Here is a 56170-nt window from a genome sequence, read left to right as displayed (position 1 = left end):
AGCAGCGAGGCCCGCACATCACCGCGCCGGGCCCGCCCGCCACGCCGGCCACCGCCGCCGTGCCCGCGCATCCCGTGCCCGCCGAACCCCCGCCCGCGCGGCCCGAACGGCGGCCCGAACGGCGGCATCGGCCGCCCCGGCCCCCCGAACGGCCCGAACGCGGGCCGCCCCCCGAACTCGTCGCCCCCCTCACCGGGCACTCCCGACATCCCCGGCCGCCCCGGGCCCTCGGCCCAACGACGCCGACCCTCGCCACCAAAACGCTTGTCGTACCGCATGACGACACACCTGTCTTTCCTTGCTCGTGGTTGTCGGATACTCCGATCGTCGAAGCATCTCGATAACTCGACGATATATCGCTAACTATCGGATGACAACCCCCTTCCGATACCCGCCCCGTGTCCTGTGCCACCGATCCTTGACCGCTTGCCACTGAAGTTGGACCCCTGCGCGGTTCGTGTCATCGAACCTTGACCGCCCTGGTCAGAGCTTCCCCGAGCAATGTCAGACTCCTGCCGGATGATCTGGTCATGCTGATTGCCACCAACGAGCGCGGCCACGTGGTGAAGCGCGCCACCAAGCCCGCCATCGGAACGATGCTGGCGAACCTGCGGCAGGGCAATGCCCACATGGTTGTGGAGCGGGTGGACGAGGAACGCCCGGGGAGCTGGTACATCCAGGTCCTGCTGCGCGAGAACAACACCTATCAGCTCGAATATCGGGACGGCGTGCCCGAGCAGCACTTCCAGACCATGACCGTCTCCCAGGCGAAGGTCCTCGGGGCGCTGCTCGGTTGGGCCAGCTCGAAGCCGGACTGGCGGGACGGCTTCATGTGGAACAACATCGGTGAGCAGTTCAGCCCCAGCGACGGTGAGTCTTCGGAGTAGGTCTGCGGCACGAAGCTATCGACGGACCCGGAAGCGGCCTGACCAGGGCGGTCAAGGTTCGATGACACGAACCGCGCAGTGGTCCAACTTCAGTGGCAAGCGGTCAAGGATCGGTGGCACAGGACACCCCGGGTGGAGCAGCTGCCGGGGACGGGACTGCGGGGCGGTGGATTGCGGACAGGAAGTGGCTGCTGTCGGCCCTAGCGTGGGACGCAGCCGCCCGCTCGAGGAGTCACCCCGCATGACCGACGTGCTCTCCACCCGCGTCCTGAACCGCACCCTGCTGCAGCGCCAGTTCCTCACCGAGCGCACCGCCCGGCCGGTCCTCGACGTGGTCGAGCACCTGGTCGCGCTGCAGGCGCAGGAGCCCAACTGGCCCTATCTCGGGCTGTGGACCAGGGTGGCCGGCTTCCGCCTCGGCGATCTCTCCGATCTGCTCGGCGACGGCCGGGTGGTGCGCTCCGCGACCCTGCGCAGCACCCAGCACCTGGCCTCCGGCGCCGACTTCCGCCGGCTGCGCCACCTGCTCCAGCCCGTGCTGGACCGGACCTCCCGGGCCGCCCACTTCACCGCCACCACGGCCGACCTGGACCTCGCCGAACTGCTCGCCGCCGGGCGGGAGCTGACGACCGGTCGGACCGTCCGCCGACGCGAGCTGGCCCGGGCCCTGGCCGAGCGCTTCCCCGGGCGCGACGGCCGGGTGCTGGCCGGGGCGGTGGAGCTCCGGATCCCGATGGTGCACGACCCCGCGACCGCCGCCTGGGGCAGTTGGGGCACCCGCTCGAACGTCGCCGTCACCCCCGCCGAGCACCTGCTCGGCCCGCTGGCACCGGACCTCTCGGACGGCCCTGCGCGTACCGGGGAATCGGACCGTCCCGCCGGTTCCGGGGTCGAGCCGCTGGTGCTCCGCTACCTGGCCGCGTTCGGCCCGGCCGGGGTCAAGGACCTGCAGGCCTGGTCGGGACTGACCCGGCTGCGGGGCGTGCTCGACGCGATGCGCTCCCGACTGCGGGTCTTCCGCGACGAGCACGGCACCGAACTCTTCGACCTGCCCGAGGCCGTCCTCGCTCCCGCCGACCTGCCGCTGCCCGTCCGCTTCCTGCCCGCCTTCGACAACCTGCTGCTCGGGCACGCCGACCGCACCCGGGTGCTGGCCGACCCGGACCGCCGGCTGGTGATGCCGGGCCGGGCGCTGGTCCACCCCACCTTCCTGGTCGACGGCTTCGTCCACGGCATCTGGTCCCTGAAGGGCGCCACCCTGCGGATCACCCCCTTCCGCCCGCTCTCCGCCGCCGACACCCGCGAGGTCCGCGCCGAGGCGGAGCGGCTGCTCGCCTTCGCCGCCCCCGACGCGGACGGGGCGGAGGTCGTCCTCGGCTGACTCCCGGCACGCCTCCGCTCGCCTCCGCACGCCCCCGCCCGGACCGGCTCGGCCCGGCCGGACCCGGGTCGCTCACCCCGAACGCGCGCGCGAGCCACTAGCGTGACGTCATGGCAGGCGAACGCGACCTTCAGAAGCTGCTCAGCGGCATGCACCCCGTCCGCAATCCGGGCCGGTACGTGTACTGCACCCTCCCCGGCAAAGTGCCCACCGGTCTGCGGCCGGTCGTCACGGTCGCCGAACCCGAGGGCGTCACCTTCGTGGTCGCCCAGGAGGAGGCCGACGCGCTGGGCCTCCCCTACTCCTTCGTCGCCGCCTGGCTCACCCTCCAGGTCCACTCCGCCCTCGACGCCGTCGGCCTCACCGCCGCCGTCGCCACCGCTCTCGCCGACCGCGGCGTCAGCTGCAACGTGGTGGCGGGCTTCCACCACGACCACCTGTTCGTCCCCGTCCACGACGCCGACCGCGCCCTGGCCGCCCTCCATGCCCTGGCCGCCGACCCTGCCTGACGGACCTTCGGTTCTGCCTGACGGCCCGCCGGTTCCGCTCCCCGCCACTTCTCCGCCACCGTCCGGCCGCCCGGAGTGCCTCTGGCCCCTCCGCGGGCGGCGGGCGACAATGCGAACGGGCGGCCGAAGCGTCGGCCTCCCCCGCGCAGGCCCGACGCTCCGGAGAGGGGGACACCGTGCCGTTCAGTACGCGCGTTCCCGACGAGTGGACCGCCGCCGCCGTCGCCCCCCTGCAAGAGGCGCTCGTCGAACTGGTGGACACCGGGCAGTTCCCGGGCGGCGTCCTGACGGTCGGTCAGGCCGACGGCTGCCGGGTGACCGTCGCCTGCGGCACCGTCGCCCCCGAGTGCGGACCCGGCCGGCCCGACGCCGACACCCGCTACGACATGGCCTCGCTCACCAAGGTGCTCGCCACCTGGCCGCTGGTGGGCGCCGCCGTCCGCACCGGACGGCTCGACCTGGACGCCCCGCTCCGCGCCGCACTCCCCGAACTCCCCCTGCCCGGTGGCGACCTGACCGTCCGCCACCTGCTCAGCCACACTTCTGGCCTGCTCCCGCAGACCGGCCTGGCCCGGTACCAGCACACCGGCCGCCCGCTGATCGAGCACCTGTGCGCCGAGCCGCTGACCGGAACCCCGGGCGCGCAGCACCGCTACATCGACCGCGGTTTCATCCTGCTCGGGCTGCTGCTACCCGCCCTGCTGGGCCGCCCGCTGCACGAACTCGCCGCCGAACTCTGGGCCGGCCTCGGCCTGACCGCCACCGCCTACGGCCCGCTGCCGCGCGACCCTCGGACCGCCCCGACCGAGCAGCGCCTGCTCGGCGCGCCCCGCACCTGGGGCATCCCGCACGACCCGAGCGCGGCCCTGCTCGGCGGGGTCGCCGGGCACGCCGGGGTGTTCTCCTCCGCCGCCGACCTCGCCTCCTTCGCCGAACACCTGCTCACCCCGCCCGGGCCGCTGCCCGACTGGTTCGCCGAGAGCCGCCGCCCGCTCACCGCCGTCGAACCCGGCCTGCTGCGCGGCCTGGCCTGGATCGTCACCGCGGACGGCTCCGTCGCCTACCACCACGGCTTCACCGGAACCAGCCTCTTCCTGGCCCCGCGCACCCGCCGCTACGTGGTGCTCTGCACCAACGCCGTCTACCACGGCTGGGACCGCACCCGCCTGGCCCCGCTGCGCTCGCTCGCCCTGAGCGCCCTGATGTCCTGATGCCCTGACGGCTCTCACTGGTCCGGCGCTTCCGCGTTGACGGTGGGTCAGCCCGCCGGGGCCCAGCGGCCGCCCGGCAGGACCGTGAGCACCTCGCGGCTGCGGAGCCGTCCCGGGCCGCCCGGGCCTGGCTCGGGACGTATCGGGGTGGCAGCGAGCAGGGCGATGTCGTCCTCCGCCGGGGAGGGGGCATCGGCCAGCACCGCGTCGAGCAGCCGGGCGGGGCCGGCCCCGGCGGGCAGTCGGAGGGCGGTGAGCCGGGCCAGTGAGCGGTCGATGTCCTCGTCGCGGCGTTCGACCAGGCCGTCGGTGAACAGCAGCAGGGTGTGGCCGGGCGGCAGCACCACCGTGCCGGGGGCGTAGCCGCGGAGGCCGGTGCCGAGCGGCGGACCGGGCTCGACCGGCAGCAGGGACACCCGGCCGTCGGGCCGGACCACCACGGGCGGCAGGTGGCCGGCGCTGGCGAAGCCGAACCGGCCGCGGGCGGGCTCGGCGTAGACGGCCAGGCAGGTGGACGGGCGGTAGTCGTGCACCTCGCAGGCCAGGGCGTCCATCCGGGCCAGCAGCCGGTCGGCGGTCGGCTCCAGCAGGGCCGTCGCCCGGAGCATCGCCTGGTAGTGGCTCATGTGGGCGGCGGCCTCGATGCCGTGGCCCATCACGTCGCCGATGGCGAGCACGGTGCGCCCGTCGGGCAGGGCCACCGTCTCGTACCAGTCGCCGCCGATCAGGGCGCCGGTGCCGGCCGGGCGGTACCGGAAGGCGACCTCGATGTCGGGGTGCGGGTGGCCGGGCTGGGCGAGCATGGCGCGTTGCAGGTCGACGGCGACGTCGTGCTCGCGGCTGTAGCGGCGGGCGTTGTCGAGCGTGATGGCGGCGCGGCGGGCGAGGTCCTGGGCGGCGACCGCGTCGTCCGGGTCGAAGCCCGGCGAGGCCCCGGCCCGCAGCAGTGTGACGGTGCCGATCCGCTGGCCGCGCGCGGTGAGCGGGACGGTCAGCCCGGAGTGGGCGCCGACCTCCCGGTAGAACGCCGTCCGGGCGGCGTCGGGGGTGGAGCGGACCGGCTCCTCGTCGGTCGGCTCCTCGTCGGTCAGCAGGCTCTCGACGATCGGGAGGCCGTCGGCCAGGCAGCGCGGGACGACGGAGCCCGGCCGGTGGTCGACGTGGTCGCCGCGGTCGCCGAGTCGGCGGAGCCGGTCGACGAGTTCGGGGTCGGCGGCCAGTGCGGCGCGGCGCAGTCGGCGGGTGCCGTCGGCCTGCGGGCGGGCGTGCCGGGTGTCCGGCTCGGGGAGCAGTTCGACGACGGCGGCGTCGGCCAGGTGCTCGACCAGGAAGGCGGCGAGTTCGCCGCAGGTGGTGTCGACGTCGAGGGTGGTGCCGATCCGGGTGGCGGCGGTGTCGAGCAGGGCGAGCCGGGCCCGGGCCTGTTCGAGTTCGAGCTGCTGCCGGCGGGAGGCGGTGACCTCCAGCACCATGCCGACCAGGCCGACGGTCCGGCCGCCGGACTCCAGCCGGTGGTAGGCGCCGTGCCAGTACCGCCGGTGCGTCGGGGAGGCCGCGCGGGTGTGGCCGCTGGAGGTGACCTCGCGGGGGAGGCCGTCGGCGAGCACGGCGCGCAGGACGTCCTCCCGGGCGTCGATGTCGGGGAGGAGTTGGGCGATGGTGCGGCCGAGGTGGAGCTCGGCGGGGATGCCGTTCATCGCGGCCAGCGCGGGGTTGACGTAGCGGTAGCGCAGGGCGGTGTCGAGGACGGCGACCCCGGCCGGGGTGCCGTCGAGCACCTGGCGGAGGGGCTGCGGCAGGTCGTGCCAGAGGTCGTCGACGGAGCTGTCGGCCATGGCTGCCGCACCTCCTCGCCGCGCGCCCGGGCTCTGTGACCAGTAAACACAGCGTCCGCTGTTCGGGCGATCCGGTAGTGGGGCCCTCGGCGGAGTATGCCGGCGGCCGCGAAGTTCACCCGCTCGGAGTCGCCCGGATGCCGCGGCCGGGTCGGTGGCCGAGGGTCGGCACAGGACCAGCTTCGGCTTGGGAGGTTCCATGAGTACATCTGTCGGCCCGACTGCGACCCCGCCCCCCGGTTCCCGGTCCGGCGCCGCCCGGCCTCCGGGCAACAAGCCGTGGGTGTCCGGAATGGTGCTGTTCGCCGGTGTGGTCATGTTGGTGGACGGCATCCTGGAGGTGTTCCACGGGATCATGGCCATCGCGGAGGACGAGGTGTTCGTCACCACGCCGCGGTACATCTTCAAGTTCGACCTCACCTCCTGGGGTTGGATTCACCTCGTGATCGGCGCGCTGGTGGCCGTGACCGGTTTCTTCCTGATCAAGGGGGCCGCCTGGGCGCGGATCGCCGGTATCTTCCTGGCCTCGCTCAGCCTGATCGGCAGCTTCCTCTCGCTTCCGTACTATCCGCTGTGGTCCCTGGTGATCATCGCGCTGGACGTCTTCGTGATCTGGGCGCTGTGCGTCTACCGGGAGGACTGACCCGCCCGGCGGGCCGCACTCCGACTCTCCTTCCGTTCCACTTCTGCATGCGTGCTCCTGCTCGGGTCTTCGGGCCCGGGGAGGCCGACCCGGCCCGCGGGGCCGCCCCGGTGAGGGGCGGGCCCGCGGGCCGTGCGGGTGGTGCGTCGGCTCCGGGTGGTGGTGCGTCGGCTCCGGGGGCGGGGCCGGTTCACTTGCCCAGAGCGGCGACACCGGCCTGGGCGAACTGCTCGTCGAGGTCGCCGCTGGGGGCGCCGGCCACGCCGACGGCGGCGATCGGGGCGCCCTTGGACTGGACCGGGGCGCCGCCGCCGAGGAACAGCGTGCCGGGGATGTCCTTCAGGTTGGGGGTCTGGGCGAGGCGCTTGGCCAGCTCGGAGGTGGGGGCGTTCCAGGAGACGGCGGTGTAGGCCTTGCGCTCCGCGGATTCGAAGGACTGAGGGCCGGCGCCGTCGCCGCGCAGCTCGACGATGACGTTGCCGTTGCGGTCCACGACGGCGACGGAGATCTTCTGGCCGGCCTTGGCGGCGGCGTCCAGGCTGGCCTGGGCGGCGCGGGTGGCGGCGTCGACGGTGAGGTGCTGGCTCTCGAAGGTGTTCTTGTTCTGCACGTCGGACTTGGCGGCGGCGGGGGCGGCCTGCGGGGTCTCGGCGCTGGCGGAGACCGCGCCGACGACACCCGTGCCGACCGCGGCGACGGCGACGGCGGCGGTGGCGATACGGGCGCGGGTGCTCAGCTTCTTCATCTTCGGCTCCTGTGGTGTGGCGGTGTCGGTTGCTGCGGTTCGGCGCCGGACCCCTGCGGTGTTCCGGCCTCGACATCCATGTTTCGCCCTCGACCCCCGGTCCCGGATCGGCGAACCGGCTCGCTCCGCGCGGCATGATGGAGGACATCCGTGTCAACCGATCGGTGGATGTGCGGGGCCGGATACCGGGCCACTATCACTGGAGCAGGCATCACTCAGCGTGAGCCGCCGTGATCGAAAGTGACTTCGCGTCAGTGCGGGGCCGGTCGTGGGCGGTGGCGCCGATGCCTCCCGCACGCGAACGAAGGAGGTAGCCATCATGCGTCCACCCCTGTCCCGGGCCGCCGATCCGGACGTGGGCTGGCTGACGGTCGTCCTGCGGCTGGCCTTCCTGCTGCTGCTGGGCACCTCGCTGGTGCGCTACCTGACGCACCACTTCCACAGCGCGCTGACGCCGTGGGTGGTCGGGCTGAGCGTCGCGCTGGCGATCGGCCACCTGTCGGGGCTGTCCGAGCGGCGGACGCCCTGGCTGCTCTCGGTGCTGGCCTGCTGGGCGGTGCTGGTGCTGATGGCGCCGAGCTTCGCCTGGTGCGCCATCCCGCTGGTGTACACGGTGCTCCGGTCGCTGCCGCCCCGTACGGCGATCCCGCTGGTGACGGCGCTGACGCTGCTGGTGATGGTCTCCGAGCTGCGCCTGCCCGGCGACTTCGACCCGACGCTGCCGCTGCTGCCGCCGGCGGTCGCGGCACTGGCCACCGCGGTGTTCCTCTACATGCAGCGGCAGGGCGCCCGGCAGCGGAAGCTGATCATCGACCTGATCCGCACCCGGCGCGAGCTGGCCGCGGTGGAGCGCCGCCAGGGCGCGCTCTCCGAGCGGGAGCGGCTGTCCGTCGAGATCCACGACACGCTGGCCCAGGGCCTGTCGAGCCAGCAGATGCTGCTGCAGGCCGCCGACCGCACGTGGGAGCAGGACCCGGAGGCCGCCCGCGGCCACGTCCGGACGGCGGCGGCCATCGCCGCCCGGAACCTCGCGGAGGCCAGGCGCTTCGTCCACGACCTCGCCCCGGCCGATCTGGCCGAACAGGGCACTCTGGAGGCCGCGTTGGAGGCACTCGCCGACCGGGAGGCCGCGGAGAGCGGCCTGGCCGTCCGCTTCCACCTGGACGGGCCGCCGATACCGATGCCGGCCGCCGCGCAGTCCGCGCTGCTGCGGATCGCGCAGGGCGCGCTGGCGAACATCAGGGAGCACGCGCAGGCCGCCAACGCCTCGATCACGCTGTCCTACCTCGGCGACCAGGCCGTCCTGGACGTCGCGGACGACGGCCGCGGCTTCACCCCGTCCCGGGCCGGGCGGAACAGCCGGGCCGCCGAGGGCGGCATCCGGGCCGGCGGCGGCCGCTGGAAGCACGAGCCGACCGGGGGCGGGGGCACCGACCGGGGGCACGGGCTCCCGGCGATGCGGGCCCGGCTGCGGCAGCTCGGCGGCACGCTCACCATCGAATCGGCGCCCGGCGAGGGCACCGTGGTCTCGGCGGCCATCCCGCTTGCCAACCGCTGACGGGGCGTCCGGCCCGGGGCCGGTAGCGTCGCCGACGACCGACACGCACGTACGCACAGAAGCGAGGGCACATGAACGACACGGTCCGGCTGATCGTCTGCGACGACCACGCCATGGTCCGGGCCGGGCTGTTGGCGCTGCTGTCCAGCGACCCGGAGATCGAGGTGATCGGCGAGGTCAGCACCGGCGAGGAGGCGGTCTCGATGGCCGCCTCGCTCCGACCCGACGTGGTGCTGATGGACCTTCAGCTCGGCAGCGGGATCGACGGGGTGGAGGCCACCCGCCGCATCCTCGCCGGGCCGGGCGACAGCCACGTCCTGGTGCTGACCACCTTCGACACCGACACCGACATCACCCGCGCCATCAACGCGGGCGCGACCGGCTACCTGCTGAAGGCCGAGAAGCCGGAGGAGCTGTTCGCGGCCATCCGCTCCGCGGCCGCCGGCCGACCGGCCCTCTCCCCGCCGATCGCCTCCCGGGTGATGGCCCAGATGCGCTCCCCGCTCCCCCAACTCACCGACCGCGAACAGGACATCCTCGACCAGCTGGGCCAGGGCCTCGGCAACAAGGAGATCGCCCGGGCGCTGTTCATCAGCGAGGCGACGGTGAAGACCCACCTCGGCCGGATCTACGCCAAGCTCGGCGTGGACACCAGGTCCGGCGCGGTGGCCATCGCCAAGGAGCGCCGCCTGCTGCGCTGAACCGCGCGCGGACCTCGGGGTCCGCCATCCGCACCTTGAGAACTGAACAGCGTGTCGGGGCACGGGCGGAGGCATCCGATCAGGCCAACCGCCGGGGTCGACGAACCTCCGGGCACCGGGAGGTGCAGAAGTGGCGGAAGAGGGGTAGCCACACCAGGCCCAGCGGGTCTGACGCGAACGCGTAAGAAACGCGCCACCCTCCGCTCACCCGCACCTCGCCGACCTGTCGTTCGGGCGCGACACGGTTTGGCCGGAACCGACACCACGAAAGGCGGACGCCACCGATGCCGACCGCACCAAGACCCCCGACGCCGCCCCGACGCCTCGGCGAACACGGGCTCGCCTGGGCGTTCCTGCTCCCCTCGGTGGTGGTCTTCGCCCTCTTCATCGCCTATCCCCTGGGCCGCACCCTCTACTTGAGCGCGCACGCCAACGACCTCTTCGGCGCACCTTCGACCTACGTCGGCACGAAGCACTACACCGATCTGCTCGCCTCCGCCGAGTTCCGCGACACCCTGCTGACCACCGCCCTGTTCGTGCTGCTCACCGTCGTGCCCGGGGTGCTCGGGGCGCTGGTCCTGGTGCTGCTGCTGGAGAACCGGATCCGCGGGGTCCGGCTGCTGCGCTCGGCCTTCGCGCTGCCGTTCGCCTTCTCGGTGGCCAGCGCCTCGGTGGTCTTCTCGGTCTTCTACAACCCCGCCAGCGGGGTCCTCAACGGGCTGCTCTCCACCCTCGGCCTGGGCCCGGTCGGCTGGCTCACCGACTCCGGGTACGCCCTGCTCTCGATCTCGGCGTCGACGATCTGGATGAACCTCGGCTACAACGTGCTGGTGCTCTCGGCGGGCATCGGCTCCATCCCCGACGAGATCACCGAAGCCGCCCGGCTCGACGGTGCCTCGGGGCTCCGGCTGGCCCGGTCGATCACGGTGCCGATGCTCGGGCCCAGCCTGTTCTTCCTGGTCGTCGTCTCCACGGTCAACGCCCTGCAGAGCTTCGGCCAGATCCACATCCTCACCAGGGGCGGCCCGGACGGCGCGACCCGCACCCTGGTCTACTCCGTCTACCAGAAGGCCTTCGCCTACGGCTCCAGCGACTTCGGCACCGCCAGCGCCCAGGCCGTGGTGCTGCTGGTCGTCGTCCTGGCCTGCACCGCCGTCCAGTTCGGGGCCCTGGAGCGGAAGGTGCACTACGCATGACCACCCTCACCGACACCGGGGCCCCCGCCGGCCGACCCGCCGGTGCGCCGACCGCGCCCCGGCCCGCCCGCGCCCACCGGCCGGGCCTCCCGCTGCGGGCCCGCCTGGGCCGCGCCGCCGTGTACCTGCTGCTGATCGCCGCCGTGCTGACGGTCGCGTTCCCGGTCTACTACGTCTTCGCCGGCGCCTTCATGCGCCCGGACGAGATCGCCACCTACCCGCCCGCGCTGGTGCCGCACTCTGTCACCGGGCGGAACTTCTCCGGCGCCGTGCACGCCGTCCCGCTGGTCCGCCAGTACGCCAACTCGCTGCTGGTGGCGGCCGTCATCACCGCGGCCCAGCTGTTCACCTCGGTGCTCGCCGCGTACGCCTTCGTCTTCCTGCCGATGCGCGGCCGCGCGGTGGTGTTCGGGCTGTTCCTGGCGACCCTGATGGTCCCGTGGGAGTCCGTGGTCATCCCCAACTACCTGACACTGTCGGGCTGGGGGCTCGGGAACACCTACTTCGGGCTGGTGCTCCCGTTCCTGGCCTCCGGCTTCGGCACCTTCCTGCTCCGGCAGTCCTTCCGCCAGTTCCCGGCCGAACTGCGGGACGCCGCCCGGATCGACGGGGCCGGGCACTGGCGCTTCCTGTGGCGCATCCTGGTGCCGCTGAACAAGCCGGTGCTGGCGGCGCTCGCCGTCTACGTGTTCCTGTCCGCCTGGAACCAGTACTTCTGGCCGCTGATCATCACCCGTACCGCGGAGATGCAGACCCTGCAGATCGGCCTGTCCTCGCTGCGGGACTCCGAGATGGCCGACCCGGGGCTGATCCTGGCCGGCGTGGTGCTCTCGCTGCTGCCCACCCTGCTGCTGGTGCTGTTCGGCCAGCGCTTCATCGTCCGCGGCCTGACCGCCGGGGCGATCCGCTGACGCCCCCGCCCCGCTGACGCCCCGTCGGCCACCGAAGCCGCTCGACCGTCCAGCCCGCTCGACGCTCCCGGTACCCCACCCTCGCAGAAGAGAGAAGCCCCGTGAAGAAGAGTGCCCGCGCGCTCGCCGCCCTGCTGGTCTCCGGCCTGGCCCTGACGGCCTGTACCTCCGGCAGCTCCGGCGGCGGTGCCTCCGGCGACTCCGCCGCCCCGCCCGCCTCGGCGCTCGACCAGGCCACGGGGGTGACCGGCGTCGAGTTCTGGCACTCGATGACCGGCAAGAACGCCGAGACGCTCACCACCCTGGTGAACAAGTTCAACGCCGCGCACCAGGGCAAGATCGAGGTGAAGCCGCTGTTCCAGGGCACCTACGACGACCTGATCGCCAAGTACAAGGCGTCCGTGCAGCAGAAGGCCACCCCCGCCGTGGTGCAGGTCTACGACATCGGCACCCGGTTCATGATCGACTCCAAGCAGACCGTCCCGGCCCAGGCCTTCGCCGACAAGGACGGCTACTCGCTGGACGACCTGCAGCCCAACATCCGCAACTACTACTCGGTCGGCGGCAAGCTCGCCTCGATGCCCTTCAACTCCTCGCTGCCGCTGCTCTACCTGAACGACGACGCCTTCAAGGACGCCGGCCTCGACCCGGCCAAGCCGCCGACCACGCTGGCCGAACTCGGCGACCTCGCCCAGAAGCTGACCAAGAAGGACGCCAGCGGGCAGACCGTCCGCTACGGCTTCGGCGCGGCCGTCTACGGCTGGTTCGTCGAGCAGCTGCTGGCCGAGTCCGGCGCGCTGTACTGCGACGGCAACAACGGCCGGGACGCCAAGGCCACCAAGGTCACCTTCGACACCGCCAAGGGCGCCGAGATCGTCCAGTGGTGGGCGGACCTGGTCAAGGGCGGCTACGCCGCCAACACCGGCCGGCAGACCGCCGACGCCCAGGCCGCGTTCAAGGCCGGGACGGTCGCCATGCACCTGGAGTCGACCGGCGTGCTGCGGGGCTACACCGAGGCCGCCAAGTTCGCGGTCGGCACCGCCCCGTTCCCGAAGACCGTCGCCGCCGACCAGGGCGGCCCGGTGATCGGCGGCGCCTCGCTGTGGATCTCCGGCCCGGGCCACTCCGACGCCCAGAAGCGGGCCTCCTGGGAGTTCGAGAAGTTCCTCTCCGAGCCCGAGCAGCAGGCCGTCTGGCACACCGGCACCGGCTACTTCCCGGTCAACACCAAGGCCCTGGACGTCGCGGCCGACAAGGAGTGGGTGGCCAAGTACCCGCAGTTCCAGACCGCGATCGACCAGCTGAAGGCCACCAAGCCCACCCCGGCCACGGCCGGCTGCCTGCTCGGCGTGATGCCGCAGGCCCGCAAGGGCGTGGAGACCGCCATCGAGCAGACCGTCTCCGGCTCCAAGACCGCCCAGCAGGCGCTCACCGACGCCGCCAAGGAATTGCAGCCCGCCATCGAGAGCTACAACAGCTCCGTCGCCGGCTGACCCGCCGTCGGACCCTGGAAGGCCCCGGAAGGCCTCGGAAGGCACGACAGGGCCACAGGGGCGTAGAACCGGTACGGGCCCGGCCGCGGTGTCGCGGCCGGGCCCGTACCGGCTGCCGGTGGTCCGGCGGAGGCGTGGGGCGGCGGACGAGTCGGCCTGTACGCCGGGTTCTGTCTCCCGGGGTGCTTGCGCGGCCCGGGGAGGCGGCCATCCATCTAGGGCTGCCGTTGCCGACAGCCTCGTGCGGTCTACCCGCGAGCTCGGGCGAGCAGCCCTCGAACACCCGCGCACGGTGCCCGGAGGCACCGATCTTGACCTTGCTCCGAGTGGGGTTTACCGAGCCGGCCGAGTCACCTCGGTCGCTGGTGGTCTCTTACACCACCGTTTCACCCTTACCCTCCGCCGAAGCGGTGGGCGGTCTGCTTTCTGTGGCACTGTCCCGCGGGTCACCCCGGGTGGGCGTTACCCACCACCCTGCTCTGTGGAGCCCGGACGTTCCTCGGCGGGTCCCGAAGGACCCGACGCGACCGCCCGGCCGGCTCGTCCGCCGTACTGGTCATCGTAGCCGGTCGGCGGGCTCCTCCCGCACCCCGCCCGGCGTCCGGTCGAAACGCGCCGCGACCCGGGCCGCGGTGCCGGCCGCCCAGGGGGTGGTGGTGGCCAGCCCGAGCAGCAGGACGGTCAGGCCCAGGCCCGCGACGATCCACCAGCCGGCGTGGGTGGCGGGGGCGAAGCCGCCGGCCCGGGCGACCGCGCCGGTGACCACGGTGCCGATCACCGCGACGCCCAGCGACTGCCCGACCTGTCGGCTGGTGGAGGCCACCGCGGCGGCCACGCCCGCCTGGGCGCGCGGCATCCCGGAGACCGCGGAGTTGGTGATCGGCGCGTTCACCAGGCCGAACCCGAGCCCGAACAGCGCGTAGGCGGGCAGCAGCAGGAGCGCCGGGGAGTCCGCGGTCAGCCGGGTCAGCAGCAGCCCGGCGGCGGCCATCGTCGCCCCGGCCGTCAGCAGCGGCAGGCGCGGGCCGCGGGCGGCCACGATCCGGCCGGACAGCGGGGCGGCGACCAGGGTGAGCCCGGCCATCGGGAGGGTCCACAGGCCGGCCTCGACCGGGTCGCAGTGCCGGACGTCCTGCAGGTACAGGGTGTTCATGAACAGGAAGCCGCCGAGCGCGGCGAAGGCGCACACCGCCGTGACGGTGGCGCCGGTGAACGGCGCGCTGCGGAAGAACCGCGGGTCGATCAGCGGCTCGGCGACCCGGCGCTCCCACAGCGGGAAGGCCAGCAGCGCGCCGAGGGCCAGCCCGATCAGGGCCAGGATGCCGGGCGAGGTCCAGCCCCGGCCGGGGCCCTCGATGATCGCGGCCGTGCCGCAGCCCAGCAGCAGCACCATCAGCAGCTGCCCGACCGGGTCCAGTCGGCGCGGCCGGGGCGACCGCGACTCGGGGACGTGCCGGACCGTCAGCAGACAGGCCGCCAGCCCCACCGGCACGTTGATCAGGAAGATCGCCGGCCAGCCCGCGCTGTCCACCAGGAAGCCGCCGATCAGCGGCCCGAGCGCCATGCTGATGCCGACCACGCCGCCCCAGACGCCGATCGCCCGGGCCCGCTCCTTCGGATCGGTGAAGGTGTTGGTGATGATCGACATCGCCACCGGGTTCATCATCGACCCGCCGACCGCCTGCACCGCGCGAAACCCGATCAGCCAGCCCAGCCCGGGCGCGAGGCTGCACAGCAGCGAGCCGAGCACGAACAGCAGCAGCCCGGCGGTGAACACCCGCTTGCGGCCGATCCGGTCGGCCACCGACCCGGACAGCATCAGCAGCGCGGCCAGCACCAGGGTGTAGGCGTCGATCACCCACTGCAGGCCGGAGGCGGGCGCGTCCAGGTCGCGCTGGATCGCGGGGAGGGCCACGTTCACGACGGTGTTGTCCAGACCGACGATGAACAGGCTCAGGCAGCAGATCGCCAGGATCAGCAGCCGGTGGCGGCGGTCCGGGGCGGTGATCTCTCGGCTCACCCTCCGATCATCGCACCGGGCCCCCGGCCCCAACTCGGCCGCCCCGCACGGCCGCCCACCCCTCGGCCCGACCGGCCGCCCACCCACAACACCCGCTCACCCACACACCGGCCCGACCGCTCAGCCGGGGGCCAGCGTGAAGCGAACGGCGCGGGTGGCCGGGTCGGCGAGGGTCAGCCGGACGGTGACGCGGTGGCCGAGCGGCAGCGGGTCGGGGGCGTCGCACTTGGCGACCACCGCGGGGTCGCGCAGTTGGACGGTGCCGACGGTCGGCCGGCGTCCGTCGACGTCGACCACCACGGCCTCGAAGTCCTCGCCCTCCCGGCCGCGCAGCAGTTCGGCCTCGATCAGGTCCACGCAGGCGCGCTCCACCTCGTGGGCCCGCCGGTCGCCGCCCTCCAGCAGGCCGGGCAGCAGCGGCAGGGCGTCCCGGACCCAGACCGGCACGTCGGTGCCGCCCGCCACGGCCAGGCAGATCTCCAGCGCGTAGCGGTCGCCGAGCCGGCGCAGCGGGGCGGTGCAGTGCGCGTAGGGGGCGGCCAGCGCGGCGTGGCCGGGGTCGGCGGGCGGGGCGGTGCCGCGGGCGGTGTCGAAGGCCCGGTAGCCGGCGCCGCGGAGCAGGCCGGTGCACTCGTTGAGGAAGGCGGCGTCGGCGGTGCGGCCCGGGTCGAGCGAGCGGACCAGTTCGGGGTAGGGCAGGTCGGCGGGCCAGTCGACGCCGAGCGCGGTGGCGACCCGGCGGAGCCGGGCGTAGGCGGTGTCGGGGGCGGCGGGCAGGGTGCGGAGCAGCCCGATCCCGGCGTCGAGCATGAGTTCGGCGGCGGCCATGCCGGTGAGCAGCGAGATCTGGGCGTTCCAGCCATCGGCCGGGCGGGGTGCCCGGTAGCCGAGCCGGTAGCCGCCGTCGACGTCCTCCACCTCCTGTTCGGGGATCGGCAGGCTGACGCCGCCGCGGTCGCGTTCCCGGGCCTCGCGCAGGGCGCCGATCGCGGCGAGCAGGTCGAGCTGCTCGTCGGCGGCGCCGGCGTCGATCCAGCCCTGCACGGTGGCGTAGTCGAGCCGGCGGCGGGAGCGGACCCGGGCCCGGCGCAGGTCGGCGAGGACGAGGGCGCCGTCGGCGTCCAGGTCGAGCTGCCACAGCAGGGCGGGGCGCAGTTCGCCGGGCAGCAGGCTGGCGGCGCCCTCGGAGATCCGGGCGGGGTGCAGCGGAACGTTGCCGTCGGGGAAGTACAGGGTCTGGACGCGGTGGGCGGCCTCGGTGTCGACGGCGCCGCCGGGGGTGACGTAGGCGGGCACGTCCGCGATGGCGTAGTGGACGCGGTAGCCGGTGCCGCGGCGGGTCAGGTGCATGGCCTGGTCGAGGTCGCGGGAGCCGGGCGGGTCGAGGGTGAAGAGCTCCAGGTCGGTGGCGTCGGTCTCGGGCAGCCGGGGCACGGAGGCCGCCCGGTCGGCCTCGGCGAGCACCTCCGGCGGCCAGTCGGTGCGGATCTCCAGGCGGGTCCGGAGGTCGGCGAGTTCGGTGTTGATCCTGGCGGTCTGGGCGGCCCGGACGCTGAGGTGTCGGCGCGGCATGCTCGCAGCGTAGGCCGCGGCGGCCCGGTCGGCGCGCCGGACCTGCCGTGAAGAGGGTTGTGGCGCACGGGGATTGACCGTCCGGCCCACCGGAGCCGCGGCGGGCCGGGTCGCCGCCCGGGGCCGTCCGGGGGCGCCGGGGTGCCGTCGGTACGAGCGGGAGTGCGGGCGGCGGGATTCGGGGCGGGTGCGGGCGGGTCGTTAGGGTTGACGGGTCGTGTCGCAACGGATCGTCGAAGAGGTGTCGCCGTGCTGGTACTGCTGCCGCCGTCGGAGGGGAAGGCCGCACCGGAGGCGGGAGTGCCGGTGGACGTGGCCCGGCTGTCGCTGCCGGGGCTGACCGGGGCCCGGGAGAAGGCGCTGGCGGCGCTGGTGGAGCTGTCAGCGGGCGACCAGGACCGGGCCGCCGAGGTGCTGGGGCTGAGCCCGGGCCTGCGCGGGGAGCTGGCCAAGAACGCGGGGCTGCTGACCGCGGGGGCCCGGCCGGCCGGTGAGGTCTACACGGGGGTGCTGTTCGACAACCTGGGGCTGGCGAAGCTGGACGGGGCGGCGCGGGCCCGGGCCGAGCGTGCGCTGCTGGTCTTCTCCGGCCTGTGGGGCGCGGTCCGGATCACCGACCGCATCCCGCCGTACCGCTGCGCGATGGGGGTGAAGCTGCCGCCGCTGGGCGCGCTCGGCGGGTACTGGCGCGGGGTGCTGGACGGGGTGCTGCCGGAGGTCGCGGCCGACGGCCTGGTGCTGGACCTGCGCAGTTCGGCGTACGCGGCGGCGTGGAAGCCCGCGGGCGCGGTGGCGGCCCGGACGGCGACGGTGCGGGTGCTGCACGAGCGCGAGGCAGACGGGGTGCTGAAGCGTTCCGTGGTGAGCCACTTCAACAAGGCGACCAAGGGCCGGCTGGTCCGCGACCTGCTGACGGCGGGCCTGGAGCCGGCCTCGCCCGGCGAGCTGGTGGAGGCGCTGGGGCAGCTCGGCCACCGGGTCGAGGTCTCGGCCCGGGGCACGGAGCGCAAGCCCTGGCAGCTGGACGTCGTGGTGGCCGAGGTCCACTGACCGCCGCCCGCCTCCGGAGGGGACGAGCCCGAGGGGAAACGGCTGACGGCCCGCCACCCCCCGAGCGGGTGGCGGGCCGTCAGGGCCGGTGTCCGCGCGGCCCGGTGTCCGCGCGGTCGCGCGGGTCAGCGCAGGTGCGAGGTGTCGTTGAGCAGCCGCAGCGAGGCGTTGCCGTCGTTGTAGTACTGGACGGCGCAGAGCGAGGCGGCGGAGAGCTCCATCCGGTGCACGGCGTCCGGCGGGGCGCCGAGGGCGAGCCGGACCAGCGACTTGATCGGGCTGACGTGCGAGACCACCAGCACGGTCCTGCCGGGGTATCGGGCGATGATCCGGTCGCGGGCCTGGCCGACCCGCTGGGCCAGGCCGGTGAGCGATTCGGCGCTGCCGGTGGGCTTGGCCTTGGCGGAGGCGAGGAAGGCGTTCAGGTCCTCGGGGTGGCGCTCCATCACCTCGGCGTAGGTGAGTCCCTCCCAGGCGCCGAAGTCGAGTTCGCGCAGGCCCTCCTCGATCCGCACCTCCAGGCCGAGCCGGCGGGCGACGGCCTCGGCGGTCTGCCGGGTGCGCAGCATCGGCGAGCTGACCACGGCCTGCACGGTGCCGCGGGAGGCCAGCGCCTCGGCGGCCCGCTCGGCCTGCCAGACGCCCTTCTCGGACAGGCCGGGGTCGGTGCCGGTGCTGCCGGAGAAGCGCTTGAGCGGGGTGAGCGGGGTCTCGCCGTGCCGCAGCAGCGCCAGGGTGGTGGGGGTGCCGAGGTCGGCGGGCCCGGCCCAGCCGGCCCGGGGCGCGGGGGCGGCGGGCAGCGGCTCGTCCTGCGCGGGGGCGGCGGCGGGCGCGGCCGGCACCGCGGCCGGCCGGGCCTTGGGCTCCCACTGGCGGCCCTGCTTGCCGGCGTCCATCGCCTCGTTGGCGAGCCGGTCGGCCTCCTTGTTCTTCTCCCGCGGGATCCACTTGTACTCGACCTTGCCGCGCGCGGCGACGCTCCGGGCCTCGGCGGCGAGCGGCTGCATGTCGGGGTGCTTGATCTTCCAGCGGCCGGACATCTGCTCGACGACCAGCTTGGAGTCCATCTCGACCAGGACCCGGGCGTCCGGATCGAGGTCGCGGGCCGCCTTCAGCCCGGCGATCAGCCCCTTGTACTCGGCGACGTTGTTGGTGGCCCGGCCGATGTACTCGGCGGCCTCGGCGAGGATCTCGCCGGTGCCGGCGTCGAGGACCACCGCGCCGTAGCCGGCCGGCCCCGGGTTGCCCCGGGAGCCGCCGTCGGCCTGGACGATGAACTGGGCGCCGGCCACCGGGTCAGACGCCCGACTCGCCGGTGCGGACCAGGATGCGGCCGCAGTTCTCGCAGCGCAGCACCTTGTCGGCGGGCTCGGCCTTGATCGCGTTGAACTCGGTGATCGAGAACTCGGTGCGGCAGCCCTCGCAGCGGCGCTGGTAGAGCCGGGCCGCGCCGACGCCGCCCTGCTGCTCGCGCAGGCGGGTGTACGCCTTCATCAGGTCGGCGGGGACGACGTTGGCGACGGCCTCGCGGTCGCGGCGGACCTTCTCGGCCTCGGTGTCGAGCTCGGTCAGCTGGGCGTCGCGGCGGCCCTCGGCCTCGGCGACCACCACGGAGGAGTGCTCCAGGCGGGCGGTGAGCTCGGTGACCCGGGTCTGCGAGGACTCCATCCGCTCCATCACCTCCAGCACGATGTCCTCCAGGTCGCCCTGGCGCTTGGCCAGCGAGGTGTTCTCGTGCTGGAGGTTCTCCAGGTCCTTCGCGGAGCCGACCGCGCCGGAGTCCATCCGCTGCTGGTTGCGGGCGGCCCGGCTGCGGACCTGCTCGACGTCCGCCTCGGCCTTGGCCAGTTCACGGGTGGTGTCGCCGAGCTGGGCCTGGGCGGCGACCACCAGGGACTGCAGGGCGGTGTGGTCGGCGGTGGCCTTGTCGATCTCGGCGTGCTCGGGCAGGGTGCGGCGCCGGTGGGCCAGCTGGTCGAGGCGGGAGTCGATGGCCTGCAGGTCGAGCAGGCGGATCTGGTCGGCGGGCGCGGCGTTCACGCGGCAGGGCTCCTGTTGGGTTCGTTCGACGGGGTGTCAGGGGGCGTACGGCATCGGCGCGTGCGCCGTCCACGGGTCGGTGACCCGGGTGGAGACGCGGGTCTCCAGCGGCCAGGCGTGCCGGTCGGCACGGTCGAGCAGTTCGCGGGCGGCGAGCCGCAGCCAGGGCCACTCGGTGGCCCAGTGCGCGGCGTCGACCAGGGCGACGGGGGCCGCCTCGGTGGCCTCGGAGGCCGGGTGGTGGCGCAGGTCGGCGGTGACGTAGGCGTCCACGCCGGCCCCGCGGGCCTCGGCCAGGAAGGAGTCGCCGGAGCCGCCGCAGACCGCGACCCGGCGGACGGGCCGCTCCGGGTCGCCGGCGGCGCGGACGCCCGCGGCGGTGGCGGGGAGTCCGGCGGCGACCTGCGCGGCGAACGCGGCGAGCGTCATCGGCTCCGGGAGTTCGCCGATCCGGCCGCTGCCGCGCCGGCCGGCCGGGTCGGTGGGGTCGGCCACCAGCGGGCCGGTGACCTTCAGGCCGACCGCCTCGGCGAGGGCGTCGGAGACGCCCGGGTCGGCGTGGTCGGCGTTGGTGTGCGCGACGTGCAGCGCGATGTCGTGCTTGATCAGGGTGTGCACCACCCGGCCCTTGAAGCCGGTGGCGGCGACCGTGGTGGTGCCGCGCAGGTACAGCGGGTGGTGGGTGACCACCAGGTCGGCGCCCCATTCGACGGCCTCGTCGACCACGGCCTGCACCGGGTCGACGGCGAACAGCACCCGGTTCACCTCGGCGTCGGGGTCGCCGCAGACCAGGCCGACCGCGTCCCAGGACTCCGCCCACTGCGGCGGGTAGATCTCTTCGAGCACGGCGATGACGTCGGACAGTTTCGGCACCTGTCGAGACTACCGCGTGCCACGGGCCGCCCCGCCCGGGCCCGACCCGGCCCCCCGCCGGCCCCCGCCGCGCACTGCCGCGCCCGGCCCCGCCGCGGGTCGCACACCTGCCCGTCAACCCGCTGCGGGGTGCCGGTTCGGGCCCGCGGCGGCCCTCCCGGCCGCCGGGGAACGGAGCCCGGCCGCCCACCGCGCGCTCGGCCCTGCTCACAGGCCCGCAGGTGGACACATTCGAAAACCGGGCCCGATCACCCTTAAGAGTGAAGTGACTCCAGCGGCGTTGAGTCACCCCCGTCTCGAAAGTAACTTCAGTCCTGCGAACGAGAGTTGCCTCGACCCTGCCGGGTCGAACGGGCGACCGGCCGGAATTCCCGACGGGCGAGGAACACGACGGAATTCGACAGGCGCGGCCGGGACTCTCGTGGTTCCGCAGACCGGACCGGCCTGGTCCACCGCGAAGGGGTGTGAAGCAGATGGGGGCGGACACGCCGCCGCGCGGGACCCTGCCGCCGGTCACGGTCGTCGGCGCGCCGGGTGTGGACGGCGGGTCGGCGGAGGTGGCGCGGGCGGCCGCGGCCGGTGCTGGAGCCCGGGAAGACGGCGGCGACCGGAAGGTCGCGGCCGGGGGCTCCCGCTGTCCGGCCCGGCCGTCCGGCCGGAATTCCCCGGCCGCATTCCGCGCCACCCGTTCCGGCGGAGCGCCGGAATTCCCGCACCGGGCCGGTCCGTTCGCAGCGGAATTCGGTCCGGAGGCGAACCGGATTCCCGGCCCGGGCATTCTCCCGGGCCGCGGCGGCCGCTCCGGCCGCCCCCGGCACCCGCGTCCGTCGGCCGTGGCCGCGGCCGCGGCGGAGGGTCGATCCCGTCGAGGGGGCGGGATCGGCCGTCCCCCGGCGCACGCCCGCCCGGTCCCGGGCCGCCCGTCCACGAGTTCCGGAGGTGATCGGTGGACGCCGCTGTCGTGCGTACCGCGCCGCAGGTCCTGCGGCGGCTGAGTTTCACGTTCGCCGGGGACGGCTCGCACGCCGCGTGCCTGGCGGCGGGGGCCGACGGCCGCTGGTCGGTGGAGAGTTGGCGGCTGGACGGCCCCGGCCCGGCGGTCCCGACGGCGCTGGCGCCGCCGGAGGACCTGCGGTCGCAGCTGCTCGCGCTGCCGGACGGGCGGGTGCTGGTCTGCCGGCACGACGGCGACCGGCACACGGTGCTGCTGCTGGCGGCCGGCGAGCCCGAGCGGGTGCTGGCCGGGTTGCGGACGGCGGGGCTGCGGATGCTGGCCGCGCCCGGCGACGGGCAGGTCGCGGTGCTGCTCGGCACGGACGCCCGGGCGGTGACCACGGTGTGGCTGCTGGCCGCGGACGGGTCCGCGCCGCACCGGGTCGCCGAGCTGCCCGGGCTGTACGGCGGCGGGGTGTGGCTGGACGCCGCGGGTCGGCTGCTGGCCCTGGACCGGATCGCCGACGGGCCGGTGAAGACCGTCGTGCTGGACTTCGAACTCGGCGCCACCACACCGCTGTTGGAGCTGGGCGAGGGCAGCAGCGACCGGCTGCTGCTGTGCGACCCGGCGACCGGCCTGGGCCTGCTGCGCAGTGACGCGCCGGGGGTGGACCGGCTGGGCTGGGCGGTGATCGGCGGCGCCGAGCCGGCCAGGTTCCCGGACTGCCTGCACCGGCCGGGGCGGCTGCTGCGGCCGGTGGCGGTGTCGCCGCACCTGCCGGGCGTGGAACCGCGGGTGGTGCTGCAGATCGACCGGGGCGCGGCGGCCACGCTGGCCGTGTGGCGGCCGAGCGAGGGCCGCCTGGAGCCGCTGCCCGTCCCGCCCGGGCAGTGGGGCGCGGTCGGGCACTGGTCGGCGGCGGGCCTGCGGATGCCGTACTCGGCGCCGGACCGGCCCGCGGCGCTGGCCACCCTGGACGTGGCGGCGCTGCTGACCGCCGGGACCGCCCCGGTGCCGTCGGCGCGCTCCCCGCTGGACAGCGGCGACGGGTGGGCGGAGCGGCCCGTCCCGGGCTGGCGGCTGGACGGGTCTGCGGTGCCCGCCGCCGGCGGGTGGCGGGCGGCCCGCTGCCTGGAGCTGGCCGGTCCGGCCGGTCCGGTCGAGGCGGTGGTGTACGGCGGCGCGCGGTGGCTGTCGGCGCCGCACCTGGTGCTGGCGCTGCACGGCGGCCCGGCGGACGCCTGGCGGCTGGAGTTCGACCCGGCGCTGCAGCGGATGGCGGCGGAGGGCCTGGCGGTGGTGGCGCCGAACCAGCGCGGTTCGACGGGGTACGGCCCGGAGTACGCGGCGGCGATCCGCGGTGCCTGGGGCGGCCCGGACCTGGCGGACGTGCTGGCGCTGCTGACCGGTCTGGCGGAGCGGCGGGCGGAGCTGGGGTTGGAGCCGCCCGCCCTGTTCGGGGTGAGCTACGGGGCGTTCCTGGCGCTGCTGGCGACGGCGCACGCCCCGGCGGGGGCGGTGTCCCGGTGCGCGGTGGTGGCGCCGTTCCTGTCGGGCGCGCGGCTGCTGGCGGAGGGGGCCGAGCCGGTCCGGGCGCTGACCGTCCGGCTGGGTGGCGAGGTCGAGTGGGACGACGAGCTGGGTCCGCGGGACGTGCTGCGGCTGGCGGACCGGCTGACGGTGCCGCTGCTGGTGGTGCACGGCGGCCGGGACGAGGTGGTGCCGGTCGGGCAGTCCCGGTCGCTGCGGCACGAACTGCTGCGGCTGGGGCGGGCGGAGGGCCTCGACTTCCGGTACGTGGAGGCCGCCGGCGCGGGTCACGAACTGCTGGCCGAGGAGGGGTCGGCGGTGCTGCACGAGCTGCTGGCGGTCTTCCTGCGCACCGGCGGCGCGGACTGACGCCCCGTCGGAGGGTGCCGACGGCGGGCCGGACCCGCTCGGCGCCGGGCCGTCCCGCGGGGCGCCCTTCCCCTTCTCAATCTGCCTGGAGTGTTTGGTGCGTGGGTCGTCGGTCGCGCTGACGGTGGCGGTGCCGCTGGGGGCGGTGTCGCTGTCGGCCGTCCCCTGGGCCGTGGGGGCGCTGCTGGACGCGGTGGTGACGGGCGGGCGGTTCGGCCCGGCGGCCGGGTGGGCCGCCGGGGGCTCGGCGGCGCTGCTGGCACTGGCCGTGTCGGCGCGGGCGGCCCCGATCCCGGTCCCGTTCCGGACGGCGGCCCGGGTCGTGTCGGCGCGGACGGCGGCGGTGCGAGCCGTGGCGGCGGCGGGCTCGGTGGTCGGGCTCGCGGTGCTGTCGCCGTGGCTGGCGGCGGCGTTCTTCGCCGGGGTGCTGCCGGGGGTGCTGCTGGTGCGGCTGTTCGCCCGGAGCACTGCGGAGTTCCGCCCGGCCCGGCCGGGCCCGTCCCGGGGGCGGGCGGTCCTGCTGGTCACCTCGGTGGAGCTGACGGTGCTGGGCACGGCCGGTCAACTGGCGGCGGCGGGACGGCTGTCGGCGGGCGCGTGCGCGGCGGCGGTGGGCTGGGCGGCCCTGACCCTGGGCCTGGACCCGGGCCCGGCTTTCCGCCGGCCGACGGCGCGACTCCCCCGGCCGACACGCGAACTCCCGGACGGATCGGGCGAGTTGGCGTTCCGCTCGGTGCTGCTGCGGGACGCCTGGGGCGCGGTGGTGTTCGGCCCGCTGGAACTGACGGTGCCGGGCGGGTGGACGGTCGCGGTGGTCGGCCGCCCGGGGGCGGGCAGGTCGCAGCTGGCGGCGCTGACGGTCGGGCTGCGGCGGCCGGACGGCGGGGCGGTGCTGGTGGACGGGGTGCCGGTGACGGCCCTGCCGGTGGCGGCGCGGCGCCGGGCGGTGGGCTGCGCGTTCGAACGCCCGCGCCTGGTGGGCCCGGCCGCGGCGGAAGCGGCCGACTCCCGGGTGACGGTGCTGGACGACGCCGCCTGGAGCCCGGCGGCTCCGGCCGACCGCCGGACCAGGCTGGTGCTGACCCGCCGTACGGCGGTGGCGGCCGGGGCCGACCTGGTGCTCTGGCTGGACGGCGGCCGGGTCCGGGCGGTCGGCCCGCACGCCGACCTGCTCGCCGACCCGGACTACCGCGCCGCCCTGCTGGACGCGCCGACGGGGCCGGAGACCGCCGAGCGGTGCAAAACGGTCGACAACTGCCGCCGGGCACCAGCGAACTGACGGAACGCCGGGAACCGGGCGGAGCGGCCCGCCGCACCCCGCCCACCGGGCCGCCCACCGTGCCGCCGTCCGGGCCGCTGGGCGAACCGCCGGACGGCGGCGCGCGCCGATCGGTGCGGGAACGCGGCGCGGCGGCGCGCGGTTCGGTTAGGCTCCGAGGCGATTCGGCTGTCGCCGTGCGCCCCGTGCGGGCTGCTCCGGGGACGGCCGGTCGGCTGCTGCCCGGCTCCGGGCGGCGCCGGTCGCGCCGCGGTGTTTCCCGGCGCGCCTTCCGCCGAGACCGCCTTCCTTGCGCACGGAGAAGACTGACCTGATGTCCGAGTCCATCGACGACACCACCGAGCACGACCACCGGGCCCCCGCCGAGGACGTCCCCGAGGGCGCGGCCCACGGCCGCCACCGGGGTTCCAACGCCGGCGACGACACCCCGGAGGCGGACCCGCACGGCCGCCACCGCCGCTGACCCGGCCCCGCGCGGGCCGGGAACGGCCCGCCGCACGACCGCACCGCACCGTCCGCGCCCCCGGTTCCGTCACCGTCCTGACGGCACCGGGGGCGCGGCCCTTCCCGGCCGCCTTCCCGGCTGCCTTCCCCCGCCGCCTTTCGGCCCTGGCCGGTCGGCTCAGTCCAGGGTCAGCACGGTCCGCAGCGCCTCGCCGCTGCGCATCTGCCGGACCGCCTCGTTGACCTCGGTCAGCGGCAGCCGGTGGGTGATCATGCCGTCGAGGTCGAGCCGTCCGGCCCGCCAGAGGGCGATCGCCAGGTCGGCGGTGCGGCGGACGTCGCCGCCGCCGTACATCGAGGGCAGCAGGCGCTTCTCGTTGAAGAAGAGTTCGCCGAGGCTGAAGGAGACCCGGTCGTCCTGCGCGCCCGCGCCGATCACCACGACGGCGCCGCCGCGCCGGGCCGCGTCGTAGCCGGCCCGGACGGTGGTGGAGCGGCCGACCGCCTCGAAGACGTGGTCGAAGCCGCCGCCGGGGACCGAGCGGGCCGCGGCCTTCAGCTCCTCCGGGGCGATCGCCTCGGTGGCGCCGAAGGCGAGCGCCCGTTCGCGGCGGGAGGCCACCGGGTCGACCACGGTGATCCGGGCGGCCCCGCAGATCCGGGCGCCCTGCACGGCGGCGATGCCGACGCCGCCCGCGCCGATCACCGCGACCGTCGAACCCGCCTCCACCTTCGCGGTGTTGACGACCGCGCCGAGTCCGGTGGTGACGCCGCAGCCGATCAGCGCGGCCAGGTCGTGCGGCAGGTCGGCGGGCACCGGGAGGACGCTGTCGGCGGCCACCACCAGTTCCTCGGCGAACGCGCCGGTGCTGTAGAAGCCGTACGCGTCGGTGTCGCCGCCGATCCGGAAGGTCGGGGTGGCGAGTCGGCGGATCGAGGCCACGCAGAGGTGGGTCTGGCCGCGGCGGCAGGCCGGGCAGCCGCCGCACGGCGGCATCCAGCAGAGCACGACCCGGTCGCCGACGGCGGGGACGGTCACGCCCTCGCCGACCTCGACGACCTCGCCCGCGCCCTCGTGGCCCGGCACGAACGGCGCGGGCTGCGGCAGCACCCCGGCCATCGCGGACAGGTCGGAGTGGCAGAGGCTGGCGGCGCGCACCCGGACCCGGACCTTCCCCGGTCCGAGGCCGACCGCCTCGACGTCGTCCCGGACGTCCAGGACGTCCTGTCCGGTCTGGTGCAGGATCGCTGCGCGCACTGGCTGCTCCGCGGGGTCGGCCGCCGCACCGGCGGGCTGGAACACGTTCTACCGAGGGTCGTCCCCTGTATAGCGCATCGCCGGGGCCGACGGGGCGGGGCGGCCGCCCGGCGTCCGGGGCCCGGCCGCCGGAAACCGCTTTCCCGTCCCCTTCCCGGGCTGGCATCATCCGCGCTCGTGTCCACCACCGATTCCCCCGTCACGGCCTCCGAAGCCGCCGTCCCCACCGCCGCCCCCTGCCCGCAGTGCGGCGCCCCGCTGTCGGTGAGCGAGCGCTTCCCGACCTGGTGCCCGGCCTGCGAGTGGAACCTGGTGCCCGAGCAGCCGGCCGTCCAGTACCGGACGGCGCGGGCCCGCCGCCGGGCCGAGCGGGACGAGCGCCGGGAGGAGGGGCGCCGACGGGCCGTCAGGGCCCGGGCCGAAAAGGTGTTCCGGCTGGTCGCGGCCGAGGGCCCGGACCGGCGGTCGGCCCCGCCGGTGGTGGCGTTCGCCCTGGCCGGGCTGGTGCACCTGGTGTCGCTGACGGTGCTGCTGCTGGGCGTGTCGCTGACCGCGGGGCTGATCGGCGGGAGCTGGTTCCAGCGGGCGCTGGGCGTGCTCGCGCTGGCGGTGGCCGTGCTGGTCCGGCCCCGGCTGGGCCGGCCGGCGCGGGACGAGGTGCTGTCCCGGGAGGCCGCGCCGGCCCTGTACGGCCTGGTGGACCGGGTGTCGGAGGCGCTCGGCGCGCCCCGGGTGGACTCGATCGCGGTCAACGGCCGGTTCAACGCCTCGTTCGGCGTCGTCGGGCTGCGCCGGCGGCGGGAGCTGCAGATCGGCCTGCCGCTGTGGGAGATGCTGACCCGGCAGCAGTGGGTCGCGCTGCTCGCCCACGAGATCGGGCACTGCGTCAACGGGGACTCCCGGCGCGGCCTGTGGACCGGCTCGGCGGTCGCCTCGCTGCGGGAGTGGGAGCGGCTGACCCGCCCCTCCCCCGACAACGACTCCGGGCGGATGCTGATCGTCATGGCCGCGTTCGTCGCCAACGTGCTGCTCCGGGTGGTCAATCGGGGAGTGCGCGCGCTGGCCGGCCTGATGTTCAGGCTGCACCTGCGCAGCGGGCAGGCCGCCGAGTACCGGGCCGACGGGCTGGCCGCCCGGCTCGCCTCGGTGCCGGACGCCCGGGGTCTGCTGGTCGCCCTGTTGAACGGGCGGACGGTGGAGGCGGTGCTGGTCCGCCGGCGCGCCCTGCCCCGGCGGCGTTCCGGCGGGCGGCCGGACGACTCCGGCCTGTGGGAGGCGCTGGCCGAGGCGGTCCGGACCGTCCCGGCGAGCGAGACGGCCCGCCGCGTCCGGGCCTCCGAGCGGGAGCTGAGCAGCGTCGACGAGTCGCACCCGCCGACCTACCTGCGGCTGCGGATGCTGGACACCGCTCCCCCGCCGGTCGACCGGCCGCCGCTGGTGCTGGACGCCGGGCAGGCCGCCGCGATCGGGGCCGAGCTGGCCGCGAGCCGCGAACGGGTCGCCCGCGAGCTGCTGTGACGTCGGCCGCGGTGACGCCCCCGGGGGTCGCCCGGGGGCGTTCCTACCATCCAGTAGGGTCCTGCTCAGTCCCCCAGCCCGGCAGGAGCGCCCCGATGACCGACCCCACCACGGCCAGCCGCCCGGAATCCTCCACCGGCGTTCCCGCCGCGCCGGTGCTGGCCGCGTTCCGTGCCGCCACCGGCTTCATGCCCGAGGACGAGGGCCTGGCGCTGTACGCGGCGGCCCTGGACGCGGCCGGGCGGACCGGGTTGCCGGTGCTGGAGATCGGCACCTACTGCGGCCGCTCGGCGATCCTGCTCGCGGACGCCGCCCGCCGCGCCGGCACGGTCGCGCTGACCGTCGACCACCACCGCGGCTCCGAGGAGCAGCAGCCGGGCTGGGAGTACCACGACCCGACCCTGGTCGACCCGGAGGTCGGCCTGATGGACACCCTGCCGCGGTTCCGCCGCACCCTGCACGCGGCCGGGCTGGAGGAGCACGTGGTCGCCCTGGTCGGCCGCTCCCCGCAGATCGCCGCGGTCTGGCAGGGGCGGCTGGCGCTGGTGTTCGTCGACGGCGGGCACACCGACGAGCACGCCACCGGCGACTACGAGGGCTGGGTGCCGCACCTGGCCGAGGACGGCCTGCTGGTGGTGCACGACGTGTTCCCCGACCCGGCGGACGGCGGCCAGGCCCCGTACCGGGTGTACCTGCGGGCCCTCGCCGAGGGCTTCGAGGAGGTCTCGGTGACGGGCTCGCTGCGGGTGCTGCGCCGCGCCGCGACCGCCCGCTGACGGCCCGTCGGCGGGCGGGCCCCGGCGCCCCGGCGGGAACGGACCCGGCCGCCGGGACGTCGTCACCACGGCGGCGCATCAGCGACGCATCGGCGACGCATCGCCGATCCACCGTGACCGCCCGTACCGGTGGCCGGTACGGTGGCGGCGGCAGACGGCGGACCACCGCACCACGGAGCGGCCCGGGCGGGCGCCGGTGCGGAACCGGTCGACGGGGGACGAGGGAGCGCATGACGGAACAGGGCAGGGCCGCCAGGGCGGTCTGGGATCCGACCGCGAACAACGGCGCGGGCGGCTGGGTCCGCCGGGCGGTCCCGGAGGACCCGGCGGCGGGTCCGGCCACCACGGCGATCCCGCTCCCGCTGCTGCTGTCCGCCATCGACGGCCAGGCCGCCCCGGTGCCGCCCGGTGCCACCACCCCGCCGCCGCCCGGCACCGCCGTCCCGCCGGAGCAGCCGCCCGCCGTGCAGCGCACCGCGGCCACGGCCGCCACCCCGCCGCCGCGGCCGAAGCCGGACCCCGCCGCGGCGCAGCCGCCCGTCCCGCCCCCGGCCGCGCCGCCGGTCGCCGCCCCCGGCGGCTTCCCGGCCGACCCGCAGCCCTCGTTCGGCGGCCGGCAGCCGTTCCCGCCGCCCCAGGGGCAGCCCTTCGGTGGTCCGCAGCCGCCCCAGCAGCAGCCGCAGCAGCCGTTCGGCGACCAGTCCTACGGCGGCCAGCAGCCCTACGGCGGCCCCTCGTTCGGCGGTCAGCAGGGCTTCGACGGCCAGCAGCCCTTCGCCGGGCACCAGACCTTCGGCGGCCAGCAGCCCTTCGGCGGCGGGCCCGGCGGGTACGGCCACCAGGAGCCGGAGTTCGACTACGAGGACGACCCGCGCCGGCGCCGCACCCCGGTGCTGATCGGCGCGGCCGTGGCGCTGCTGCTGGTGATCGGCGTCGGCGTGGTGTGGGCGGTGAGCAACAGCGGCAGCAGCGCCGGGGACGGGAGCGCCGCGCAGGGCCGGAGCACCGCCGCGCCCCCACCGGACCCGGGCAGCGGCGGGGCTCCGGCGGGCGGCGGGCAGGGCGGCTCGTCCGCGCCGTCCGCGCCCGCGTCCCCGGCGGCCTCGGGTTCGGCCTCGGCGGGCCCGGAGGCGCAGGCCCAGGCGAAGGCGCTGGACGCGCTGCTGACCAAGGGCGAGAACGCGAAGGCGCCGATCGGCAACGCGGTGGCGAAGGTGCGCAGCTGCCCGCCGAAGCCGGAGGTCGACAACGCCGCCAAGGTGTTCGACGACGGGGCGCAGCAACGGGACGCGCTGCTGGCCGAGTTGAACGGGTTGAAGACCGACGCCCTGCCGGGCGGCCCCGACGCGGTGGCGGACCTGCGGGCGGCCTGGCAGCAGTCCGGGGACATCGACCGGGCGTACGCGGCGTGGGCGCGGACGGTGTCGGCGCAGGGCTGCGCCAACAACCAGGTACCCTCGACGCCCGACCTGGCGCGCGCCAACGACCTCAATCCGAAGGCGACGCAGTCGAAGAAGGACTTCGTGACGAAGTGGAAGCCGATCGCCGGCAGCTACGGCCTGGCGGCGCGCACCTGGGACAGGATCTGAGGCACCAGTGACCGGCACCACCCCGCCCGCCGAGAACGGCGGCCAGGACCCCCACCCCGCCCCGCGCCCGGGCGCGTCCGGGCGCCTCCGGTCGGCCGAGTCGCCCGGGGCGCACTGGCGGGCGGGGGCCAAGGTGGCGGCGCTGGTGCTGCCGGTCTGCCTGATCGGCTGGCTGGGCTGGCAGGCGGTCGCCAACAGCGCGCGGGACACCTCGGCGCACCCGTCGGGCACGCACTCGCCGTACTACGCGGAGGGCGACCAGGTCGTGCCCGGCGACGGGGCCGGGTCGGGCGCCGGGAGCCCCGCGGCGGGGTCGTCCCCGCCCGCGGCGCCGTCCGACGGGCCGTCCACCCCGGCGGGGCAGGCGGGCCGTCCGCTGTCCGGCCGGACGGTGCTGCTCGACCCGGGCCACAACACGGGCAACGCCAAGCACACCGGGGAGATCAACCGGCAGGTCGACATCGGCAACAGCCGCAAGGAGTGCGACACCACCGGGACGTCCACCGACGCCGGGTACCCGGAGGCGGAGTTCACCCTGGACGTGGTGCACCGGGCCCGGGCGATCCTGCAGGACCGGGGAGCGAAGGTGGTGCTGACCCAGGACGGGGAGCGCGCCTGGGGGCCGTGCATCGACGAGCGGGCCCGGATCGGCAACCAGGCGGGCGCGGACGTCGCGGTCTCGGTGCACGCCGACGGCGCGCCGGCCGCCGGCCACGGCTTCCACGTGATCATGCCCGCCAAGGTGGTCGCGGGGGCCGCCGACACCTCGGCGATCGTCGACCCCTCGCACCGGTTCGGGGTGCTGCTGCGGGACGCGTTCCGGGCCGGCACCGGCGAGCCGGTCTCCACGTACATCGGCCAGCAGGGGCTGGACACCCGCTCCGACCTGGGGGGTCTGAACCTGTCGAAGGTGCCGAAGGTCTTCATCGAGTGCGGCAACATGCGCAACGCGGAGGACGCGAGGCGGATGTCGGACCCGCAGTGGCGCCAGCGCGCCGCGCAGGCCCTCGCCGACGCCCTGACCAGCTATCTCACCGGGTGAGCCGCTGCGTACACCCACCGTCGAACACCTGTCCCGTCAGTGCCCCCGGTCCTTCCGGAACGAACCGCTCCGCACCGGATCCGGAGGGCGCTGTGCACGCGGCGGAGCCTTGGCCCTAGGCTTTTGCCCTGTTGTACCGCTCCGGTACCACGGGGGCCCGGTCAGCGCCCGCCGACCACGACTACACCTAATGAGGGGAACGTCAGTGAACCTGCGCGCTCTCACCAGGGGAGACGCCGCCGTCGCCGGTGCGGCCGTGTTGCTCCTGCTCTCGTCCTTCCTGCCCTTCCGGACCTTCCCGTCACTGCGCGGGGACCTGAACTGGAACGCCTGGGAGCCCGGGGCCTTCCCGCTGCTCCCGTCGGTCTTCCTGCTCGGCGTCATCGGCGCCGCGCTGATCCTGCTGTTCCGCCTGCAGAAGGAGACCCTGGGCAACAAGGAGATCCTCGGCCTCCGCCTCGACCAGTGGGGCACCGCGATGGCGGTGATCTCGCTCTGGGGCATGCTGTGGGCGGTGGGCGGCGCGCCGACCGGCGCGAGCAACGGCGCGGGCGTGTGGCTCGGCCTGCTGTCGACGCTGGTGCTGGCCGGTGCCGTGATCGCCGGCCCGCTGGTCCCGGCCCTGCAGGCCCCGCTGCTGCCGGCGGCCTCGCCCGCGGCGACCACTCCGCAGCCCTTCCCGCCCTACGGCGGCCAGCAGCCGGGCCAGCCGGGTCAGCCCGGCCAGCCGGGTCAGCCCGGCGCGTACGGCTACCCGGGTGCCCAGCAGCAGCCGTTCCCGGGCCAGCCGCAGGCCGAGCAGCCGCAGCCCCAGCCGCAGGCCCCGCAGTTCGGCGGCCAGGGCGAGTTCGGCGGCCAGGGCGGCTACGGCTACCCGGCGGCCGCGCAGGTCCAGGCCCCGGCCCCGGCCGTGCAGCAGCAGGCGCCCGCGCCGCAGCCCACCGCGGTGCAGCCCGCGATCCAGGACCAGGTGCCGCCGCAGCAGGCCGCCGCGGCGCCGTTCGCCCCGTTCTGGTTCGCCGTCCCGGCGGTCCGCCAGCTCGGCAACAAGGACAACCCGGCCGCCCCGCCGGTCGGCGAGCTGGTCCCCGGCACCTGGTACCTGGCCGTCGACCAGCGCGGCGCCGCCCTGGTCGCCCAGCTCCCGGACGGCAGCCACGGCGTCCTCAACGACACCACGGGCATCCAGCGCGGCTGACGCCCCGTCGCACCGGAAAGGTCCGCCCCCGGAGGGAACCCCTCCCCGGGCGGACCTTTCCGTTTCCTGCCCCGGCCCTCGCCCTGTCAGGGGCGCGGGGAACCGCGCGGGGCGGAAGGCGCGGACAGCAAGGTCCGCCCGGCGAGGGAACTCCCCCTCCCCGGGCGGACCTTTCCGTTGCACGCGTCGTGTCGCGGCGCGGCGCGCAGCGGCTAGCAGCAGCCCTCGACCGCCAGTCCCGCCGGGAGCTCCTCGCCGCCGAAGACGCTGACGGTCGCGTGGTCGCCGCCGCGGGCGGCGACGGCGAGGAGGAGGGCGCCGGCGGTCCAGGTGGTGCGTTCCTCGGGCCAGATCGCGTCGTCCTCGAAGACGTAGCCGGTCCAGTAGGAGCCGTCCTCGTGGCGCAGGTGCTGGATCCAGCGGAGGATCTCGACGGCGCGGTCGGACTGCCCGGCGGCCCAGAGCGCGAGGGCGAGTTCGGCGCTCTCGCCGCCGGTGACCCAGGGCCGGTCGCTGACGCAGCGGACGCCGAGGCCGGGGACGACGAAGCGGTCCCAGTCGGCGGCGATCCGGCGCTCGGCCTCGGCGCCGCGCAGCGCGGTGCCGAGGACGGGGTAGTACCAGTCCATCGAGTAGCGGTCCTTGTCGAGGAACCGCTCGGGGTGGTCGGCGATGGCGTGCCGGAGGCGGCCGGCGGCGAGTTCCCAGTCGGGCTGGGGGTGGTCGAGGTGGTCGGCGATGGCGAGGCCGCAGCGCAGCGCGTGCAGGATCGAGCAGGAGCCGGTGAGCAGCGCGTCGGTGGTGGCGGTGCCGTCCTCGTCCTGCCGCCAGGCGATCGCCCCGCCGGGGAGGCTGAGCCGGACGCAGTGGTCGAGGGCGCGGGCGACGGCGGGCCAGATCCCTTCCAGGAAGCTGTCGTCGCCGGTGGAGAGGTGGTGGTGCCAGGCGCCGACGGCGATGTAGGCGCAGAAGTTGGTCTCCCGCGCGAGGTCGGTGGCGGTGCCGTCGGCGGTGCCGGGCTGTCCGTAGGCGTAGGCGGCGTACCAGGTGCCGTCGGCGTTCTGCCGGTCGGCGAGCCAGCGGTAGGCGGCTTCGGCGGCGGCGTGCTCGCCGGCGGTGTCGAGGGCCATCGCGGCCTCGGTGTGGTCCCAGGGGTCGAGGTGGCCGCCGTGGAACCAGGGGATCGCGCCGTCGGGCTGCTGGTGGGCGAGGATCGACCGGACGGTGTCGGCGGCCCGGGCGGCGTCGAGGACGCCGTCGAGCAGCAGCGCCTCGGGGACGGCGGCGGTCATGCGCCGGTCCGGGGCAGGTGGGGCTTGCTGGCGTAGACCACGAAGGACTTGCCGATGACGGGGTTGAGGGCCTTCTCGGCGGCCTTGGTGAGGGTGGAGACGACGGGGGTGCCGACGATGTCCCAGACCAGCAGCTGGTGGTAGGCCCGGACCGGGAGGGCCTTGTCGTTGTTGACGCCCATCGCGCACTTGATCCACCAGTACGGGGAGTGCAGGGCGTGCGCGTGGTGCTCGCCGTAGGGCTGGAGGCCGGCCTCGCGGACCTTCTGCACCAGCTCGTCGCCCTTGTAGATCCGGATGTGGCCGCCCTCGACCTCGTGGTACTCGTCGGAGAGCGCCCAGCAGATCTTCTCGGGCAGGTAGCGGGGGACGGTGACGGCGAGCAGGCCGCCGGGCTTGAGGACCCGGACCATCTCGGCGAGCACGCCCTTGTCGTCGGGGATGTGCTCCATCACCTCGGAGATGATGATGCGGTCGAAGGTGTCGTCGTCGAAGGGCAGGTTGAGCGCGTCGCCCTCCATGGCGGTGGCGCTGGCCCCGGCGGGGGCCTCGCCGGCCTGTTCCATGGCGGCGAACCACTTGCGGACCTCGGCGATCTCCTCGGCGTTCCGGTCGAGGGCGACCACGTTCGCGCCGCGCCGGTAGCACTCGAACGCGTGCCGGCCACCGCCGCAGCCCAGGTCGAGCACCCGGTCGCCGGGGGCGAGCGGGAAGCGGGAGAAGTCGACGGTCAGCACTGCGGGCTCCCATTCACGAAGGGGGTGGGGCGAGGGGGTTGACGGAGCGTCAGCCGACGTAGCGCCAGCCGGGGCCGGAGCGGGCGGCGGCGCCGGCGCCGGTGGCGATCGCGGCCCGGTAGCGTTCGGCGGTCAGTTCGGCGGCCCGGGCCCAGGTGAACCGGGCCAGCACGCGGTCGCGCCCGGCGGTGCCGAGGCGCTCGCGCAGCGCGGGGTCGTCGAGCAGCCGGCCGAGGGCGGCGGCGAGCGCGCCGGCGTCGCCGGGCGGGACGGCCAGGCAGGTCTCGCCGTCGGGTCCGGCGACCTCGGGGATGGCGCCGCCGGTGGTGGCGACCAGCGGGGTGGCGGTGGCCATCGCCTCGGCGGCGGGCAGCGAGAAGCCCTCGTAGAGCGAGGGGACGCAGGCGGCCTCGGCGGAGCGGTACAGGTCGACGAGGTCGGCGTCGCTCAGGCCGGTGCGGAACTCGATGTGCCGTTCCAGGCCGAACCGGCGGACCGCCTCGGTGACCGGGCCGTCCTCCTTCTGCGGCTTGCCGACCACGACCAGGTGGGCGTCGCGCTCGGTGCGGACCTTGGCGAGCGCCTCGACCAGGTGGACCAGGCCCTTGAGCGGGACGTCGGCGCTGGAGGTGGTGACGATCCGGCCGGGGACGCGGGCGACCTCGGCGGACGGCGACCACAGGCGGGTGTCGGCGCCGATCGGGACGACCGAGATCGCGCCGGGCGCGGTGCCGAGCTGTCCGGCGATCTCGGCCTTCGAGCTCTCCGAGACGGTGATCACCTGGTCCAGCCGGGCGGCGACCCGGCGCTGCATCCGGACGAAGCCGTACCAGCGGCGCTTGCCGAGCCGGGCCAGTCGGCCGCCGGCCGCGTCGAGCTCCAACTTCCGGTCCACGGTGACGGGGTGATGGACCGTCGTGACCAGCGGGAAGCCGTGCCGGGCCAGGCCGAGCAGGCCGTAGCCGAGGGTCTGGTTGTCGTGCACGACGTCGTAGCGGCCCTTGTGCCGGGCCAGGTACTGGCGGGCGCGCAGCGAGAAGGTCAGCGGCTCGGGGAAGCCGCCGGTGCGCATCACCGCGTACTCCAGCACGTCGACCGGGCCGCGGAACTCGGCGGCGGCGGGAGTGCGGAACGGGTCGTCGGAGCGGTACAGGTCGAGGCTGGGCAGTTCGACCAGGCGGACCGAGCCGGGCCCGTCGACCTCGTCGAGGACCGGGAACGGCTGGGCGCCGATCACGTCGACGTGGTGGCCGAGCCGGGCCAGTTCGCGGGACAGGTGGCGGACGTAGACGCCCTGGCCCCCGCAGAACGGGTCGCCCCGGTACGACAGCAGGGCGATCCGCAGCGGCGGCGGCGACGCGGTCATCCCCTGGCCCCTCTTCCTTGACTCACCGGGACCGGCGACGGACGTGGCCGCCGACCGGTAAAGTAGATCACGTTTCACAGCGGTGCGGGCTCGTCGTTGGAGAAAGTGAACAACGAGAGACCTCGAAGATTACCGGGCCGTAGCTTGCCGTCAGGAGCCCTGGCAGGTGATTCACGCCACGCCGCGCCCCCGCTCCGACCGCCGCCCCTGGAGTAGCCGTGACCGCGCTGGAGCACCCGTGACCGCGAACGCCGCCGCCGATCCGGCGCTCACCCCGCGCCAGGCCGAACGCCGCCGGGCGATCCTGCGGGCGGCCACCGCGCTGGCCGCCCGGGGCGGCTACGAGGCGGTGCAGATGCGCGAGGTGGCCGAGGGCGCGGGGGTCGCGCTGGGCACCCTGTACCGCTACTTCCCGTCCAAGGTGCACCTGCTGGTCGCGGTGATGCGCGAGCAGCTGGAGCGGCTGCACGGGCAGGTGAGGCGGCATCCGCCGGCCGGGGCGGACCCGGCGTCCCGGGTCGCCGAGGCGCTCACCAACGCCTTCCACGCGCTGCAGCGCGAGCCCCGGCTGGCGGAGGCGATGGTGCGGGCGCTGTCCTTCGCGGACCGCTCGGTGGGCAGCGAGGTGGACGAGGTCGCCCAGGTCACCTCGGCGATCGTGCTGGAGGCCGCCCGGCTGCCCGGCCCGCCCACCGCCGGGCAGCAGGCCGCGCTGCGGGTGGTCGGGCACACCTGGCACGCCACGCTGCTGGTGTGGCTGTCCGGGCGGGCCTCGCTGGCCGAGGTGCGGGCCGACCTGCACACCGCCGCCCGGCTGCTCACGCTCACCGCGGCCGATCAAGAACTGGAACCCGTTCCACCCGCGGTTGCGGGAGTTCCGCCGGCCGCCGGTTAGAGTCGTTGGTCGCGGACCGGCCCCCACCGGACCGTCCGACAACTGCACACCCGCCTCCGTGGCCGGGGGAAGCCGGTGCGATTCCGGCGCTGACCCGCAACCGTGAGCCGCCCCCGTTCCGGCGGGGCCGGCGCAGTCGGACTGCCCGGCCGGGGGCGAGCGGCCCTCCTCCGTCGTGGGTCCACGGGCGTTCCGGGCCGCACCCGGGCCGCTGCGACCGCTCACCGAAAGGCTTCACCCGCCATGCCGACCGCTGCCCGCCTGGGCGCCGCCGCCCTCACCGGGGCCCTGCTGACCGGCGTCCTCGCCGTCCCCGCGCTCGCCGACACCGCCTCCCCCGCCGCTTCCCCCGCCGGCTCCCCCGCCGCTTCCGCGACCGCGACGTCCACCGCCACGTCCGCCGCGCTGCCCGCCGGGCTGTACGGCAAGGGCGACCCGCAGTACGACGGCGTGTGGCGGCAGTCGCTGGCGCTGCTCGCGCTGAAGCAGGAGAAGGCCGAGCCCGCCGACTCCGCCGTGCAGTGGCTGCTCGGCCAGCAGTGCGAGGACGGCGGCTGGCCCTCCTACCGGGCCGAGGGCGCGCCGTGCCTGCCCGCCACCGAGGACTCCAACGCCACCGCGGTGGCCGTGCAGGCGCTGACCGCGCTCGGCGGGTACCAGCAGCAGGCCGGGCGCGGCGTCGACTGGCTGCGCAAGCAGCAGAACCAGGACGGCAGTTGGGCGTACAACCCGGGTTCGCCCGGCGACGCCGACTCCACCGCGCTGGTGATCAACGCGCTGCTCGCGGCGGGGGCCGACCCGGCCTCGGTCGGCACCGCGCCGCACACCGCGTACGACGCGCTGGCCGCGTTCCAGCTCGGCTGCGCCGCGCCCGCCGAGCAGCGCGGCGCCTTCCAGTACCAGCCCGCGGCCGGGGTGCCGGCCGCCCCCAACACGCTGGCCTCCGCGCAGTCCCTGCTGGCCGCCGCGGGCGGGCACCTGCCGGTCGCGGCCGCGCCGCGCAAGGACGCCGCGCCGAAGGCCCCGGCCTGCGCGGACGGGGCGAACGGCCCGGTCGCGCACGCCGATTCGGCCGAGGCGGACGCCGCCTGGCTGACGGCGCAGCTCGCCGCGAACGGGCAGCACCTGATGCTGACCACGCCGGGCGCGCCCGCCACCCCCGACCACGCCTCGACCGCCTGGGCGGTCCTCGGCCTGGCCGCCGCCGGGTACGGCGCGCAGGCCGCGGGCGCCGCCGACTGGCTGGCCGGCAACGGCTGGGCCTGGGCCGCGCAGGGCAAGGACGGCACCGACCCGGCCGCGGCCGCCACCCTGGTGCTGGCCGCCCGCGCCGCGCAGCTCGACCCGTACCGCTTCGGCGGCCACGACCTGGTGGGGCTGCTGACCGCCGCCGGGCCGCAGCCGAAGTCCGCGCCGCAGGCCGCCGCGTCCGCCCCGGCCCCGGCCGGGCAGGACAGGAAGAAGGACGGGGGCGGTTTCCCGGCGATCTGGACGATCGGCGTCGGCCTGCTGATCGGCGCGGGCGCGGGCCTGCTGCTCAGCCTCAACCGCCGCCGCCGGAACGGCGGTTCCGCGGGGCAGCAGCGGTGAGCGTCCGCCCGGACCGCCGACCGTCCGCCGTCGCCACCGCCGTCAGCACCGCCGCCGCCGTGCTCGGGCTGCTCGGCGCGGTGCTGGCGACGCTGCTCGGGCCGGGCGCGGGTCCGGCGCGGGCCGCCGACTACCGGTACTGGTCGTTCTGGAAGGGCGGCGCGGACGGCTGGGCGTACCAGCAGGCCGCGCCGACCGGGAACGTGCCGGCGGACGGGGCGGTGGACGGCTGGCGGTTCGTGCTGAGCCCGGACGGCGGGCAGCACACGCCCCGGCCCGGGCAGGCCCCGGACTTCGCCGGGATCTGCGCGGACACCGCCCCGGCGGCCGGGCGCAAGCGGGTCGCGGTGGTGCTGGACTTCGGCACCGCGCAGGACGCCCCGAAGGGTGAACAGCCGCCCGCCACCAAGGTGTTGTGCGCCTCGGTGCCGACGGCGGCGAGCTCCGCCGAGGTGCTGGCGGCGGTCGCGCCGCCGCTGCGCTACGACTCCGGCGGCCTGCTGTGCGCCATCGCGGGCTATCCGCGCGCGGGCTGCGGCGAGGCCGTCTCCGGCGGCGGCTCCTCGGCCGCGCCCGGGAGTTCCGGCGGCTCCGACGGCGGCCCGGCGCTCGGGCTGGCCGCCGTCGTGCTGCTGGGCGCGGGCGCGTTCTGGCAGAACCGCCGCCGGCGGAACCGCTGAGCATGCCGACCGCCGACCGCACCTCCCCGCCCAGGAGCGGCAACTCCCGTGCCGTGCACCGCCGTTCGCTGCCCCGGCAGCTGCATCCGGGGGCCTGGTGGCTGTGGTCGCTGGGCCTGGCGGCCGCGGCCGGCCGGACCACGAATCCGCTGCTCCTGCTGCTGATCCTGGCGGTGGCGGGCTACGTGGTGGCGGCCCGCCGCGGCGACGCGCCCTGGTCGCGCTCGTACGGCGCGTTCCTCCGGCTCGGCCTGCTGGTGCTGGCCGTCCGGATGGTGTTCGCGGTGCTGCTGGGCTCCCCGGTCGGCGGCACCCACGTGCTGTTCACGCTGCCCGAACTACCGCTCCCCGGCTGGGCGCAGGGCGTCCGGCTGGGTGGGTCGGTGACGCTGGAGGGACTGCTGTTCGCCCTGTACGAGGGTCTGCGGCTGGCGGTCCTGCTGGCCTGCGTGGGCGCGGCGAACGCGCTGGCCTCGCCCTCCCGGCTGCTGCGTTCGCTGCCGGGCGCGCTCTACGAGGCGGGCGTGGCCGCGGTGGTGGCGATGACCTTCGCGCCGAACCTGGTCGCGGACGTCCGGCGGCTGCGCGCGGCGCGCCGGCTGCGCGGCCGTTCGGACCGGGGCGTGCGGGCCGTGCTGTCGGTCGGACTCCCGGTGCTGGAGGGCGCGTTGGAGCGCTCGGTGGCGCTGGCCGCCGCGATGGACACCCGCGGCTTCGGCCGGACCGCCGAGGCGCCGGGCCGCCCGGCCCGCACCGCGGGGGCGCTGACGCTCGCCGGCCTGCTCGCGGTGTGCTGCGCGACGTACGGGCTGCTGACGGCGGGCAGCCACCCGTGGGCGCTGCCGGTGCTGCTGGCGGGCGCCGGGGCGGCCGGGGCGGGGCTGGTGCTCGGCGGCCGGCGCTCGGTCCGGACCCGCTACCGGCCCGACCCGTGGGCGCTGCCCGAGTGGCTGACGGCGGGCTCCGGGGTGCTGGTCGCGGCCGCGCTGATCCGGTACGCGGCCCGCTGGCCGGAGGCGCTGACCCCGCCGGTGGTGCCGCCGACCCTGCCCACCCTGCCGCTGCTGCCCGCGCTGGCCGTCCTGGTCGGCCTGCTGCCCGCCTTCGTCACCCCCGAGCCGCCCCGGAGCACCCGGTGATCACTTTCGAACAGGTCGGCGTCCAGTACGCCGAGGCCGCCGAACCGGCCCTGCGGGGCGTCGACCTGACCGTCCCGGAGGGCGAGCTCTGCCTGCTGGTCGGCCCGTCCGGCTCCGGCAAGTCGACGCTGCTGGGCACCGTCTGCGGGCTGGTGCCGCACTTCACCGGCGGCACCCTGACCGGCCGGGTCACGGTCGCCGGACGGGACACCCGCACGCACCGGCCGCGCGACCTGGCGGACGTGGTCGGCACCGTCGGCCAGGACCCGGCCGGGCACTTCGTCACCGACACGGTCGAGGAGGAACTCGCCTACGGCATGGAGTCGTTGGGCCTCGCCCCGGCCGTGATGCGGCGCCGGGTCGAGGAGGCCCTGGACCTGCTCGGCCTGGCCGAACTGCGCGGCCGGGCGCTGTCCTCGCTCTCCGGCGGGCAGCGCCAGCGGGTGGCGATCGGCTCGGTGCTGACGGTCCATCCGAAGGTGCTGGTGCTGGACGAGCCGACCTCGGCGCTCGACCCCGGCGCGGCCGAGGAGGTGCTCGCCGTGCTCCAGCGCCTGGTCCACGACCTGGGCACCACCGTGCTGCTCTCCGAGCACCGCCTGGAGCGGGTCGTCCAGTACGCCGACCAGGTGCTGCTGCTGCCCGGGCCCGGCGAGCCGCCGGTGCTCGGCGACCCGGCCGCGCTGATGGCCCGCTCCCCCGTCCGGCCCCCGGTGGTCGACCTGGGGCGGCTGGCCGGGTGGGACCCGCTGCCGCTCACCGTCCGGGACGCCCGCCGCCGGGCCGCCGCCCTGCGGGAGCAGCTGCCGCCCCCGCCGCCGCGACCGGTCCCCGCCCCGGCCGAACCCGTGGCCACCGCCGCCCGCCTGGTGGTCTCCCGGGGCCCCGTCCCGGCCCTGCGCGGCGTCGAACTCGCCCTGCGCGCCGGGGAGGTCACCGCCCTGATGGGGCGCAACGGCGCGGGCAAGTCCACCCTGCTGGGCAGCCTGGTCGGCCTGCACGCCCCCGACGCCGGCACCGTCCGGGTGAACGGCCTCGTCCCGCACAAGGCCCGCCCCAAGCAGCTGATCCGCTCCGTCGGCCTGGTCCCGCAGGACCCGCGCGACCTGCTGTACGCGGAGACCGTCGCCGCCGAGTGCACCGCCGCCGACCAGGACGCGGACGCCGAACCCGGCACCTGCCGCGCCCTGCTGGCCGCGCTGCTGCCCGGCGTCGCCGACGACCGGCACCCCCGGGACCTCTCCGAGGGCCAGCGCCTCACCCTCGCCCTCGCCGTCGTCCTGACCGCCCGCCCGCCGCTGGTCCTGCTCGACGAACCCACCCGCGGCCTCGACTACGCCGCCAAGGCCCGCCTGGTGGAGGTCCTGCGCGGCCTGGCCGCCGACGGCCACGCCGTGCTGCTCGCCACCCACGACGTCGAGCTCGCCGCCGAACTCGCCGACCGCACCGCGGTCCTGGCCGAGGGCGAGATCGTCGCCGACGGCCCCACCCCGGAGGTCGTCCTGGCCTCCCCCACCTTCGCCCCGCAGACCGCGAAGATCCTCCCGCCGTACCTCACCGTCCCCGAGGTGGCCGCCGCGCTCGCCCCCGCGGGGGGCGCCCGATGACCCGCCACCCGGCCCGCGGCCGGCGGCCGGCCGCCCCGGCCCCGATCCGCCGCACCGTGCCGTCCCCTTCCCCCTCCCCCGTGTCCGGGTGCGCCGGCACCTCCGTTCCGGCTGCGGAGGTGCCGCGGTGAACGCGCGTCCGTCCCGGCCTTCCCCCGTCCGGCCGGTGCCGCTCGGGCCGCGCTCGGTGGTCTCGCTCTGCCTGGTCTCCGCGGTCGGCGTCGCCGCCTTCGGCTGGCCGCTGCTCGCCTCCCGGGAGTCCGACCTGGTCGGCCACTCGGCGGACGCGCCCTGGCTGTTCGCACTGCTGATGCCGCTGCTGCTGGCCGTCCTGGTCGCCCAGCTCTCCGAGGGCCGCCGGGCGACCGGCGCGCCCGGCCTGGACGCCAAGGCCGTCGCGATGCTGGGCGTGCTGGCTGCGGCCGGGGCCGCGCTGCGCCCGCTGGGGGCGGGCACGGCCGGGCTGGAGCCGATGTTCTTCCTGATGGTGCTCTCCGGCCGGGCCCTCGGCCCGGGCTTCGGCTTCGTGCTGGGCGCCCTGGCGATGTTCGCCTCGGGGCTGCTCACCGGCGGCGTCGGCCCGTGGCTGCCGTTCCAGATGCTCGCCATGGGCTGGGTCTGCCTCGGCGCGGGGCTGCTCCCGGGCGCGGCGGCGCTGCGCGGCCGGGGCGAACTCGCCCTGCTCGCCGGCTACGGCGTCGTCTCCGCCGTCGCCTACGGCACCGTGATGAACCTTCAGGGCTGGCCCTACATCGGCGGGTTGGGCACGGCGATCTCCTTCGTCCCCGGCGATCCGCTCCCCGCCAACCTGCTGCGCTTCGCCCTCTACTGCCTGACCACCTCCCTCGGCTGGGACCTCCCCCGGGCCGCCCTCACCGCCGTCCTCTGCCTCACCGTCGGCGGCCCGCTGCTGCGCACCCTGCGCCGCGCCACCCGCCGCGCCGCCTTCCGGTGAGAAGCGGGGGCGGGGCCGACCGGCCCCGCCCCCGCCCCCGACCGCCGCCTACTGCTTCGGCCCGGCCTGCTGCACCACCTCGAAGGACCAGAGGGTGGAACCGGCGGCCGCGGGCCGCTGGGGCGCCTCGCCCTCCGCGCCGCCGCCCTGGTGCGCCTGCTTCATCGGGCCCTCCATCCACGCCCGGAACGACTCCTCGTCCCGCCACCGGGTGTACACCAGGTACTGGTCGGTCCCCTCCACCGGACGGAGCAGCTCGAACCACTCGAACCCGTCCGACCCCTCCACGGTCCCGGCCCGCGACCCGAACCGCTGCTCCAGCACCTCCCGCTGCTCGGCGGGCACGGTCAGCACGTTGATCTTCACTACGCTGCCCACATGGCACCTCTCAAGTCACAGGGTCGACCCGGCTCGCGGCCCGACCTCGATCAGGTACGAGCAGTCTCGTACATCCGACAGAGCAAGCGGCGCGAGGACGACTCCAAGGCGTCGCCCGAGGCTCAGCGGACCAAGACCGAGGCGCTGATGCAGTCGAGGGGCTGGCAGAACGCCGGGCACTTCGAGGACATCGGCAAGTCCGGCTGGGACCCGAACACCCACCGCCCCGGCTTCGAGGAGCTGATGGCGGCCGTGCGCGCCGGGCACGTGGACGCGGTGGTGGTCTTCTCCCTGTCCCGGCTCACCCGCCGTGGCGCGCTCGAAGCGATGAAAATCATCGACGAACTGGAGCAGCACGGCGTCCGGCTGGTCAGCGTGGAGGAGCCGTACCTCGACACCTCCACCCCGGTCGGCGTCGGCATCCTGGCCATCATCGCCGGACTGGCCCAGCAGGAATCCGACTTGAAGTCCGCCTACATCACCAGCGCCAAGGAGGAGATCCGGCAGGCCGGTGGCCACACCTCCGGCATCCCCCCGTACGGCTTCGTCAGCGAGCGGGTCACGCGTGGCGAGTTGACGGTGTCGCGGCTCGTTCCGTCCCCCGTGGAAGCCGACTGGGTGCGGCGCATGGTCGGCTGGGCGGTCGCCGGCGAGTCCGGCACCGGCATCGCCCGCAAGCTCAACGAGGAGTCCGCCCCGACCAAGGTCACCACCCTCGGCGAGAGCGGTACGAAGCGCCTGACGGCCCGGCGCGCCCGTGGCCTGTCGGAGTCCGCCGAACGCCCCTCCTGGACGTCCTCCACCGTCCTGCGCGTCCTCCGCGATCCGCGCCTCGCCGGATACGCGATCGAGTGGGAGGGACGCAGCCAGCGCCGCAGGGGCGCGGACGGCGAGGTCGTCCCGGGGACCACGGGCCACCGGGCGATCCTGCGCGACCCGTCAGGCGCTCCCCTGGAGTCGCACGAACCCCTGATCCCCCCGGCCGACTGGTGGGCGCTGCAAGACGTCCTGAACGGCCGCAGCAAGACGGTCGAGCGCCGGGCCGACCGGGTGCCCACGCTGCTCGCCGGGCACGGCTTCCTGTTCTGCGACGTCTGCGGCTCCGTCATGGTCGCGTCGGTCCGGGGAGAGACCCGGTACTACCAGTGCAACCGGGCCGGTGGAGTGGTCGCCGGCCACGGCGGACTGGTCATCCACATGGAACAGGCCGACAACGAGACAGCCGGTCGGGTCTGGGCCCGGCTCACCACGATGGACCCCGACGACCCCGAAGAACTGGAGTGGCTCGCCGAAGCCGCCCGCCGCTTCGCCCACCAGCGCGACAACTCGGGCCGCGAAGCGGAACTCTCCGCCGCCCGATCGGAGTTGGAGCACGTCCGCGCCTCCCTCCGGACGCTCTACGAGGACCGCACGGCGGGTGCGTACGCGGGCACGGTCGGCACCCAGGTCTTCCGCGAGTCCGTGGAACGGCTCATGGCCCACGAACAGCGCACGGACGCTCGGATCAAGGAGTTGGAGCAGGCCGCCGCCGCGACCATCGCCATCCCCGACGACTGGACGGGGGTCGACGGCGACCCGATCGGCCCGGGAACCCCTTGGGCCGCGTGGGACCTCCAGCGCCGCCGGGAGTTCCTGGCCCTGTTCGTCGACTCGGTCCGGATCACCAAGGCCACCGGCCGGGGCCGCAACGCCAACACCAGGGACCGCATCGTGATCCGGTGGGCCGAGCATCCGGACACGGACTGAACGAGAGCAGTGCCGCCGGATCGCGCTGTGGTGAAGCCGAAATACTCCGTGGCGACCCTCACACCGCCACGCCGACCCCGCCAGGTTCTGAGCCTGGCGGGGTTTTTCACGCCCATCGAGCGCCGCCAAGTCCTCTGTGCAGGTGACGAGGTGACGGAAAAGAGCGCGTTTCCGCTCTCCCTAGTACTTTATTTGTTTTGCCCTCTCTTTTCACCCAAACATGGTCTGACCTGCTGTTACTGGACAGCGGGGAGTCACTTGGAGGCTGGCATTCGATCCTTGTTGGTCCACTTTGGCTCCCCTCTTGCACGACAGCGGGGGTGAAGTGACTGCACATTTTCAAGGGGGACTCTTGGGCAAGTACATGGATGACGCGCTGGACAACCGCATGGTGGCGCTGGAGAACACCCCTGCCCGCCCGGAGCGGCGCAAGAAAATCGACACGGGCGAGACCATGGCCGATCCGTGGGCACAGAAGGACGCCACAACCCGCCGACTGCTCATGCTCGACGCCGGGGCACGGCTGGAGGTGTGCAAGGGCGTCCGGGGCGGTTGGAAGTCGCTCGACCGTCGCCGGGTCTGTTTCACCGTGACAGGAGACCTTGACCCTGCGGTGGAAGCGTGGGCAGGGCTCCGGGCCGAACTCAGCTTGACGGCCGAGCAGGAGCCCGCACCGGGCAACCGTATGCGCCTCGCCGAGCCGGTCGGCGCAGACAAGTAGCGACCCCGGCGGGGGGTGACGGGTGACGCAGATGGGGCGGAAATCTGGTTTCTCTATACGTACGCACATAGAGAAGAACCTGATTTTCCCGTCTTCTGCGTCACCCGTCACCACCCTGCAGGAATTCGTCTCCCTCTCTTACTGGTGAGAGGGGATGCGGGACTACCGCGCACCCCACCGACAGCACCACGGCGGACCTAGTGCCCGCGCCCCCTCTCGCCGCTCTGCCCGTGCACCACGCACCCGTTCGCCGGGTGGGCGCCGGAGTCGTGAGGCAGAGCGCGGGGACTGCACCGCCCGTCGTAGTCGTCCGCCAGGGCGCCACGGGAGAACGGGAAGTGCAGCCCCCACCCGGACCGGCCGACGCTGGTGGGGGACACCACCAGCCCGCCTGGCCCAACTCGGCAGAGGCGCGCGGCTCAAGACCGCAAGGTTCCCGGTTCGACCCCGGGGACGGGCACCGTTGCGAAGCGCAATCTGGGCCGGATGACTCGAACCCTCAAAGTCGTTGTGTTCCGCCTGTTGCAACTCGCCACCTTCATTCCGCACTTGGCAGGCAGGGGGCACCGTGTGCTGTATTGACTGCCTCTCGCCCCCGACTCACCGGGGCCGCTGCGAAGCCCACCACCGGGCCTACGAAGCCCGTCCGAGCGTCCGTGCGCGCCGCAGACTGCTCGCCCTGGTGATCCGTCACCACAGCGGCGCCGAACGACTTCGCCGGCGGGTCGACCGGGCGGACTCCGCGGTGTGTGGCCTGTGCGGCGAGGAGGCGCCCGCCGAGCTGGTCGACGTGGACCACCGGCCACCGCTCGCCCTCGGCGGCGAGGACACGGACCACAACATGTGGACGCCATGCCGCGAGTGCCACCGGGGCAAGGCGACGCGGGAGTTCACCGCCGAGTTAGCCACGCCGTAGCGGCGCTGGCACCGGCTGTTGTAGTGGCAGTGAGCAGCCATGCGGGGACACGTTGAATCGTCAGATGGAAGCCTCCGATCCTGAGTTCAAGTACTGGACGGCGACCGGGGTTTGACTGCATGACCACCTCTCCTCTGCTTGGGGTGCACAGGAGCCTAGGGCCGCTCACGGCAAGGGTGTTAGGGGGTCACGAGGGGCAACGTGTTCATCGTGTTCATGATCCTTTAGCAGGGGGTGACCACCTGTGCCACGTCGACCCCGCCCCCCGTGCAGCATCCCCGGGTGCCCCGAGCTGACCCCCCGTGGTGGTCGCTGCCCGAAGCACCAGGCCGAGGCCGAGCAGCAGCGCGGAACTCCGAGCGGAAGCGCGTACGGCCCGAGGTGGCCGAAGATCAGGCGCGCCTACCTGCACGCCCACCCGTGGTGCCTGCTGTGCGCCAAGCCGGCGACCGTCGCCGACCACTTCCCAGAGTCGTGCCGCCCGCTGGTCGCCCGCGGTGTCGCCGATCCGGACGCGCGGTCGCGGCTCCGCCCGCTGTGCACTCACTGTCACAGCCGCGAGACGGCCGTTCACCAGCCCGGAGGCTGGGCGAGCGAGCGCATCAAGCCTGTTCGAGGCCCCGACCTGCACTGACACCCAGGGGGCGCCTCCCCCTCCCGGGGAGGTAGCGCGGCAGGGAGGGAAAACTCTTACGTGGCCCATTGAGCTGTTTCGGTGGGTATGTGACGCAGGGTCACCCTAGTTCAGGGTCTCAGAAACGATGGTTTATGAGACAGTCGGCGAACGGGCCCCGAAGGGGGCAAGGGTGTTCATAACTCGTCTCAAAACCCCTTGAAGGCCCTTGTGGTTATGAGACGAGTTATGAGACGGTTGGGCCATGGCGAAGAACACCGGACACATGATCGGCTACGCCCGAGTCTCCACCGATGACCAAGAAGCGCACCTCCAGCACGACGCGCTGACCGTAGCGGGCTGCTCCCGGATCTTCACGGACAGGGCCAGCGGGAAGAACACCGACTGTCCGGAGCTTGCCGCCGTCCTGGACTACGTGCGCCCCGGCGACACCCTGTGCGTGTGGAAGCTGGACCGCTTCGCCCGTTCGCTGATCGACCTGGTGACGATGGTGGACGCGCTGTCGGCCCGGGGCATCGGTTTCAAGGTGCTGACGGGGGCGCTGGCGAGCATCGACCCGAACACCCCCGACGGCCGCCTGATGCTCCAAGTCGTGGGCACGATGGCAGAGTTCGAACGGAGCCTGATCAAGGATCGCACCCGGGCCGGCCTGGACGCCGCCAAGGCACAGGGCCGTACCGGTGGTCGGCCGAACGCGCTGGACGCCGACAAGCTCGCCACTGCCCGTGCCCGCCAGGCGAAGGGGGAGAGCGTCACGGCCATCGCCAAGGCACTCGGCGTGAGCCGCGCGACCCTGTACCGCCACCTCGGGGAGTAGCGCCGCTGCGCCGACACAGAGCCGTCCACCTGCTGCGGGTGGGCGGCTATCCCCGTATCAGGGCGAGGAGGGCAAGGGCGTTGCGGAAGTTCGGCACGCTGACGCTCTGCGATCCCGGGTCCGGCTCGCCGTGCGTGCCCTGGGTGCGACGCCGTTTTTTGGATGCCCGGTCAGAGATGCTCTGGCCAATAGACGGCCCATAGGTGTCCGCTTCCATCGGCGAATCTCTGGTGCCCGTACTGGTCGGACTCTCCCAGAACGGCAAGTACTTGGAGGTGGTCCACGTCGCCGTCGTCGGAGCGCACAGGGAGCTTGATCCTGACCCCTTCCGCCACCCGCGACACCCGCACCTCCTCTCCCGTCAGCGACGCCAACCGCGACGCCGCCTCCCAAGCCCGACGAGACGCCTCCGTCACCGTTCCCTCGCCCCGCGCTCCGGCGGGGCAAGTTCGCCCAGCGTGGTCAGGTGCTCTCGCCCGTCTCTCAGGTTCCGGACGAACACCCCGCAGGCGTGCACCGCCATTACCCGCACTGGTTCGCCGGAGCGCCTGTCGTAGGCTTCCTGTCCCTCCGTCGGCTCCCACCGCTCACCCATGAGCGTCCGCCCAGCGCGCCGCCTCGGTGAAGCTGTAGAACACCACGGGTTCACCATCCAGCCCGGTCACGGTCCCACCAGTCCCGCCCATGACACCCCACAGATCGAACTCGCCGGGCGGCGTGGGCAGGGGGACGACTCTGTACCGGGGCTGGACTTGGGCGGCTGCCGACATGGGTTGGCTCCTGTGCTTCGCTGCGGGGTTTCCGCTACAAGAGTCGTCTCGTGTACCTACGCTGAGTAGGCATCAGGTGGTGACATGAAGTCCGTCACCGGAGGGAGCGGGAGTGGGTCGTCGGGAATCCGTGCAGGAGCAGGCGTTCTGTTCACCTGCGTTCTTCGCCGCAGAGTTGGCGGAGGCGCGCGAGAACGCCGGGTTGTCCCAGGGCGAGTTGGCGCGGCTGATCCCTTGCGACCGATCCCTGATCAGCCGGATCGAGGCCGGCGAGCGCGTGCCGAACGAGGACTTCGCCCGAGCCTGCGACAAGCTCCTGAACACAGGTGGCCTGCTGCTGCGAGTCTGGCAGCGGGTGCCCTGGCACCAAGAGGTCGAACACCCCGACTGGTTCCGCCGCTTCGCCGAGATGGAAGCACGGGCAACTGATCTCAGACAGTACGAGATTGCCTGGATTCCGGGCTTGTTGCAAACCCCGGCGTACGCCCGTGCGGTCCTCTCGTATGGAGACGCGGCAGGCGATGACGACCTGATCAGCGAACGGGTCGCAGCGCGACTGGGCCGACAGGAGCGGTTCCTCAAAGCGGGCGCCGATCCGTCCCTGGTGGTCGTCCTGGATGAAGCAGTGCTACGTCGCACGGTCGGCGGTCCGGTGGTCATGGCGGAGCAACTGCGCCATCTACTCGAACTGGCGCAGCGCCCCAACATCGTCATCCAGGTCGCGCCCTACGACGTCGGCGAGCGTGCCCCGTTCGGCGCGTCGTTCACTCTGCTCAAGCTGTTCGAGGGTCCGGAGTGGCAGTACACGGAATCGCTCAGCCGGGGAGCCTTCTCCAACAACCCGAGGCAGGTCGGGGAGCGCTCACGCGCCTATGATCGGCTCCGCGCCGAAGTGCTGTCAGCGCCAGAGTCGGCCCGCCTGATCCTCCGCATCATGGAAGGACTGTTGAACATGGACCGGAAAATCGACCTGTCCACCGCCCAGTGGCTCAAGAGCAGTTACAGCGGCAGCGACGGCGGACAGTGCGTCGAGGTCGCATACAACTTCGTCGCCGCCGGGGTCGTACCGGTCCGGGACAGCAAGGACCCCGAGGGACCGGCTCTGGTCTTCTCTGTGGACGCCTGGCGGACATTCGTCACCAAGGTCGCATCGGGAGACTTCCCCACTTCCTGACAGCCTCACAGGCCCCAGGAGGGCGAATCCCAGAGCTAACTTCATGTGAGTGTCTTAACAACTTTCTTGATCTTCACTACGCTCATGCCGCCCATCCTCCCCCACCTCACGCCCGCGCCCCGGGCAGGCCCGCTGACGGGGTGTCAGGAGCTGCGGCCGGTGAGGGCGAGGGCCCAGGTGAGGCAGGCGAACGCGGCGGTGGCGGCCAGCGCGCGGACCAGGTTCCAGCGGACCCAGACCTGTTCGAAGGCGGCCCGGACGGCGGCCGGGTCGGCGAGGTCCGCGGGGGCGCCGGCGGCGGCGAGCCGGTCGTTGAGGGGGACGTTGACGGCGGCGGTGACGACGATCATGCCGACGTACAGGACGGCGGCGGCGCCGATCCAGAGCAGCGCGGTGCGGTCGCCGCCGCCGCGCCACTGGAGCAAGGCCGCCAGGACGATCAGGACCAGCGCGCCGAGGAAGCTCAGCAGGAACCACCCGTTCAGGATGGCCACGTTGATCCGCTGCATGGTGGCGACGAACGCGCGGTCGTCGACCTGGGCCAGGCCCGGCATCACCGAGCAGGCGTAGGAGTAGAAGAGTCCGGCGCTCAGCCCGGTGGTGAGGACGGCGCCGATCAGTGTCACCGTACGCAGAACTGCCATGCCGTGCGCCCCCGTTCGTGTGGTCATGACGCCCAGTCAACCCGGCGGCGGCCCCGGGTTCCATGGCCGAGGCGCTCGTCCGCATGCGCGGGCGTCCACCAGCGTCCGCGCCGCGGCTACGCTGGCCGCCATGGACGCGCTCACCGCACTGCTGGCCGGGCCCCGGGCCCGCGGGGCGTTCCTGCTGCGGTCGGTGTTCGATCCGCCGTGGTCGCTGCGGATCGAGGACCGGGCCCCGCTGACGCTGCTGACCACGGTGCGCGGCGACGGCTGGATCGTGCCGGACGGGGCCGCGCCGGTGCCGCTGCGCCCCGGCGACCTGGTGATCGTCCGCGGCCCGGAGCCGTACACGGTCGCGGACCGGCCGGACACCCCGCCGCAGGTGGTGGTCCTGCCCGGGCAGGTGTCGGCCACGCCCGACGGGGAGCGCCTGTGCGAGGAGTTCGACCAGGGCGGGCGGACCTGGGGTCCGGCCCGGGACGCGGCGACGGTGCTGCTCAGCGGCACCTACCAGTTGCACGGCGAGGTCGGCGGGCGGCTGCTGCGGGCGCTGCCGCCGGTGCTGCGGCTGGACGCCGCGGAGTGGAGCTCGCCGCTGGTGGCGCTGCTGGAGGCGGAGATCGACCGGGACGAGCCCGGGCAGGAGGCGGTGCTGGACCGGCTGCTGGACCTGCTGCTGATCTCGGCGCTGCGCCGCTGGTTCGCCGGCGCGGACGGGCGGGCCCCGGCCTGGTACCGGGCGCACGCGGACCCGCTGGTGGGCCGGGCGCTGACCCTGCTGCACACCGACCCGGCCCGGGCCTGGACGGTGCACGGCCTGGCCGCGGAGTGCGGGGTGTCCCGGGCCGCGCTGGCCCGCCGGTTCACCGGCCTGGTCGGCGAGCCCCCGATGGCGTACCTGACGGACTGGCGGCTCGCCCAGGCCGCCGACCTGCTGGCCGCGCCGGACGCCACCCTGGACGCGGTGGCCCGCCGGGTCGGCTACGGCAGCGGTTTCGCGCTCAGCGCCGCGTTCAAGCGGGTCCGCGGGATCAGTCCGCAGCGGTTCCGCGAGCTGGCCGCGGCGGAGGATCGGACGGCCTGAACGGCCCGAACGGGTGGGGCGGCGGGGGCCGGACGGGTCGCGCGGGGCCCCGGGGAGCGCCGGACGGACGTTCACACCGTCCGATTAGCCATCAAAGCGGACAGGAAGCGGGTCCGGGACCGGCCTTCCCTGTCGCCCCGGGGAATGCTCCTGCATAATCACCCCGTTCGATTCCGACCCGAGGAGGACCGGCCCATGCCGGCAGAGCGCTGCCCCCGCTGCGGCACGGCACGGACGGCCGGCCGCTGCGCGTGCGACGCCGCCTCCCCGGTCGAGGACACCGCCGTCCTGCCGCTGCTGGACGGCCCGGAACTGGTCCGCCCGTACGTGGCCGGCGCCTCCGTCGTCGAGCCCGGCGACCCGGCCGGCGACCCGTTCGCCACCCGGGTCGGCCCGCCGTCCGGGCCGCCGGTCGCCGCGCCGCCGGTGCAGCCGATCGTGCCGCCCGGGCCGGTCGCCGCCCCGCCGCCGCCCGGTCGGCCCCCGCACGTCCCGCAGGCCGCCAGCCCGTTCGGCCCGCCGCAGCCGGACGCCGCCGAGACCCGGCTGCTGCCGCCCGTCCCGCCGCAGGGGCCCGCCGGGTCCGACCCGGAGGCGTTCGCGCTGGGCCGGGTGGTGGTCCCGCCGCAGTCCGCGGCGCCCGCCGTGGAGGTGCTCCGGCCGATGGCGCCGGCCGAGCCGGCGCCCCAGCTGTTCCGGCCCGACCCCGCCGAGCCGGCCACCCGGTTGCTGCCGCCGGTCCCCGCCGCCCCGGCCGAGCCGGGCCCGCCCCCGGCGGACCTCGGCATGTTCACCTTCCGCGAGGAGGGCCCGGAGGAGCCGGTCAGCCGCGCGGACCGCCGGGAGCGGCGCAGGCAGAGCGCCGACCGCAAGCGGCTGGTGATCGCGGGCGGCGCGGTCGGGGTGACGGCGCTCGGCGCGAGCCTGGCGATGCTGCTGGCCTCCTCGCCGACCACGGTCGACAACGCGCTGCCCGCACCGACCGGCCCGGCGGTGTCCGCGCCGGCCGAGATCGCCCCGGACCCGAGCGCCACCTCCGCCGCCCCGTCACAGTCGACGCCCTCCCCCTCGCCGAGCCGCAGCACGGCCCGCCCGACCCAGAGCGCCGGCAAACCGGCCCTGGCCCCGAGCCCCCCGGCCGCCCCGAGCACCCCGCCCCCGTCCTCCGTGCCGCCGTCGCCGGCCCCGACCGCGGGCCGGGTGCTGAAGTTCGGCGACACCGGGCCGGAGGTGACGGCGATGCAGCAGAAGATCATGACGTACTGGTGCAACCGGATCGGCCCGCTCACCCTGGACACCACCCGGTCCGGACAGACCGGCTTCGGCGACTGGACCAGGCAGCGCCTGTCGGACCTCCAGCACGACCTGTTCGACGACGCCAGGCCCGCCGTGCAGTACAAGGACGGGGTCTACGACGCCGTCACCCAGCTCGCGCTGCTGCAGACCCCGGTGAGCCCGAACTACTGCTGACGCCCCGTCGGCCCGGCCCGACCAGGCCCCGGCCGACCAGTTCGAGCACCGCCGTCACCGCCACCGCCTCCACGGCGAGCAGCGCGACCAGCACGAACAGCTGCACCGCGCCCGCCTGGACGGGCGTCGCGCCGCCCAGCAGCATGCCGACGAACGCGCCGGGCAGGGTGACCAGTCCGACGGTGCGGGTCTGGTCGAGGGCGGGGACCAGCGAGGTCGCGGCGGCGGTCCGGCAGATCTCCAGCCGGGCGTCGCGCTCCTCGAAGCCGAGTGCCAGCGCGGCCTCCACCTCGCCGTGCCGCAGCCGCAGTTCGTCCAGCGCCCGCCGCCCGGCGAGCGAGGTGGCGGTGAGCGCCCCGCCGATCAGGATGCCCGCGACCGGGACGACCGTCAGGCCGCGGGCGGGGAGCAGCCCGGCGGCGAGCAGCAGGAGCAGCACGGGCAGCACCCCGGCCGCGATCGGCACCGCCGCCCACAGCCACTCCCACCGTCCGGCCCCGCCCGGGCGGTCCCGGGCGTCCCGGCGGCCGCCCTCGCCGATCCGGCGTCCGGCGGTCCGCACGGCGACGCCGAACATCAGCAGCACGAACAGCGCGGACGCCCAGAGCGAGCGCACCACCCAGGCGATCACCAGGGCGACGGCGGCGAGTTGGACGGCCGCCCGGAGCCCGGCGCGCAGCACCGCCCGGCCGTGGCCGAGGCCGCCGCGCCCGGCGACGAGCGCGGCGGCGGCGAGCAGCAGCAGGCAGGCGGCGCCGAGCGCGGGCGTCACCGGAAAGAGCTGGGACGAGGCGCTCACGGGGCGTCAGATCCAGCTGGTGAACCACATCCGGGCGCGCCAGTCGGACATCGGGATCACCTCCGCGGTGTACAGCGGGTGGAAGAAGGCGAAGCAGCCGACGATCGCGAGCACGATCAGGCCGGCCCCGGCCGCGCCCCAGGCCCGGCGGCGGGGCGGGCAGCCGGCCGGGCCGAGCATCGCGCCGAGCATCTGGGTGACGGCCAGGGCGAGGAACGGTACCAGCAGCACCATGTAGAAGGAGAAGATCGTCCGGTGCTGGTACTGGAACCAGGGCAGGTAGATCCCGGCGACGCCGGCCAGGATCGCGCCGGAGCGCCAGTCCCGCCGGAAGAACCAGCGGTAGAGCGCGTAGGCGAGCGCGAAGCAGGCCGCCCACCACAGGAACGGGGTGCCGAGGGCCAGGATCTGGCTGGCGCAGCCGTCCGCCGAGGCGCAGCCGCGCTGCCCGTTCGGGACCTGCTCCCAGTACATCGAGACGGGGCGGCCCTGGACGAGCCAGCTCCACGGGTTGGACTGGTAGGTGTGCGGGGAGGACAGGCCGGTGTTGAAGTCGTACATCTGCGCGTGGTAGTGCCACAGGCTGCGCAGCGGGGCGGGCACCCAGGTCATCGGGAGCTGCGGGAGCGGGATGTCGACGATCGGGGTGCGGGCCGGGGAGAGTCCGGCCCGGCCGTCGGCCCAGTGCCGGTCGTAGCCGCCGCCGGTGGCGAGCCAGCCGCTCCAGGAGCCGAGGTAGACCAGCAGCGCGGCGCCGGGCATGGCGAGCGCGGCCGGCCACAGGTCGCGGCGCAGGGTGGAGCGCAGGGCCCGGTGGGCGCCGGCGGCGCGGCGGCCGGCCCGGTCCCAGAGCAGGACGAGGACGGTGAACACGGCGAGGATCTGCAGGCCGTTCCACTTGACGGCGCAGGCCGCGCCGAGCAGCAGGCCCGCGCCGATCCGCCAGGGGCGGAGGCCGAGCCGGATCTCGTCGGCGGCCCGGCCGCCCTCGGCGCGGGCGGCCCGCAGCAGGTCGCGGGTCCGGTCGCGGTCGACCAGCAGGCAGCCGAACGCGGCGAGCACGAAGAACGCGGAGACGCCGTCGAGCAGGCCGACCCGGCTCATCACGAACTGCAGGCCGTCGACGGCGGTGAGCAGTCCGGCCACGCAGCCGAGCAGGGTGTTGCGGAACAGCCGCCGCCCGATCCGGGCGACCAGCAGCACGCCGAGCGTGCCGAGCAGGGCGACCACGATCCGCCAGCCGAAGGGGTGCAGGCCCCAGAAGTGCTCGCCGACGCCGATCGCCCACTTGCCGAGCGGCGGGTGGGCGACGAACGCGGGGGCCTGCCCGAGCGGGACGACCTGCGGGACGCCGAGGATCAGCTGGTTGGCGTTGTCGGGCCAGACCGCCTCGTAGCCCTGCTGCCAGAGCGACCAGGCGTCCTTGGGGTAGTACGTCTCGTCGAAGACGAAGGCGTTGGGGTGGGGCAGGTCCCACAGCCGCAGCAGTCCGGCGAACGCCGCGACCGCGAGCGGGCCCCACCAGCCGAAGCGGTCGGCCGCCGCCGGTGCGGCCCGCCCCGCCCGCAGGCCCCGCCGTTCCAGCACCGCCAGCGCCATGTCCGCCCCGTCCGCCCGCCAGTTGACGACTTGTCCGCAATGTCCGCATCCTAGCCTGCGGCCCGGGCCGGACGGCGCGCCCCGAGGGGGGTATCGCGCTCGCGTACGGTTGACCCTCGACCAGGTCGAGGGCACAGGGTGTGCCGGGTGGAGAGCACCATGCGCAGCATCGGCGAGATGGCCAGGGCCAGCGGGCTCGGCGTGAGCGCGCTGCGGTTCTACGACGGCGCGGGCGTGTTCGTCCCCGCCGAGGTGGACCCGCGGACGGGCTACCGCCGGTACGCGGCGGAGCAGTTGCCGGACGCCCGGCTGCTGGCCCGGCTGCGCCGGGTCGGGATGCCGCTGGCCGGGATCACCCGGGTGCTGACCGGCACCCCGGGGCAGGCCCGGGCCGAGCTGGACGCGCACCTGCGCCGGCTGGAGGACGGCCTGTCCGACGCGCGCCGGGAGCTCTCCGCGGTCCGTTCCCTGCTCGATTCCCGGGAGTTCCCCATGCCGCAGTCCGTGCTGACCCTCTCCGCCCCCGCCCTGGCCGCCGCGCTGGACGCGGTGCGCTTCGCCGCCCCGGCCGGCGCCGACCTGCCCGCCGTCGCCG

At 74.9% G+C, this 56170-nt stretch carries 49 protein-coding genes, 1 tRNA gene, 1 other RNA gene and 1 riboswitch (2 of these 52 cut by a window edge); of the genes, 34 read left to right on the top strand and 17 right to left on the bottom strand.

Features of this window, described 5'->3' with window-relative positions; genetic code table 11:
- A protein-coding gene (locus ACIQBJ_RS20770; protein WP_400712244.1) for a PadR family transcriptional regulator crosses the window boundary here: on the bottom strand, nt 1-278 show its 5' portion. 406 nt of this gene lie to the left of the window's left edge; only the first 278 of its 684 coding nucleotides appear in the window; the start codon lies at nt 276-278; its stop codon lies off the left edge, out of view.
- Nucleotides 279-530: 252 nt separating this feature from the next.
- Between ACIQBJ_RS20770 and ACIQBJ_RS20765 the strand changes: the two genes are divergently transcribed.
- From ACIQBJ_RS20765 to ACIQBJ_RS20750, 4 genes are all read left to right on the top strand, one after another.
- Entirely contained in the window at nt 531-887 is a 357-nt protein-coding gene (locus tag ACIQBJ_RS20765; protein ID WP_400712241.1) for a hypothetical protein, read from the top strand.
- A gap of 241 nt (nt 888-1128) precedes the next feature.
- Nucleotides 1129-2268 (top strand): winged helix DNA-binding domain-containing protein, encoded by a 1140-nt coding sequence (locus tag ACIQBJ_RS20760; RefSeq protein ID WP_400712238.1) that lies wholly within the window; start codon nt 1129-1131, stop codon nt 2266-2268.
- Nucleotides 2269-2378: 110 nt separating this feature from the next.
- Entirely contained in the window at nt 2379-2777 is a 399-nt protein-coding gene (locus tag ACIQBJ_RS20755; protein ID WP_400712235.1) for an ACT domain-containing protein, read from the top strand.
- A 176-nt stretch (nt 2778-2953) separates the two neighbouring features.
- Nucleotides 2954-3988, top strand: a complete 1035-nt coding sequence (locus tag ACIQBJ_RS20750; RefSeq protein ID WP_400712232.1) for a serine hydrolase domain-containing protein — start codon at nt 2954-2956, stop codon at nt 3986-3988.
- A gap of 47 nt (nt 3989-4035) precedes the next feature.
- On the opposite strand, the gene ACIQBJ_RS20745 is transcribed toward ACIQBJ_RS20750, so the two are convergent.
- Nucleotides 4036-5823: a SpoIIE family protein phosphatase gene (locus tag ACIQBJ_RS20745; RefSeq protein WP_400712229.1), complete on the bottom strand. Its 1788-nt coding sequence runs from the start codon at nt 5821-5823 to the stop codon at nt 4036-4038.
- 199 nt (nt 5824-6022) lie between these two features.
- Here ACIQBJ_RS20745 and ACIQBJ_RS20740 point away from each other — a divergent pair, with 199 nt between their 5' ends.
- A complete protein-coding gene (locus ACIQBJ_RS20740) occupies nt 6023-6466 on the top strand; it encodes a hypothetical protein (protein ID WP_400712227.1) in 444 nt (147 codons plus the stop codon).
- A 190-nt stretch (nt 6467-6656) separates the two neighbouring features.
- Here ACIQBJ_RS20740 and ACIQBJ_RS20735 read toward each other — a convergent pair whose 3' ends face one another.
- On the bottom strand, nt 6657-7211 hold the full coding sequence (locus tag ACIQBJ_RS20735; RefSeq protein WP_400712225.1) for a heme-binding protein: 555 nt from the start codon (nt 7209-7211) through the stop codon (nt 6657-6659).
- Between the two features lie 319 nt (nt 7212-7530).
- Here ACIQBJ_RS20735 and ACIQBJ_RS20730 point away from each other — a divergent pair, with 319 nt between their 5' ends.
- The 5 genes from ACIQBJ_RS20730 to ACIQBJ_RS20710 all read left to right on the top strand — a co-directional run bounded on the left by ACIQBJ_RS20730 (nt 7531) and on the right by ACIQBJ_RS20710 (nt 13070).
- Nucleotides 7531-8769: a sensor histidine kinase gene (locus tag ACIQBJ_RS20730; protein WP_400712223.1), complete on the top strand. Its 1239-nt coding sequence runs from the start codon at nt 7531-7533 to the stop codon at nt 8767-8769.
- Nucleotides 8770-8840: 71 nt separating this feature from the next.
- Nucleotides 8841-9470 (top strand): response regulator, encoded by a 630-nt coding sequence (locus ACIQBJ_RS20725; protein WP_400712220.1) that lies wholly within the window; start codon nt 8841-8843, stop codon nt 9468-9470.
- Between the two features lie 284 nt (nt 9471-9754).
- Complete coding sequence (locus tag ACIQBJ_RS20720; protein WP_400712217.1) at nt 9755-10666, top strand: carbohydrate ABC transporter permease; 912 nt, start codon at nt 9755-9757, stop codon at nt 10664-10666.
- Nucleotides 10663-11577, top strand: coding sequence for a carbohydrate ABC transporter permease (locus ACIQBJ_RS20715; RefSeq protein ID WP_400712214.1), 915 nt, complete (start codon nt 10663-10665; stop codon nt 11575-11577). The genes ACIQBJ_RS20720 and ACIQBJ_RS20715 overlap by 4 nt, the downstream gene beginning before the upstream one ends.
- A 101-nt stretch (nt 11578-11678) precedes the next feature.
- Nucleotides 11679-13070 (top strand): ABC transporter substrate-binding protein, encoded by a 1392-nt coding sequence (locus ACIQBJ_RS20710; protein WP_400712211.1) that lies wholly within the window; start codon nt 11679-11681, stop codon nt 13068-13070.
- 143 nt (nt 13071-13213) lie between these two features.
- Here the strand turns inward: ACIQBJ_RS20710 and rnpB are convergent.
- From rnpB to ACIQBJ_RS20695, 3 genes are all read right to left on the bottom strand, one after another.
- Nucleotides 13214-13613, bottom strand: an RNA gene (gene rnpB / locus ACIQBJ_RS20705) — RNase P RNA component class A.
- Between the two features lie 13 nt (nt 13614-13626).
- A complete protein-coding gene (locus tag ACIQBJ_RS20700; RefSeq protein WP_400712208.1) occupies nt 13627-15090 on the bottom strand; it encodes an MFS transporter in 1464 nt (487 codons plus the stop codon).
- 120 nt (nt 15091-15210) lie between these two features.
- Nucleotides 15211-16662, bottom strand: a complete 1452-nt coding sequence (locus ACIQBJ_RS20695; RefSeq protein WP_400712205.1) for an RNB domain-containing ribonuclease — start codon at nt 16660-16662, stop codon at nt 15211-15213.
- Nucleotides 16663-16911: 249 nt separating this feature from the next.
- Here ACIQBJ_RS20695 and yaaA point away from each other — a divergent pair, with 249 nt between their 5' ends.
- Complete coding sequence (yaaA, locus tag ACIQBJ_RS20690) at nt 16912-17712, top strand: peroxide stress protein YaaA (RefSeq protein ID WP_400712202.1); 801 nt, start codon at nt 16912-16914, stop codon at nt 17710-17712.
- Nucleotides 17713-17837: 125 nt separating this feature from the next.
- On the opposite strand, the gene ACIQBJ_RS20685 is transcribed toward yaaA, so the two are convergent.
- Genes ACIQBJ_RS20685 through ACIQBJ_RS20675 form a run of 3 tightly spaced genes read right to left on the bottom strand, consistent with a single transcriptional unit; the run spans nt 17838 to nt 20625 of the window.
- Entirely contained in the window at nt 17838-19004 is a 1167-nt protein-coding gene (locus ACIQBJ_RS20685) for a bifunctional RNase H/acid phosphatase (RefSeq protein WP_400712199.1), read from the bottom strand.
- Between the two features lie 4 nt (nt 19005-19008).
- The gene (locus ACIQBJ_RS20680) at nt 19009-19752 is read right to left on the bottom strand and encodes a zinc ribbon domain-containing protein (protein WP_400712196.1); all 744 of its coding nucleotides are present in this window, start codon (nt 19750-19752) and stop codon (nt 19009-19011) included.
- A gap of 36 nt (nt 19753-19788) precedes the next feature.
- Nucleotides 19789-20625, bottom strand: coding sequence for a Nif3-like dinuclear metal center hexameric protein (locus ACIQBJ_RS20675; protein WP_400712193.1), 837 nt, complete (start codon nt 20623-20625; stop codon nt 19789-19791).
- Between the two features lie 946 nt (nt 20626-21571).
- Here ACIQBJ_RS20675 and ACIQBJ_RS20670 point away from each other — a divergent pair.
- The 3 genes from ACIQBJ_RS20670 to ACIQBJ_RS20660 all read left to right on the top strand — a co-directional run bounded on the left by ACIQBJ_RS20670 (nt 21572) and on the right by ACIQBJ_RS20660 (nt 25200).
- The gene (locus tag ACIQBJ_RS20670; RefSeq protein ID WP_400712190.1) at nt 21572-23458 is read left to right on the top strand and encodes an alpha/beta fold hydrolase; all 1887 of its coding nucleotides are present in this window, start codon (nt 21572-21574) and stop codon (nt 23456-23458) included.
- Nucleotides 23459-23555: 97 nt separating this feature from the next.
- On the top strand, nt 23556-24737 hold the full coding sequence (locus tag ACIQBJ_RS20665; RefSeq protein WP_400712187.1) for an ATP-binding cassette domain-containing protein: 1182 nt from the start codon (nt 23556-23558) through the stop codon (nt 24735-24737).
- Between the two features lie 313 nt (nt 24738-25050).
- Entirely contained in the window at nt 25051-25200 is a 150-nt protein-coding gene (locus ACIQBJ_RS20660; protein ID WP_400712184.1) for a hypothetical protein, read from the top strand.
- 159 nt (nt 25201-25359) lie between these two features.
- Here the strand turns inward: ACIQBJ_RS20660 and ACIQBJ_RS20655 are convergent, their stop codons facing one another.
- Nucleotides 25360-26439, bottom strand: a complete 1080-nt coding sequence (locus tag ACIQBJ_RS20655; protein ID WP_400712181.1) for an alcohol dehydrogenase catalytic domain-containing protein — start codon at nt 26437-26439, stop codon at nt 25360-25362.
- 177 nt (nt 26440-26616) lie between these two features.
- Here ACIQBJ_RS20655 and ACIQBJ_RS20650 point away from each other — a divergent pair, with 177 nt between their 5' ends.
- The 5 genes from ACIQBJ_RS20650 to ACIQBJ_RS20630 all read left to right on the top strand — a co-directional run bounded on the left by ACIQBJ_RS20650 (nt 26617) and on the right by ACIQBJ_RS20630 (nt 32562).
- The gene (locus tag ACIQBJ_RS20650) at nt 26617-27957 is read left to right on the top strand and encodes a M48 family metalloprotease (RefSeq protein ID WP_400712178.1); all 1341 of its coding nucleotides are present in this window, start codon (nt 26617-26619) and stop codon (nt 27955-27957) included.
- 95 nt (nt 27958-28052) lie between these two features.
- Nucleotides 28053-28733 carry a class I SAM-dependent methyltransferase gene (locus tag ACIQBJ_RS20645; protein WP_400712175.1) on the top strand — a complete coding sequence of 227 codons (681 nt, stop codon included), beginning with the start codon at nt 28053-28055 and terminating at the stop codon, nt 28731-28733.
- Nucleotides 28734-28963: 230 nt separating this feature from the next.
- The gene (locus ACIQBJ_RS20640; protein ID WP_400712172.1) at nt 28964-30322 is read left to right on the top strand and encodes a hypothetical protein; all 1359 of its coding nucleotides are present in this window, start codon (nt 28964-28966) and stop codon (nt 30320-30322) included.
- Nucleotides 30323-30329: 7 nt separating this feature from the next.
- Complete coding sequence (locus tag ACIQBJ_RS20635; RefSeq protein ID WP_400712169.1) at nt 30330-31364, top strand: N-acetylmuramoyl-L-alanine amidase; 1035 nt, start codon at nt 30330-30332, stop codon at nt 31362-31364.
- A gap of 205 nt (nt 31365-31569) precedes the next feature.
- Nucleotides 31570-32562, top strand: a complete 993-nt coding sequence (locus tag ACIQBJ_RS20630) for a hypothetical protein (RefSeq protein ID WP_400712166.1) — start codon at nt 31570-31572, stop codon at nt 32560-32562.
- A 212-nt stretch (nt 32563-32774) separates the two neighbouring features.
- On the opposite strand, the gene ACIQBJ_RS20625 is transcribed toward ACIQBJ_RS20630, so the two are convergent.
- The 3 genes from ACIQBJ_RS20625 to ACIQBJ_RS20615 are packed head-to-tail and all read right to left on the bottom strand — an operon-like array spanning nt 32775 to nt 35957.
- The gene (locus tag ACIQBJ_RS20625) at nt 32775-33854 is read right to left on the bottom strand and encodes a prenyltransferase (RefSeq protein ID WP_400712163.1); all 1080 of its coding nucleotides are present in this window, start codon (nt 33852-33854) and stop codon (nt 32775-32777) included.
- Nucleotides 33851-34591 carry a class I SAM-dependent methyltransferase gene (locus ACIQBJ_RS20620; RefSeq protein WP_400712160.1) on the bottom strand — a complete coding sequence of 247 codons (741 nt, stop codon included), beginning with the start codon at nt 34589-34591 and terminating at the stop codon, nt 33851-33853. Before ACIQBJ_RS20620 ends, ACIQBJ_RS20625 begins: the two co-directional genes overlap by 4 nt.
- A 49-nt stretch (nt 34592-34640) precedes the next feature.
- A complete protein-coding gene (locus ACIQBJ_RS20615) occupies nt 34641-35957 on the bottom strand; it encodes a glycosyltransferase family 4 protein (RefSeq protein WP_400712157.1) in 1317 nt (438 codons plus the stop codon).
- Nucleotides 35958-36195: 238 nt separating this feature from the next.
- Between ACIQBJ_RS20615 and ACIQBJ_RS20610 the strand changes: the two genes are divergently transcribed.
- The 6 genes from ACIQBJ_RS20610 (at nt 36196) to ACIQBJ_RS20585 (ending at nt 42823) form a co-directional block, all read left to right on the top strand.
- Entirely contained in the window at nt 36196-36852 is a 657-nt protein-coding gene (locus tag ACIQBJ_RS20610; RefSeq protein ID WP_400712154.1) for a TetR family transcriptional regulator, read from the top strand.
- 65 nt (nt 36853-36917) lie between these two features.
- Nucleotides 36918-36999, top strand: a riboswitch (cobalamin riboswitch).
- A 96-nt stretch (nt 37000-37095) separates the two neighbouring features.
- The gene (locus ACIQBJ_RS20605; RefSeq protein WP_400712151.1) at nt 37096-38442 is read left to right on the top strand and encodes a prenyltransferase/squalene oxidase repeat-containing protein; all 1347 of its coding nucleotides are present in this window, start codon (nt 37096-37098) and stop codon (nt 38440-38442) included.
- A complete protein-coding gene (locus ACIQBJ_RS20600; RefSeq protein WP_400712148.1) occupies nt 38439-39122 on the top strand; it encodes an SCO2322 family protein in 684 nt (227 codons plus the stop codon). The genes ACIQBJ_RS20605 and ACIQBJ_RS20600 overlap by 4 nt, the downstream gene beginning before the upstream one ends.
- Nucleotides 39123-39124: 2 nt before the next feature.
- A complete protein-coding gene (locus tag ACIQBJ_RS20595) occupies nt 39125-40261 on the top strand; it encodes an energy-coupling factor transporter transmembrane component T (protein WP_400712145.1) in 1137 nt (378 codons plus the stop codon).
- The gene (locus ACIQBJ_RS20590; protein ID WP_400712142.1) at nt 40258-41868 is read left to right on the top strand and encodes an ABC transporter ATP-binding protein; all 1611 of its coding nucleotides are present in this window, start codon (nt 40258-40260) and stop codon (nt 41866-41868) included. The genes ACIQBJ_RS20595 and ACIQBJ_RS20590 overlap by 4 nt, the downstream gene beginning before the upstream one ends.
- Nucleotides 41869-41995: 127 nt before the next feature.
- On the top strand, nt 41996-42823 hold the full coding sequence (locus tag ACIQBJ_RS20585) for an ECF transporter S component (RefSeq protein ID WP_400712139.1): 828 nt from the start codon (nt 41996-41998) through the stop codon (nt 42821-42823).
- A gap of 48 nt (nt 42824-42871) precedes the next feature.
- Here ACIQBJ_RS20585 and ACIQBJ_RS20580 read toward each other — a convergent pair whose 3' ends face one another.
- The gene (locus tag ACIQBJ_RS20580) at nt 42872-43201 is read right to left on the bottom strand and encodes an antibiotic biosynthesis monooxygenase family protein (RefSeq protein ID WP_400712136.1); all 330 of its coding nucleotides are present in this window, start codon (nt 43199-43201) and stop codon (nt 42872-42874) included.
- Between ACIQBJ_RS20580 and ACIQBJ_RS20575 the strand changes: the two genes are divergently transcribed.
- The 6 genes from ACIQBJ_RS20575 to ACIQBJ_RS20550 all read left to right on the top strand — a co-directional run bounded on the left by ACIQBJ_RS20575 (nt 43202) and on the right by ACIQBJ_RS20550 (nt 49979).
- The gene (locus ACIQBJ_RS20575) at nt 43202-44947 is read left to right on the top strand and encodes a recombinase family protein (protein WP_400712133.1); all 1746 of its coding nucleotides are present in this window, start codon (nt 43202-43204) and stop codon (nt 44945-44947) included.
- 352 nt (nt 44948-45299) lie between these two features.
- Entirely contained in the window at nt 45300-45668 is a 369-nt protein-coding gene (locus tag ACIQBJ_RS20570; protein WP_400712130.1) for a hypothetical protein, read from the top strand.
- A 385-nt stretch (nt 45669-46053) separates the two neighbouring features.
- A tRNA-Leu gene (locus ACIQBJ_RS20565) sits at nt 46054-46128 on the top strand.
- Between the two features lie 108 nt (nt 46129-46236).
- Nucleotides 46237-46584 (top strand): HNH endonuclease, encoded by a 348-nt coding sequence (locus ACIQBJ_RS20560; protein ID WP_400712127.1) that lies wholly within the window; start codon nt 46237-46239, stop codon nt 46582-46584.
- A gap of 878 nt (nt 46585-47462) precedes the next feature.
- The gene (locus tag ACIQBJ_RS20555; RefSeq protein WP_400712124.1) at nt 47463-48035 is read left to right on the top strand and encodes a recombinase family protein; all 573 of its coding nucleotides are present in this window, start codon (nt 47463-47465) and stop codon (nt 48033-48035) included.
- A gap of 900 nt (nt 48036-48935) precedes the next feature.
- Nucleotides 48936-49979, top strand: a complete 1044-nt coding sequence (locus ACIQBJ_RS20550) for a Scr1 family TA system antitoxin-like transcriptional regulator (protein ID WP_400712121.1) — start codon at nt 48936-48938, stop codon at nt 49977-49979.
- A 143-nt stretch (nt 49980-50122) separates the two neighbouring features.
- Here the strand turns inward: ACIQBJ_RS20550 and ACIQBJ_RS20545 are convergent, their stop codons facing one another.
- Nucleotides 50123-50623 (bottom strand): DUF1772 domain-containing protein, encoded by a 501-nt coding sequence (locus ACIQBJ_RS20545; RefSeq protein ID WP_400712118.1) that lies wholly within the window; start codon nt 50621-50623, stop codon nt 50123-50125.
- Between the two features lie 130 nt (nt 50624-50753).
- Here ACIQBJ_RS20545 and ACIQBJ_RS20540 point away from each other — a divergent pair, with 130 nt between their 5' ends.
- Together ACIQBJ_RS20540 and ACIQBJ_RS20535 are read left to right on the top strand one after the other, a co-directional pair.
- The gene (locus ACIQBJ_RS20540; protein WP_400712115.1) at nt 50754-51707 is read left to right on the top strand and encodes an AraC family transcriptional regulator; all 954 of its coding nucleotides are present in this window, start codon (nt 50754-50756) and stop codon (nt 51705-51707) included.
- 195 nt (nt 51708-51902) lie between these two features.
- On the top strand, nt 51903-53177 hold the full coding sequence (locus tag ACIQBJ_RS20535; RefSeq protein WP_400712112.1) for a hypothetical protein: 1275 nt from the start codon (nt 51903-51905) through the stop codon (nt 53175-53177).
- Here the strand turns inward: ACIQBJ_RS20535 and ACIQBJ_RS20530 are convergent.
- A complete protein-coding gene (locus tag ACIQBJ_RS20530; protein ID WP_400712109.1) occupies nt 53128-53976 on the bottom strand; it encodes an ABC transporter permease in 849 nt (282 codons plus the stop codon). The two genes, ACIQBJ_RS20535 and ACIQBJ_RS20530, sit on opposite strands and share 50 nt — an antisense overlap.
- Nucleotides 53977-53982: 6 nt before the next feature.
- Nucleotides 53983-55575 (bottom strand): dolichyl-phosphate-mannose--protein mannosyltransferase, encoded by a 1593-nt coding sequence (locus ACIQBJ_RS20525; protein WP_400712106.1) that lies wholly within the window; start codon nt 55573-55575, stop codon nt 53983-53985.
- A gap of 147 nt (nt 55576-55722) precedes the next feature.
- Between ACIQBJ_RS20525 and ACIQBJ_RS20520 the strand changes: the two genes are divergently transcribed.
- A protein-coding gene (locus ACIQBJ_RS20520) for a MerR family transcriptional regulator (RefSeq protein ID WP_400712103.1) crosses the window boundary here: on the top strand, nt 55723-56170 show its beginning. It continues 572 nt past the right edge of the window; only the first 448 of its 1020 coding nucleotides appear in the window; it begins with the start codon at nt 55723-55725; its stop codon lies beyond the right edge, outside the window.

Origin of the sequence: Kitasatospora sp. NPDC088391 (assembly GCF_044753345.1) — a bacterium.
Taxonomy (GTDB): domain Bacteria; phylum Actinomycetota; class Actinomycetes; order Streptomycetales; family Streptomycetaceae; genus Kitasatospora.
The sequence above is the reverse complement of the archived record's forward strand: the minus strand, read 5'-3'. Positions and strand labels throughout refer to the sequence as shown.

Bases quoted from the DNA above. Each gene is read 5' to 3' on its own strand.
- ACIQBJ_RS20760 (WP_400712238.1), top strand. From the start codon at position 1,129: ATGACCGACGTGCTCTCCACCCGCGTCCTGAACCGCACCCTGCTGCAG.
- ACIQBJ_RS20720 (WP_400712217.1), top strand. From the start codon at position 9,755: ATGCCGACCGCACCAAGACCCCCGACGCCGCCCCGACGCCTCGGCGAA.
- ACIQBJ_RS20660 (WP_400712184.1), top strand. From the start codon at position 25,051: ATGTCCGAGTCCATCGACGACACCACCGAGCACGACCACCGGGCCCCC.
- ACIQBJ_RS20575 (WP_400712133.1), top strand. From the start codon at position 43,202: ATGGCACCTCTCAAGTCACAGGGTCGACCCGGCTCGCGGCCCGACCTC.
- ACIQBJ_RS20615 (WP_400712157.1), bottom strand. From the start codon at position 35,957: ATGACCGCGTCGCCGCCGCCGCTGCGGATCGCCCTGCTGTCGTACCGG.
- ACIQBJ_RS20715 (WP_400712214.1), top strand. From the start codon at position 10,663: ATGACCACCCTCACCGACACCGGGGCCCCCGCCGGCCGACCCGCCGGT.
- ACIQBJ_RS20725 (WP_400712220.1), top strand. From the start codon at position 8,841: ATGAACGACACGGTCCGGCTGATCGTCTGCGACGACCACGCCATGGTC.
- ACIQBJ_RS20745 (WP_400712229.1), bottom strand. From the start codon at position 5,823: ATGGCCGACAGCTCCGTCGACGACCTCTGGCACGACCTGCCGCAGCCC.
- ACIQBJ_RS20730 (WP_400712223.1), top strand. From the start codon at position 7,531: ATGCGTCCACCCCTGTCCCGGGCCGCCGATCCGGACGTGGGCTGGCTG.
- ACIQBJ_RS20695 (WP_400712205.1), bottom strand. From the start codon at position 16,662: ATGCCGCGCCGACACCTCAGCGTCCGGGCCGCCCAGACCGCCAGGATC.
- ACIQBJ_RS20625 (WP_400712163.1), bottom strand. From the start codon at position 33,854: ATGACCGCCGCCGTCCCCGAGGCGCTGCTGCTCGACGGCGTCCTCGAC.
- ACIQBJ_RS20765 (WP_400712241.1), top strand. From the start codon at position 531: ATGCTGATTGCCACCAACGAGCGCGGCCACGTGGTGAAGCGCGCCACC.
- ACIQBJ_RS20740 (WP_400712227.1), top strand. From the start codon at position 6,023: ATGAGTACATCTGTCGGCCCGACTGCGACCCCGCCCCCCGGTTCCCGG.
- ACIQBJ_RS20535 (WP_400712112.1), top strand. From the start codon at position 51,903: ATGCCGGCAGAGCGCTGCCCCCGCTGCGGCACGGCACGGACGGCCGGC.
- ACIQBJ_RS20605 (WP_400712151.1), top strand. From the start codon at position 37,096: ATGCCGACCGCTGCCCGCCTGGGCGCCGCCGCCCTCACCGGGGCCCTG.
- ACIQBJ_RS20645 (WP_400712175.1), top strand. From the start codon at position 28,053: ATGACCGACCCCACCACGGCCAGCCGCCCGGAATCCTCCACCGGCGTT.
- ACIQBJ_RS20735 (WP_400712225.1), bottom strand. From the start codon at position 7,211: ATGAAGAAGCTGAGCACCCGCGCCCGTATCGCCACCGCCGCCGTCGCC.
- ACIQBJ_RS20555 (WP_400712124.1), top strand. From the start codon at position 47,463: ATGGCGAAGAACACCGGACACATGATCGGCTACGCCCGAGTCTCCACC.
- ACIQBJ_RS20540 (WP_400712115.1), top strand. From the start codon at position 50,754: ATGGACGCGCTCACCGCACTGCTGGCCGGGCCCCGGGCCCGCGGGGCG.
- ACIQBJ_RS20545 (WP_400712118.1), bottom strand. From the start codon at position 50,623: ATGGCAGTTCTGCGTACGGTGACACTGATCGGCGCCGTCCTCACCACC.
- ACIQBJ_RS20595 (WP_400712145.1), top strand. From the start codon at position 39,125: ATGCCGACCGCCGACCGCACCTCCCCGCCCAGGAGCGGCAACTCCCGT.
- ACIQBJ_RS20640 (WP_400712172.1), top strand. From the start codon at position 28,964: ATGACGGAACAGGGCAGGGCCGCCAGGGCGGTCTGGGATCCGACCGCG.
- ACIQBJ_RS20755 (WP_400712235.1), top strand. From the start codon at position 2,379: ATGGCAGGCGAACGCGACCTTCAGAAGCTGCTCAGCGGCATGCACCCC.
- ACIQBJ_RS20525 (WP_400712106.1), bottom strand. From the start codon at position 55,575: ATGGCGCTGGCGGTGCTGGAACGGCGGGGCCTGCGGGCGGGGCGGGCC.